This window comes from Anaerococcus ihuae (assembly GCF_928368155.1).
GTDB lineage: Bacteria > Bacillota > Clostridia > Tissierellales > Peptoniphilaceae > Anaerococcus > Anaerococcus ihuae.
Genome location: NZ_CAKMRU010000001.1, coordinates 670687 through 728357 on the forward strand (window position 1 = coordinate 670687; position 57671 = coordinate 728357).

Here is a 57671-nt window from a genome sequence, read left to right on the forward strand (position 1 = left end):
CTTCTTTTAATTTTTTTTCTCCATCTGATAACTTTTTTTCTTCTTCATCAAGTTTTGAATTTGCCTCATCTTTTGTTTTTTTCAAAACTTGGCTTGGACGATTTTTAAAATCTTTTCTTAAATTTTCTCTTTTTTTCTTTACAAAAGACTTATATTCATCAGAAAATCTATCCATATTTTTTGTTTTTTTATAAGAAATATCAACTTGATTATAATTATCGTTTCTAAAATTTTCCTTATCTATGTAAGCAAAAGCAAAAACCATCTCCTTGCCCTTTATTGATACATCCCTTAAATCATCCATCAAATATTCAGAAGAATTAGCAAATCCTACTACTTTATACTTTTTGTTTTTTAATAAATCTCCTATTTTTTCATCATCAATCGTCTCAAAACTAATGAAATCCCCAATTTTATAATCTTTTTTTAAAAGCTCATCAAGGATTATTTCATTGGAGTTTTTGATTTTTCTTCCTTTTTTTATATATAATTTACTTAGATTTTCATCGTAGGATTTTACAGAAATTAATTTATCTTTGGCAAAAAGATCTAGGTTTTTTTTATAGGATATTTTATCAGTATCACTATCTTTTTCAATTATTAGCCTATCTTCATTTTTTATCCCATAACTTGCCCTAACAATTATATCAGGATGCTTATTTTTATTTAAAGTTTTATTTAGAGTTTTTCTCATAGATGGGCCTGATAAAAAAAGAGCAACAACAACCATCGAAGCAAGACCAATCATAACAAAAATTGAAAATATCTTGCCCTTAGTATTTTTTATATCCCTAAAAATCGACTTATAATAATTATTTTTTTTCATTTTACCACTCTATATTTTCAACATTTTTTGGATTTTCATTTTTATATGAATTTACAATCATTCCATCTTTTAATTCGAAAACCTTATCTGCAATATCTTTTATTGCACCATTGTGAGTTATTATAATTACAGTTGTGTTTAGGTTTTTAGCAGTATCTTGAAGTAATTTTAAAATTGATTTTCCAGTTTTATAATCTAGAGCACCAGTCGGCTCATCGCATAATAAAAGTTTGGGATTTTTGGCTATAGCTCTTGCTATAGCAACTCTTTGTTGCTCTCCACCAGAAAGTTGAGATGGGAAAGAGTCTTTTCTATTTGAAAGACCAACTTCATCAAGAGCTAGATTTGCATCCATATTATTTTTTGCAATTTCACTAGCAAGCTCTACATTTTCAATACTAGTTAAATTTGGAATTAAATTATAAAATTGAAAAACAAAACCTACATCATCTCTCCTATACCTAGTAAGATCTTTTTCCTTCATTTTTGATAAGTTTTTATTATCAACAATAATTTCCCCATCACTTAAGGTGTCCATTCCACCAATCAAATTTAAAAGGGTAGTTTTACCTGCACCACTTGCCCCAACAATTATAACAAGCTCACCTTGGTCAATTGATAAATTTATGTCCTTGTTAGCTATAATTTTATTTTTACCAACTGTAAAATATTTATAAACATTTTTTAATTCTATATATGCCATAATATCAATAATTTTTGAGTGCTCTTTCTATCTTTCTTTTAGCATCATTTTTCTTTATTGTTTCTCTTTTATCATAGATTTTTTTACCCTTTGCAAGAGCAATTTCCGCCTTTATCAAGCCTTCTTTTAGATAAATTTTATTTACTATCATTGTATAGCCTGCTTGAGAAACTTTTCCAATTAATTTATCAATTTCTTTTTTATGGAGTAAAAGTTTTCTAGTTCTAATTGGGTCAATATTTTTTTCATAAGATTGTTTATATGGAGTTACATTCATGTTATAAATAAATAATTCTCCCTTGTAATCTCCAACGTGAGATTCTTTTATTGAAACTTTACCTTCCCTTATACTTTTTACTTCATTTCCCTTTAGTTCAATTCCAGCCTCATATTTTTCTTCTAAAAAATAATCATGCCTTGCTTTTTTATTATTTGCTAGTATTTTCAAATAATCCCTCCATCAAATCAAAATCTATATTTCTTTTTTCAAGATCAACATTTTTAACTTCTATTAAAACTTTTTGACCTATCTTATATCTTTTATTATTTTCAGTATTTACACAAGTTAGCTTATCTTCAATATATTCAAAATGATCTTCGGAAAATTTATACATAAAACATCCTTCAACAGTATTTTCAAGCTCTATAAATATTCCAAAATCTGTAATTGATGAAATTATCCCTTCAAATTTTTCACCAATATATTTTTTCATATATTTACACTTATATAAATCTTCAACATCTCTTTCGCATTCCTCACTGTTTCTTTCTGTTATTGATAAATGCTCAGCATTTTTTGATAATTTTTTCTCAAGAGATGCTTGGTTTATATTTCCAAGTTTATTATCAACAAAATCTTTTACAAGTCTGTGAACTATAAGATCAGGATATCTTCTTATAGGAGCTGTAAAATGGGTGTAATATTTAGTCGCAAGCCCAAAATGCATGTCCCTATAATTTACATATTTTGCCTTGGTCATAGTTCTTAGCATTAGCATATTTACAAGGCTTTCATCATCTTTACCTGAAACTTCTTTTAATATTTCTTGAAAATCTTTAGGGTGAAGTTCTCTTCCTCTTATATTATAACCTAGTGTGTTTAAAATATTTCTAAATGATTCAACTTTTTCATCTTTCGGTTTTTCATGAATCCTATAAATTGAAGGAAAGTCCATAAAGGCAAATAAACTTGCTATAGTTTCATTCGAAACTAGCATAAATTCCTCAATCATTTTATTAGCAGGTCCTCTTTCAAGAATTGAAATATTTAAAACTTCTCCTTCATCATTTACGTCAATTTGACTTTCTGTGAAATTAAAATCTATCGATCCTCTTTTTTCTCTTTTTTTTCTTAAAATTTTATATAAATCATCAAATAAGTTCAATTTTTCTAATAAAATTTCATCATCATATGATTTTTCTTTCCCCTCAAGATAGTCATTAACATCATCATAAACTAGCCTATAGTTTGACTTTATTATAGACTTATAAATTTTATAATCAATTACTCTTCCTGAATCATCAATTTTCATTTTTAAACTTATAGCAAGCCTATTCTCATTTGGATTTAAAGAGCATATTCCGTTTGAAAGTTCTTCTGGAAGCATAGGCAAAACAAGATTGTATAAATAAGTTGAATTTCCTCTTTCATAAGCTTCCTTATCAATTGCACTTTTTTCTTTTACATAATGGCTTACATCAGCTATATGGACATATAAAATATAATCTTTATCTTCTTTTTCTATAGAAATTGCATCATCAAAATCTTTGGAATCCCTACCATCAATTGTAACTGTAAATAATGAACTTAAATCAGACCTATCTTTTACATTTTTCAAATCTACTTCTTTTTCTATAAAAACCGCTTCCTTTTTTGTTTTTTTAGAAAAATTGTCTTTTAATCCGTGAGATCTTATTATAGAATATAAATCGACATTAGAATCATCTTTGTTTCCTAAAACTTCAATAATTTTTCCTTCGGGCGATCCATTTTTAGGATATTTTATTATTTCTACAACTACCTTGTCATTGCTTTTAGCTTTTTTAGAATATTTCTCATCTACATAAATATCTGTTGATAAGCTATCATTATCACTAATAACAAATCCAAATCCCTTGTTTTTTTGATACAAACCCACAATTTTATTTGAACTTCTTTGAATAATTTCTACAACTTTTCCTTCAGCATTTTTACCATATTCCTTATTTTTTATAATTCTAATCTTAACCCTATCTTTATTATTTGCAGAATTAAGATTTTTTTGCGAGATAAAAACATCCTTGTAGTCTTTATTATCAGATATAAAAAATCCATAACCACCTTGAGCAAGAGAAATTTCTCCAATTAAAGATTTATCTTCAATATTTAAGGGATGAATTTTCTTTTTAGAGCTAATTTTTATTTCATTATCTTTAGCCATTTTTTTTATTAATTTTTTTACATCTTTTTTTATATATTTATCACAATCCAAATACTTTAGCATTTCTTTTATTGTCATTGGCTTGTAATTTTCATCATTTACTATATTTAAAATTAAATCTTTAAAATTCATATTTTCTCCTATTAAAAAAGAGGCTAGTAAAAGCCTTCTTAATCTGATTTCCAAATTAAAAATCTTTACTTAACCCCTTAGCTTATTGCAAGTAGTATTATACTTAATAAAAATAAAACAACTCCTGCAAAAATTACAACTTTATCTAACATTTCATTTTTTGATCTATGAGCGCTTCTACCAAATACGTTTGTTTCTTGACCAGCAAGTGTTCCAAGTCCATCAGTTTTTGGTTCTTGTAAGGTTACAGCTATAACCAAAACTACAGAAGCTATCATCAATAATACTGATAATACTGTTGTCATCTGACACCTCCGTTTTCATACTATTTAATAATATCACAAAAAATTAAATATTACAATAAAAAAGAGGGGCTTTGTATTATTTTACCCCTCTATTCTTAATAATAATATTATTTTTTAATATTATAGAATGCTTTTAGACCTTTAAATTGTGCTGTATCAAATAATTCATCTTCAATTCTTAGAAGTTGGTTATATTTAGCTACTCTATCAGTTCTTGATGGAGCACCAGTTTTAATTTGTCCAGCATTTACAGCAACAACTAAGTCTGAAATTGTTGTATCTTCTGTTTCACCAGATCTATGAGAAACTACTGCAGTATATCCAGCTTCTTTTGCCATTTCAATTGCATTTAATGTTTCTGTTAATGAACCAATTTGATTTACTTTTATAAGAATTGAGTTAGCAACTCCTTCTTTTATTCCTTTTTCAAGTTTTTTAGTATTTGTTACGAATAAGTCATCACCTACTAATTGAACTTTTTTACCAAGTCTTTGTGTAAGTTTTGCCCATCCTTCCCAGTCATTTTCATCAAGACCGTCTTCAATAGAAATAATTGGATATTTTCCTACTAATTCTTCTAACCAGTCGATCATTTCATCTTCTGTTTTAACTGTTCCTTCTCCATCTAAGTGATATTTTCCATCTTCTTTATTATAAAATTCACTAGATGCACAGTCCATAGCTATATAAACATCTTTTCCTGGTTCATATCCAGCTTCTTTTATAGCTTCACAGATGATTTCTAAAGCTTCTTCGTTTGATTTTAAGTTTGGAGCAAATCCACCTTCATCACCTACAGCTGTATTGTAGCCTTTTGATGAAAGAACTTTTTTAAGACTGTGGAATACTTCTGCTCCCATTTGTAAAGCTTGTGAAAAGCTTTCAGCTCCAAGTGGGAAAATCATAAATTCTTGGATATCAACTGAGTTATCAGCATGTTCTCCACCATTTAAGATATTCATCATTGGTGTTGGAAGAAGTTTTGCATTTGTTCCTCCAATATAATTATATAAGGAAACGCCTTGTTCATCTGCTGCAGCTTTTGCTACTGCTAATGAAACACCAAGAATAGCATTTGCACCTAATTTTGCTTTATTTTCAGTTCCATCAAGTTCAATCATTGCTCTATCGATACCAACTTGATCAGAAACATCATAGGTAAATTCTAATTCTTCAGCTATGATTTCATTTACATTATCAACTGCTTTAAGAACTGATTTTCCTAAATAATAATTCTTATCTCCATCTCTTAATTCAACAGCTTCCCATTCACCAGTTGATGCACCAGATGGTACACTTGCTCTACCAAAACCACCGTCTTCTGTTACAACTTCAACTTCTACTGTTGGATTTCCTCTTGAATCTAAAATTTGTCTAGCATATACACTTGTTATTAAGCTCATAATATCTCCTTATAAATTTATTTTTTGTGATTAATTAATTGTTCAAAGTCACTTGCTTTAAGGCTTGCTCCACCTATTAGTCCACCGTCAATATTTTCTTTTGCTAATAATTCTTTAACATTAGCAGGCTTCATTGATCCGCCGTATTGAATTCTTATTTTTTCTGAACAATCTTCACAGAAAGCTTCTTTTATATAATTTCTTATAAAAGCACACATATCATCAGCATCTTCTGCTGAAGCTGTTTTTCCTGTTCCTATAGCCCAGATTGGTTCGTAGGCTATTATAACTTTTGTTATATCTGATCCTTCAATTCCTTTAAGATCTTTTTCAAGTTGATCTTTTACTTTTTCTTCTTGTCTGTTAGCTTCTCTTTCTTCTAAAGTTTCACCAACACAAAGAATTGGAACTATATCGTGATCAAGAGCTGATAAAACTTTTTTGTTGATTAATTCATCATCTTCATTAAAATATTCACGTCTTTCAGAGTGACCCAAGATTACATAATCAGCTTTTATGTCATTTAACATTTTTGGAGAAATTTCCCCAGTAAAAGCTCCACTTTCTTCAAAATACATGTTTTGTGCACCAAATTTAATGTCTGAGTCTTTTAAAATTTCACTTGCAAGTAAAAGATCTATTGCTGGTACACAAACACCTTTTTCTACACTTTCATCAAGGTCAAGTTCTACTAACTCTTCTAGCAAAGATTTTGCTTCACTAGGGGTCATGTTCATTTTCCAATTTCCTACTATTACAGGTGTACGCATTTCTACTCCTTATTTTTCATCTATACAATCAATTCCTGGTAGAGTTTTTCCTTCTAAAAATTCAAGACTTGCTCCACCACCTGTTGATACGTGAGTTATTTTATCCTTATATCCTGCTTCTTCAATAGCAAGAGCACTATCTCCTCCACCTACGATTGTTGTAGCTGAAGATTCTGCTAAAGCTTTTGCAACTTCGTTTGTTCCATTAGCAAATACTTTTATTTCAAATACTCCCATAGGTCCATTCCATACAACAGTTTTTGCTTTCTTTATAATATCTGCATATTCTTTTGCTGTTTTTGGTCCTATATCTAAAGCTTCTTTATCTTGTGGAATATCGTCAATATCAACTATTTCAGTTTCAGCATCTTCTTTTATATCATCTGCTATTACAACATCTTTTGGTAAAAGAATTTTTACATTGTTAGCTTCTGCTTTTTTGATTAATTCTAAAGATAAATCCATCTTATCTTCTTCAAGTAGAGATTTACCTATTTCTTTTCCTTGAGCTTTAAGGAAAGTATATGCCATTCCTCCACCGATTAAAATATAATCAACTTTTGAAATTAAGTTTTCAATTACACCAATTTTATCTGAAACTTTTGCACCACCTAGGATTGAAACAAATGGTTTTTCTGGGTTTTCTAGAGCCTTGCCCATAATTTCAATTTCTTTTTCAATCAAAAATCCTACGGCACTTTCAAGATTACTTGCTACACCAACGTTTGATGCGTGAGCTCTGTGACTTGTTCCAAAAGCATCATTTACAAATAAATCAGCTAGTGATGATAATTCTTTTGCAAAAACTGGATCATTTTTTGTTTCGCCTTTTACATATCTTGTATTTTCAAGTAAGGCAAGATTTCCATTTTCAAGTTTTTCTACTTCTTCTTTTACTTTTTCATCAACTACAGTATCTGATGGTAAAAAGTGGAATTTTTCTCCATAATGATTTTCTAACCATTTAGCTACTGGTTTTAATGAAAATTCTGGATTTGCTTCTCCTTTTGGTCTTCCCAAATGGCTCATCAATATAACTTTTGCATTATTTTCTAACAAGTAGTCAATTGTTGGAAGGGCAGCCTTTATTCTTGTATCATCAGAAATTGTATGATTTCCATCTTTTGATAATGGAACGTTAAAGTCTACTCTTACTAAAACTTTTTTTCCGTCTACATTTAAGTCTTTTACAGTTTTTTTATTCATAATTCTCCTCTAAAAAAAAGGCGAGAATATATCTCGCCTGTTCAATTCTTAAAGATTTGCTAAATAATCTAGTGTTCTAACTAGGTTAGATACATATCCCATTTCATTGTCATACCATGCAACAGTTTTAACAAGTTGTGTTCCATTTTCACCTTCAACTATTTTTGTAAGTTGTGAGTCAAATACTGAACCTGCTGGGTATCCAATTATATCGCTTGATACAACATCATCTTCTGTATAAGCAAATGCATCTGATGAGTATTTTTTCATTGCTGCGTTAACTTCTTCTACAGTAACTTTCTTTTCAAGTACTGAATATAATTCTGTAATTGATCCTGTTATTGTTGGAACTCTTAATGCAGATCCATCTATTTTTCCTTCAACTTCTGGAAGTACTTTTCCTACTGCTTTTGCAGCTCCTGTTGATGCTGGGATTGTGTTTTGTGCTGCAGCTCTTCCACCTCTTAAATCTTTTTTAGTAGCTGGTGTATCTTGAATAGCTTGTGTTGCTGTGTAAGCGTGGATTGTTGACATTTGTCCAGAAACAAATCCAAATTCATTTTTCAATACATTAACCATTGGTGCCAAGCAGTTTGTTGTACAGCTTGCTCCAGAAACTACTGTTTCTGATCCATCAAGGATTTCATGGTTTACACCAAATACGATTGTTTTTAAGTCACCTTTTCCTGGTGCAGAAATTAAAACTTTTTTAGCTCCGGCTTTGATGTGAGCCTCAGCTTTTTCTTTTTCTGTAAAGAATCCTGTACATTCAAGCACAATATCAACACCTAATTCTTCCCAAGGAAGATCTTCTGGATTTCTTTCAGCAAATACTTTAATGTCTTTGCCGTTAATTTTAAATCCATCATCTGTTAATTCAGCATCTCCGTTAAATCTTCCTTGAGCTGTATCATATTTAAATGCATACAATAAACCTTTTTTGTCAATAAGGTCATTGATTGCTACAACTTCAATATTTTCTTCAACTTCAGAAATTCTTCTTAGTGTTAGACGTCCTATTCTTCCAAATCCGTTAATAGCTACTTTTGTTGTCATTATTTCCTCCTAAGTGCTTTTCATGTGTTTTACAATTATTATTTTACTGATTGTCGTTTTTTTGTCAAGTTAGTTCTACCACTTACCATCTTCAATGTATTTATTAGCTATTTCACTTGCAATACATCCATCGCTTGCAGCTGTAACCATTTGCCTAATTTTTTTAACTCTAGTATCTCCTACAGCAAAAACTCCCTTAACATTTGTTTTCATATCCTCATCTGTAGGAATATAACCATTTTCAAGTTCTATTTGATCTTTAAATAAATCTGTTTGAGGAATATTTCCTATATATACAAATACCCCAATAGGGCTATCATCATCATTTTTAATTGATTTTAATTCATTATTTTGGGTATTTTTCAAAATTAATTCTTTTACTTCGCTATCACCCTTAATCTCTTCAACAGTATAGTTTAGTAAAAATGAAATTTTTTCGTTTTCTTTACACCTATCAATTACAGTTTGACTTGCCCTAAGTCCTTCTCTTCTGTGAATGATAGTTACGCTTTTTCCAAATTTTGTTAAAAATAAAGCCTCTTCAAGGGCAGCTTCTCCTCCACCAACTACATATATATCTAATCCTTGGTAAAATGGTCCGTCACAAGTTGAACAATATGAAACTCCAAGATTTGCGAATTCTTTTTCGCCTTTTACATTTAATTTTCTGTGACTTGCACCTGTTGATAAAATTACAACTTTTGCTTCATAAACTTCATCTTTTGTATAAACTTTTTTTATATCACCCAAAAGTTCAACCTTTGTAACTTCTTGGTATTTTATATCGCAAAATTGTTTGGCTTGCTCTTCCATCCTATCTGATAAGGCAAGTCCTCCAGCATCCTTCATTGATCCTGGATAATTTTCTACATGTTCAGTTGTAGCAATTTGTCCACCTGCTATATCTTTTTCTAAAATTAATGTTTTTAATTTTGCTCTTCCAGCATAAAGACCTGCTGTAAGTCCAGCTGGACCTGCTCCTATTATTATTACATCTAACATTTAATCACCCCTATTTATTAAAAAATCATTTTGTCTTAGTCCTTCATACAAAACTATGGCAACAGAATTCGCCAAATTTAATGACCTATTTAATTTGTTAGTCATTGGAATTGTATAAATCCTATCTTTAAATTTTTCCAAAATTTCTTTATCAATTCCTTCTTTTTCCCTACCAAAAATTATAAAATCTCCATCTTTATAGGAAATATCAGAGTAATTTTTATCACTTCCAGTTTCAATTAAATAGATATTTTTACCCTCTACATATTCTAAGAATTCTTCTAAAGAATCATGAACTACTAAATCAAGCTTATCCCAATAATCTATTCCTGCTTTTTTTAGACTTTTATCAGAAAAATCAAATTTAAAGGGTCTTATTAAATGAAGTCTTGATTCTGTAAGAACACAAGTTCTAGAAATATTTCCTACATTACCTGGATGTTCTGGCGAAATTAACACTACATTAAACATTAGAATTTTTCTCCAAAACTATATTTATAGCATCTACAAGGCCAAAATCATCATTAGTAGATACTGTATAATCAGATATTTCTTTTACTTCATCAATTGCATTTTCCACAGCAAAAGATAGGCCTACATTTTCAAGCATAGGTATATCATTGTCTTGATCACCAATTGCTGCCATTTCTTTTTTACTTATACCCAAAAATTCACCAATTTCACTAAGAGCATTAAATTTATTTACATTTTTTTGCATAATTTCTATCATTCCATATGATGATGTGGTTGGATAAAGATCCATAAAATTAACTTTTTCCAAGATTTTTCTTTCTTCTTCTGGATCTTCTATATTTGGAAATATTTGAAATTTAAAGGCAGATTTCTTTCTTAATTTTAATTCTTTTAATGGATCAGTTGAAAAGGAAAAATTTACTTGATAGTTCATTCCGTATGAAGAATTATTTTCTAAATGATCAAATCTTTCTGGCCATATCCTATTTGAATAGTATGTGTCTAGGTCATAAAACTGATAAAAAAATTTATTTTCTTCACTAAATTTAATTAATTCTTCAACTTCTTCATCTTTTAGAGGATTTTCATATATAATTTTTTCTTTATCTATATAAGCCAAAGCTCCATTATTAGTAACTAAAGGATTATCTATTCCTGTTAAGTTCATTAAATACCTAACAGATGGTCTGGCTCTTCCTGATGTAAATACAAATTTTATTCCATTTTCATCAAGTTTTTTTAAAGCTTTTATTGTTTCATCTCTTAAAATTGAATTACTATCAAGACTTGTTCCATCCAAGTCCATAGCAAATAATTTAATCATCTTCTCTCCTTATAATCTTCACACAAATCTTTTATATCACATTCCTCACAAAGAGGATTTCTAGCCTTACAAATTTTTCTTCCATGAGCAATTATTTGATGGTGAAGTTTTGACCATTTTTCTTTTGGCAAATTATTTCTCAAATCTTTCTCTGTATTTAAAACATCTTTGCTTTTTGCAAGTCCAAGCCTATTTGAAACCCTTTGAACATGGGTGTCAACTGCAATCGCATCGATTCCAAAAGCATTACTCATTACAACATTGGCAGTTTTTCTTCCAACTCCAGGAAGTTTTAAAAGATCTTTCATATTAGCTGGAACTTTTCCGTCAAATTCTCTAATTAGCATTATTGATGCATTTTTAATATTTTTTGCCTTATTTTTGTATAAACCACAAGTTTTAATATAATTTTCAATTTCTTTTATATCCATATTAGAAAAATCTTCTGGCGTATTTGCAAATTTAAACATATGACCCGTAACTTTATTTACCCTAACATCAGTACATTGGGCAGATAAAATTGTAGCTACCAAAAGTTCAAAAGGAGTTGTAAAATCCAAAAAACTTTTATCTAAATTCGGATACATTTCATCAAGTTTATTAATAACTTCTTTTATTTGAATTTTATTTAAAATAATATCACCTCTTATCGTTTATCATTATACCCTTAATGAAAAATATTAATTGAAGAAATTTTCCGTCTATTATATAATTAATTTTGAATTGGAGTGATTTAATGTTTAATATTAAGAAAAAAGATTTTAGAAAATTTGACTGGCTTTTGTTTATTAGCGTAGCTTTTTTGAGCATATTTGGACTTTTTGTCCTCTACTCTGCTTTTTCAGGCGATTTTTCAGCAATTAGAAGTCAAATTTTTGCAAGCATTCTAGGTTTTTTATTTATAATTTTAATTTGTACCATGGACATGGATGTTTTGAAAAAAGCAGCCTATCCAATTTATGGAGTTTCTTTACTGCTTTTAATTCTAACTATTTTTTTAGGACAAGGAGCTGAAAGATGGGGTTCAAATTCTTGGTTAATTCTTGGACCTGTTCAAGTTCAACCTTCTGAAATTACAAAAGTTGGAATTATTTTTGCCTTAGCAGCATATTTGGAAAAATACAAAAATGACATAAATGATCCGTCAAGATTATTAAAAACTTTAGCTTTTGCCTTTACACCAATAATTTTTATTTTGTTGCAGCCAGATTTTGGTACAGCTATGGTTTATATTTTCTTTATAGCTGTAATGCTTTTTTTGGCAGGTCTTTCTTGGAAATGGATTATTGGACTTTTGTCAATAGCTATAGTTGGAGCATTGATTTTATTTTTAAATTTAGAAGGATATAAGGCAGACAGGATTCACGACTTTTTAGACCCATCAAGAGATACATCAGGAAGTGGATGGCAACAACAACAAGGTCTTATTGCGATTGGTTCTGGAATGTTTACAGGTAGAGGCTTTATGAAAGGAACACAAGCTCAATACGGATACATTCCTGAAAAAGAAAGTGATTTTATTTTTTCAGTTCTTGCAGAAGAATTAGGTTTCATTGGTGCTCTTCTTATGTTAATTGCCTTTGTAATTATGGTATATAGGCTTTTAATTATAAGCAAAAAATCAAAAAATACTTTTATTTCTTTGATGGTTTCAGGAATCTGTGCTATGTTTTTTGTCCATATATTTGAAAATGTAGCAATGACTATAGGCCTTATGCCTGTAACAGGAATTCCCCTCCCATTTTTCTCATCAGGAGGAACTTTTTTATTGATTTGTTTTATAAATATAGGCCTTGCCCTATCAGCATCAATGCAAAAATCATCATACGATATTGAAGATACAAGCGATTATGAAACAATAAAATTTAAAAATACAAAAAATAGAAAAGTAAAATTAAATGAAAATATGTAAAAAACAACCTTGCAAATATTAATTTGCAAGGTTGTTTATTTTTACTATTCATATCTTGCCCTAATACCACCAATTAACTTTGGTCTTGATTTTAAAGCAGTTAAATGAGCAGATCCGATATTTTTAATTTCTAACCTTAGTGGAACTTGAACAAATTTTATATGCATACCAATATTTGCATCTCCAATATCCATACCAAAATCTCCACTTATATGCTCAATTACAACAGGATCGTTGAAATTTTTATAAGCAGCAGTCGCAAAAGATCCACCAGCATGAATTTGTGGGACAACTGAAACAATTTCATACCTATCCCTTAAAGCTAGTTCTCTTTCTACAACAATGGCCCTATTTATATGCTCACAACCTCCAACAGCAAGGTATATTTTTTTCTCATTTAAAATTTCAAGCAAAGTTTTTACAACTATTTCACCTACTTCTTCACTTGAATGTGATCCAATTTTGTATCCGCAGATTTCAGAAGAAGATCCACCAAGAACAAAAACATCTCCTTCTTTTGCATTAGATTTTTCTAAAATTTCCAATAAAGCTTTCTTAACTTCTTTTTTTATATCTTCCATAAAACCTCCTAATCCTCTTTTTATAAATATACCCATAAAAAAAGATAGATGAAACAATCATCTACCCTTTACTTTCCAATTTTTTTATCTTTAATTATTTTTGTCTTAGAAAATTCTTCTCTTTCTCTTTCTTCTATTTGGCCTGAAATTGATTTTATAATAGCTTCGTAATTTGGAATTTGAACTTTTTCTAAAGAATTTACTTTTTTAGAAGTCTTTTTAATCTCTGTATCCAAATTTTTTATAGTAGTATCAAGCTCAGCTAATTTATAAACTTTCTCTTTCAAATCATTCAAGGAAAGTAGAGCCTCATCAAACAAAGAACTTGTTAGATTTAATGAATATGATAAATCAAGTTTTTTTTCATCAAAATTTATCTCAAAAATTTTAGTTTGCATAAACTTTTTTCTTTAAGAGAAATTGATTCATCCAAGGGGACAGATAAGGCAATAGATTTTAACCTATCTTCTCCTGTTGTAACAATAGCTTTTTTATATTTTTTAACAACTTTTATATATGAATTTACTACTTTATTTAATTCATTTCTTTGATTTATTTTAGCATTATATTGACCAATCAAGGCTTTTCTTTTCTTATCAAGAATTTCATATCCTTCTTTGATAAGTCTAAGTTGATTTTTGCCTTCATCAAATTTGCCTTAGTTGGAGCAAATTTAGTTTCAGTCATTTTTAACTCCCAAGAATTTTTCTTTATTTTCTGGGCTTACCCTATGAATTTCTTCAATAGGTAAAATTTTCAAAATATCCCATCCTAAATCCAAAGATTCCTCAAGACTTCTATTATCATAAGAATCTTGAGTTAAAAATTTATTTTCAAAATCTTTACCAAATTCTAGATATTTTTTATCAACATCTGACAAGTCATCTTCCCCTACAATTTGAGAAATACTTCTAATTTCCTGAACCTTTGAGTAGGACTCATATAATTGATTCATCAAATCTTCATGGTCTTTCCTTGTATATCCTTCACCAATACCATCTTTCATTAGTCTTGAAAGAGAAGGGAGAATATTAATTGGAGGATAAATTCCTTTTTGATCTAGACTTCTATCAATTACAATTTGTCCCTCTGTAATATAACCAGTCAAATCGGGAATTGGATGAGTAATATCATCATTTGGCATAGTTAAAATTGGAATTAAAGTAACTGATCCATTAACTCCCTCAATCATACCAGCTCTTTCATATAAACTTGCAAGATCTGAATATAAATATCCAGGATATCCCTTACGAGAAGGAACTTCTTGCCTAATTGAAGAAACTTCACGAAGAGCTTCTGCATAAGAAGTTATATCTGTAATTATTACCAAAACATGTTTGTTTTTTTCAAAAGCCAAATATTCAGCAGCTGTAAGTGCGCATTTTGGAGTAATTAATCTTTCCATAATTGGATCATCTGCCAAATTTTCATACATTACTACCTTATCTTTTACACCAGCTTTGGTAAAAGCATCTTCAAAAAACATGGCTTCATCTTTTTTGATTCCCATAGCAGCAAAAACAAAACAAAAATCCTCATTAGTTTTTAATTTTGCTTGCCTTACAATTTGTGCAGCAATTTCATTGTGTGGCATTCCTGATCCAGAAAAAATAGGAAGTTTTTGCCCACGAATTAAAGTTGTCAAAATATCAATTGATGAAATTCCTGTTTGAATAAAGTTTCTTGGATACTCTCTTGCTACAGGATTTAGTGGATTTCCTTCAACTGGATAAAATTTCTCAGAATAAATTTCTCCACCGTCATCAATAGGTCTTCCTATTCCATTAAAAGTTCTACCCAAAATAGATTCATTTAATGGAATTTCTAGTGGAGTTTCTTCAAATTCTACAACAATATCATTTAGAGAAAAATCTTGGGTATTTCCATAGACTTCAACAGTCACAGTATCATCGTCAATTTTTACAACTTGACCAATAAAATCTTCTCCCAAAGTATGAACTTTTACAACTGCATTGTAGGCAATATCTTCCACCTTTTCAAGTTCAATTATTGATGCCTCTATTTTTTTAATTCTTGTATATTGCTTTCTCATTTTTCACCTTCTTCTAATGTTTGAAAATATGAGCGAATATAATTGTTTAATTCTACAAATTTTTCACTTTCATCATTTTTAATATCATATTTCATTGAGTTAATCTTTGAAATTAAAGATTTATTGTATAGATTTTTATAAGATATGCCCTTATTAATCGCTTCGTTTGATAGCTTATAATAATTTTCTATAACTTTTAACATTTGTATTTGCTTATCCAATGGGACATATTTATCTATTTCATTAAAAGCATTTTGTTGAAGATATGCTATCTTTAAAATACTTGCCACATCCAAAAGATTTTTTTGCTTGTTTGATAAAGAATCTTTTCCTACAAGCATTACAATAGATTGAAGCTTATCTTCTTCTGTTAAAATTTCCATCATTTTATTTCTGAGCGAAACTATATCTTCTCCAGTAATATTTTCATAATAATCTGACATTTGATTTAGGTAGTTCGAATATGATGTTAACCAATTTATAGCAGGATAATGTCTAGAATAGGCAAGATTTTTATCAAGACCTAAAAATACATTTACACTTCTTCTAGTATTTTCTGTTACAGGCTCAGAAAAATCTCCACCAGTTGGAGAAACTGCTCCAATCAAAGTAACAGATCCACGACTTCCATTTAAATTTTCAAAATCTCCTGCTCTTTCATAAAATTGTGAAAGTCTTGAACCAAGATAAGCAGGATATCCTTCTTCAGCAGGAATTTCTTCAAGTCTTGCAGAAATTTCTCTTAAAGCTTCTGCCCATCTTGATGTAGAATCTGCCATCAATGCAACATCATAACCCATATCTCTAAAATATTCTGCCATAGTAATTCCTGTATAAATACTTGCCTCTCTAGCTGCTACTGGCATATTTGAAGTATTTGCAATAAGAATTGTTCTCTCCATCAGACCTCTTCCGGTATTTGGATCAATAAGGTCAGGAAAATCTTCAAGAACTTGGGTCATTTCGTTTCCACGTTCACCACACCCAATATAAATAATTATATCGGCGTTAGAATATTGAGCCAATTGATGTTGAAGCATAGTTTTTCCAGTTCCAAAACCTCCTGGAATTGCAACTGTTCCTCCCTTTGCAATAGGGAAAAATATATCCAAAACTCTTTGACCTGTAAGAAGAAGCTCGCTTAAAGATTTTGATCTTTTAATTGGTCTTTGGATTCTTACTGGCCAATATTGATATAGTTTTAAATTTTCCACCTTTTTATCAGTTTTTACTTTTACAACTACATCTTCAATTGTATACTTGCCATCATCCAAAACTTCTATAACTTCGCCATCAAAATTCGACATAAGTCTATGCTCAATTATAGGACTTTCATCAATTGTTGCATAAATTTGACCTTTTTTTATTTTATCTCCAACTTGAACCTTTATTTTTACATCCCATTTTTTTTCTTCATCAAGATTTGAAAGTCCAAGTCCTGATGGAATAAAATATCCATGTTTGGCTTTAATTTTGTCAAGAGGTCTTTGGATTCCATCAAACATATTTCCAATCATTCCTGGTCCAAGTCTTACTGATAAGGGTCTACCAGTTTTAATTATTTCATCATTAACCTTTAGACCAGATGTATCTTCGTAAACTTGGATTGTTGCATAAGATCCATTAATGGATACAACTTCTCCGATTAGTTTTAAATCTCCAACCGTAACCATTTCTCTAATTTTTAAATCAGATGCATCTCTAGCCTCAATTACTGGACCATTTATTGTTTTAATTGTTGGAGTCATCATTATCCTCCATTTCTTTTTCAAATTCGTCAGAAATTATTTTATAAAATTTACTTCCAATTTCGTATTTATAATTATCTAATTTTTTTTCTAAGGAATAGTCATATTGGTAGGTTAAATCTTTATTTTTTATAATAAATCCACCAATTTTTGAATCATCCATTATATCTGTATGAAAATCAAACAAATCTTGGTCGGATTTTTTAACGCATAAAATTAAATCTTTATTATTTTCTGATAAATTTTTATATACTTCATTTGCTTCTTTTACAAGTTTCTTTTTGTATTCATCACTATTACTGTAGGTTTTCAACTCTTTTTTAATCTCTTCAATTAATTGGGATAATAGTGATTGGTTAAATTTGTAATAAGAAGTCTTTTTGATTTGAGAAATATTTGCTATCTTTTCATTTTTTCTCGCTTTAGCAAATTCTTCTCTTTTTTCCATATATTTATTATAATTATTTTCTAAATTATTTTTTATTTCGTTTAAAGTTTTTGAAGAATATTCAGTTGAGTCATACAATTGCTTTTCGCTTTTTCTTTTTTCGTTTGACCAAACCATCTTTCTAAAACTTGAAATTTTTGCACTTAAATCAAGCATTTAAGTCTCCTTTACTAATCCAAAACTACCACTAAAGGAGTAGCATTTTCTACCCTATAATTTTCAACTTCTTCTTTAATTTTCTCATAACAATCTTTTGAGAAAATAATTAAAGCTAAATCTTTTTCTTTAGTAAATTTTTTGAAATTATAAGATATATCTTCTTTATTTTCTACAATTTGACCATCTATTCCCCCAAGCCTAAAACCAAGAAGAAAAGACATGTCATTTGTTATAATTTTTGCTTTCATTTTAAGCGAATAAAATCATTATAGAAATAATTACACCAAAGATTGCAATACCTTCAGCAAGTCCTACAAAAATTATTGTTCTACCAAGAATTGAAGCATCTTCTGATATAGCTCCAAGAGCAGCTGATCCTACTTGGCCTACTGCATATCCTGTACCAATTGTTGCAAGACCTGTTGATAAAGCTGCACCAATATATTTTAAACCATTTGAAGCTTGGCTAGCATTTCCCGCTGCAGCTGCCTTTACACCGTTTGGTAAAACTAAAACCAAAATCATTACCATTATTGGTAAAAATGTAGATAAATTAATTTTTAATGCTTTTCTAATTTTTTCTTTTGATGAATCTTTGTTGTTTTTTAATAGGTATAAACCTGAATAAATTGTAATTACTACGCAAGCTAATGCTAATATTGAAATTAAAATCATTACTATCTCCTTATAATTTACTTATTGGACTAAACTTTTGTCCATCTCCCTTATAATATTTACTAAACATTTCGTAAAATTCTAACCTTAATCCTTGAATAAAAACTATCATCCCTTCAAGACCAATAATTAAAATATTTCCTAGTATTAAAATTATTATTCCTATAAATCCACCACCAACAAGTTTACTCATAACTTCAAATGCCATATATAAACCAACGTGATTTATTGCAAAAGCACCAACCCTTGTAAAGGAAACTAAATTTGAGAAAACTGAAAGCAAGGCTTCAATTATAGAAAATGAACTTTCTATATAATAATCAGAACTTGACTTGTCATAAATTGGATGTATATCTAAAAGCTTTCTTGAAATTGGTTGCTTAAATATCATTAAAACTATTGATAAGATAAGCGAAATTATTGAAACAGGCATAGGTATCGGATTTACTTTTACTATATTTAATATGATTAAAATAAATGAAATCATCATAATTAATCCTGCTATACCTTCTTTTCCAAAAAATCCTTCTTCCAAATCTTTTTGCTTGTGAAGTTTATTATATATTCCTAAAATATAGGATATAAAAAGCAAAATAACTCCAAAAGCAACCGAAGCAACTAAAACTTTTAGAATATTATCGAATGGTTTTATTAATAATGTTGGTATCAAATCTTCAATTCCAAAAAATGACCCATACATCAAGCCAAAAAATGATGCTGAAAATCCTATTCTTCTCACTAATTGACCAAAGATTTTATTTTTCTTTTCTATTAAAAAGCTAGCTAGAACAAATATAAGACCTTGTCCCAAATCTCCAAACATCAATCCATACAAAAGCATATAAGTTATTGCAAAAAATCCTGTTGGATCAAGTTCATTGTAATTTGGAGCACCATACATATTTACTAAAAATTCAAAGGGTCTAGCTATCTTATTGTTTTTTAACTTAGTGGGTGGATTGGCTATTGTCTGGCTATTTTTTTTTTGATCGACTAAGCTGTCTTCATACTTGTCGACTGTATCCTTAACCACTTGTAATTTTGATTGTGGTACCCATCCTGATAAATAAAAATATTTTCTTCCCTTAAGCATTTTATCCTTAAGTTTAGAAGATTTTTTATAAAAATCAATTGTTTTTGGAAGATTTTTCAAATCATCTATATTTTCTTCCTTGATTTTTTCAAGTTTTTTATTTACTTCTTCGAGCTTTTCTTGATTTTCTTTATATTCTTTTTTTATTTGCTCAAGACTTGATTTTTCTGGAATTTCCTTATCAATAAAACCAAGCGATGATATTGTTCTATTTACTTCATCTTCTACACTTTTAGGATAAACTAAGAGGTAGTCTTCATTACCACTTTCAATTGATTGGTTTAAATTATTATTCTTATCTTTAAAGCCCAATCTCTCCAATAATTTCATAAAACCTCCTTTCTCCTAACTAATTATTTTTTCAAAAAATTCTTTGACTATACTATCTTTCGTAGACTCAAAAATCTTTCCACTTTCTGATTTTCTCTTGTCATAGAATTTTTCTATTTCTTTATTTTTCAAGTCAGCTTGTTTTAAAATATCATCATAAATTTTACTAGAATCATCTTTAGTTTTCTTTTCATATTGTTTTGTCAAATCAATACTTACATTGTTGACGTTATCTTTTTCATTTTTGATAATATTATCAGTATCATATCTTAATTTGCTTGTTTCATCATCAATGCTATAAATACTCTTTAATGCTTCTTTATTTATATTAATATCAGGATCATTTTTTTGTAAGTGAATGATTAATGACGGTATAGATTCATAGTTATTTTTCAAAATAAACCTACCATCCTTACTTACTTCCCCAAGCCTATAGTTAAAATAATTAAGATTTCTTATCTTATTAATATCTATTTCTTCATTTTCCAAGGCTTGTAGGTTATTAATGTATTGTTCGAGCTTTTTGTTTCTTTCTTCTAATTCTTTTTTCTTTTCTATATTTTCTTCAAAAACTTTTAATAAATCTCTAAGTTTTTCTTCATTAATTCTTTTACCCTCAGATGAATCTTCAAGGTTTAAAAATTCTTTTATATCCTCAAGATCTTTTATAAAGGAAGAATCAGTTTTTTCAAAACTTTCCAAATCATTAAAATCTTCAGTTTTATCAATATTTTCTTCACTTGCCCTAATAGAAAATTCCCTGTTTTGTATTTGTCTAAAAGCATCAACTTGGTCAAATTCATCTATATCTATCAAATCTTCAAGAAAATCATCTAGGTTTTCAAGTCTTGCCATAATATTAACCAAGTGCATTTTTTCGACAGCCATATTATCACCTCTTTATTATATAATGCTTCTTTTCGTCCTTATCAAAAGTTTGATCAAATTCTAGAATACTAGTTATATTTTTATTTGAAATTGTCATCATATCAACTATATAAATCAATTTTAATAAATCATACTTTGAATTTTCCAATTTTTTGGAATTTTCACTTAATAAATCTTCTTTTGCCTTATAAAAATTATAGGTCGATAAGAATAAATCTTTATATTGACTATTTAAAATTTCTTCTTTAAACTCATTCAATGTTAAATTTGACAATTTCTTTAAATCATCTGTTTTCAAATATTTACCACCCTCAATCAAATAATTAAATATCTCATAATTATTTAATACAAAGTAGTTTTTCAACCTAAATAACATCTCTATATTGAAAATATCAATCTTTCTTCCAATAAAATCTCTAAGATTACTGTCTATTTTTTTTGGAAGTTTTTTACATTCATCCAAAAGATCCCTATAATAAAATTTATTTAGAGCATTGGAAATTAGAAATATTATTGAATCCCTTTCCATGTTTTCATTTAAAAACGGTAAGAGGGTTCTATAATATCTTGTTGGCTTTGATTTTTCGATGAAACTTTTAAAATCATCATCTTTTGACACATTTATATCATGAGAAAATTTTTCTCTTTTAATAATATCCAAACTGTCAGTTAAATGGTCATTGATTATAGCTTGAATTATTAATTGCATAAGCTGAACTTCAAAACTTGAAATATATTTTAAAAAGAAATTTTTCTCTTCACCTTTTAAAAATTTCAAAAATGAATGTATATCATCATATAATTTGTTTGAAAGATAAATTTCTAAATCTTTTTTCGAATTTACATTAGGTATTTCACTGTTATTATTTCGAATTACATCTATTTTTCTTTCAAAACTATCTTCATATAATAAATCTCTGCAAATTTCTTTGCTAGGTAATTTGCCATATTTAGCTTTTGCCCTAACTACATAAGCTTTCATAAAGCCTTCTTTCTTAAATTCTTAATCTAAGTGACCTGAAATAGTAAATGAAGTGTTATCAGTGATTTTCACCTTAACTATTTGTCCTATTAATTTCTTATCTGCTTTTACATGAACTAGTTTATAAGTGTCTGTTCTACCAGTCAAAACATCTTTATTATTTTTACTTTCTGATTCCAATAAAACATCAACAACTTTACCAACATATTCTTTGTTTTTTTCATTAAAAATTGGATAAAGGGTATCCAGTAATCTATCAAACCTATCTTGAACAATTTTATCATCTATTGGATCAAGTTTTGCTGCTTTTGTTTTTGGCCTTGGAGAATATTTAAAGGTAAAGGCTGTATCAAAGCCAACTTTTCTACAAACATCTAATGTATCTTGGAAATCTTCTTCAGTTTCAGTAGGATAGCCCACAATAATATCAGTAGAAATTGCAATACCCGGAATTTCTTCTTTTAATTTTCTAGCTTTTTCTAAATATTGTTCTTTGTTGTATTTTCTATTCATATCTTTAAGAACTTTATCAGAACCTGATTGCATAGGTAGGTGAAAATAATTACATATATTGTCATTTTCTTTCATTACCCTTATTAAATCATCGGATAAATCCTTTGGATGGCTTGTTGTAAATCTTAATCTTTGAAGACCTTCAATTTTTGCACATCTTTCCAAAAGCTCAGGAAAAGTTACATTAAAATCAGACTTATTTCCATAGGAATTTACATTTTGTCCCAAAAGAGTTACTTCTTTATATCCATTTTTAACCAAATTTTCAATCTCTTCAATAATATGAGATGGCCTTCTACTTTCTTCCCTTCCCCTTGATTGTGGAACTATACAATATGAACAGAAATTATCGCATCCTGTCATAATATTTACATATGCTTGAAAATTATTTTTGCTGTTATAGTTTACATAATCATCTTTGACATTATCTTCAGATACATCTATTACTCTCTCTCCAGTTTCTAAATATTTAAATAAAAGATCTGGTAGAGAATTTATATTTTTTGTCCCAAAAATTATATCAACTTCTCTATGTTTTTTTTCTATAACTTCTCTTGCAACACTTGTTTGCATCATACAACCTGAAACAGCTATAATTTTTTCTGGATTTTCTTCTTTTAATTTTTTCAAACTAGAAACTTGACCATAAAGTTTTAATTCTGCATTTTCTCTTACAAGACAAGTATTAAATAAAATAAAATCTGCTTCATTTCTGTCTTCAGTAAGCGTGTATCCTAAGTCTTCAAGGATATAGGATATTCTTTCAGAATCATGCTCATTCATCTGGCAACCAAAGGTTGTTATATTATATTTTTTCCCTTTAAAATAATTCTTATATTTTTCATTATATTTTAATTGCATATATCTCCTTAAAGCTAAAAAAGAGATGATTTAAACCATCTCTTTTTGTGTAATTGTAATTTATCAGCTATTATTCTTCAGTAGAATCTTCGTCTTCTATTTCTATACCTGATAATACTTCTTCTATAGCAAATCCAATGTTATTGTTTAAGTCGTTATCACCAAATTCATTATTTGATTCTTTCTTTTCAGCTTTTCTTTTAGCTTTAGCATTAGATCTGTTTTTGTTTTCTTCAAAATTTCTTCTTGGTTTTCTTTCACTTCTTTCTGGAGCTTCTTTTAAAGCTTTCATTGAAAGACCAATTTTTTCTTCTTCTGGGTCGATGCTTAAGATTTTTACTTCTACTTCATCTCCAACATTTAATTCATCAGATGGTTTTTCAACGTGATCCCATGAAATTTCAGAAACGTGAATTAAACCTTCAACACCTTCGCTTACTTCTACAAAGGCACCAAAGTCAAGTAAATTTACAACTTTACCTGTTATAACATCTCCTACTTCATGTTCATTTGCAAATTCAGCAAATGGTTTTTCAAGAAGTTGTTTTCTACCTAGAGAAATTCTATTTTTTTCTTTATTAAGTTTTAAAATTTTAACTTCAATGTCATCGCCAATGTTTAGTACATCTCTTGGGTGTTCAACTCTTGTCCAAGCTATATCAGAAACATGAAGTAATCCATCAAGGCTTCCTATTTCAACGAAAGCACCAAAGTCAGTTAATCTTGCTACTTTTCCTGTTATAACTTGTCCTTCTTCTAATTCATCCCATTGTTCATCAAGTTTTTCTTCAACAATATCTTTTCTTGATAAAACTAGACGATTTTTTCTCTCATCTATTGAAATGATTTTTAAATCCCAATGTTCACCAACAAATTTTTTGAAGTTTTTAACAAAATATGGTGCAATTTGACTTGCTGGAACAAATCCGTTTATTCCCATAACTTTTGCAGTTAAACCACCTTTGTTAGATCCTGTAATATCACCTTCAACAGTTTGATCATTTTCAAAAGCTTCTCTTAGAGTTTTCCAGTTTTTCATTCCTTCTACTCTTCTTGTAGATAAAGCTACGTTTCCTTCACCATCATCAAGTTTTATAACATAAACTTCAATTTCTTGACCAATTTCAAAATGATCTTTTGGATTTTCACTTTGTTCTTCAGTCATTTCGTCAAGTTTTACAATACCATCAGCACGATATTGAATATCTACAAAAACTTCATCATCCTTCACATCAATAATTGTTCCGTTAATAACATCTCTTGGGTATATTTTTTTCATACTGTCTTCAATGCTATTCATTAATTCTTCATTTGTTAAATCATCCATCCTATTAACTACCTCCTCGATAACCTGATCTGGTGTGGACGCACCAGCGATTACCCCTATTATATTAAAATTTGAGAGCTTTTGCAAAGGTAGATCTTTAACAGTTTCTATTCTTTTAACATTTTTACAATACTTTTGTGCTATTTGATAAAGCTTGTTTGTATTTGAACTATTAAAACCACCAACAACAATCATACAATCAACTTCTTTAGAAAGGCTCTTACATGCTTCTTGCCTTAATCTTGTAGCATTGCAGATTGTATTTTCTATTACTACATCATCATTCGTCTTCTCTAACTCATGAGCAATATTCTCAAAAAAATCAATTCTGTTTGTTGTTTGACTAACAACATAAAGTTTTGACATATTTGTAATATTTTTTGCTTCAGTCTCATTCTTAATTATTATACCATTATTTACGTAAGATGCCATAGCTTTTATTTCAGGATGTTCTTTATCCCCAATAATTATTATGGTATAACCTTCATTTTCTTTTTCTTTTATTTTTTTATAAATGTTTAATAAAACTGGGCAAGTTGCATCAAATACTTCATTAGAATTTTCTCTAAGATCTTTTTTTAATTTTTCACTTACCCCATGGCTTCTTATAACAATTTGTGAATTTTCTAAATTTAAAGCTTCTTTTTCATCAATTACACCTACGCCCTTTTCCTCAAGCATTTTTACTTGAGTAGGATTGTGTACCAAGGGTCCAAGTGTGTATGTTGTTATATTTTTTTCGCTTGCTTTATTTGCAAGATCTACACTTCTTCTAACTCCATTACAAAAGCCAGAATTTTTTGCTACTATTACTTTCATCTCAAACCTTTCTTAAAAATTTGTGATTTTCATACATTTTCTCATAAGTTTCATCCATTATTTTTTCCATCGCATCTTTTGATTTTAAATTTTTAAAATCTTCAATTTTTACTATATTTTTTATATACAAGTCTGTTTTAAAAAATGGCTTATAAGAAGATATGATTTCTATTGTTAATATATCAGTTTTTGATTTAAGTGCAATATATCCTGCTCCATCTTTTATATTTTCTCTCTTTATTTCTTTTACTCGTGTACCTTCTGGAAATATTCCCAAAATTTTTCCTGATTTTATTAATTTTATTGAATCTCTTAAAACTGACAAATCTTTTCCATTTCTTTGAGCAGGTATGGCTTTTAAAAATTTTAAGATATTTTTTAAAATAGGCACTTCAAACAATTCTTTTTTTGCAATAAAGTGAACTTGCCTATCTAAGGCTAGAGCTATAAAAACTGGATCAAGCAAAGACTTATGATTTGCACATACTATATATTTTTCATTTTCAGGAATTTTTTCAACACCATGAACCTTAATTCTAAACAAAGGAGTTGCAATTATTCTAAGTATTGAATAGATAAACCTATAAAACATCTTCTCTATCCATTTTTCTTAAAATTTCATCTATAGTTTCATCTATTGTAAGATTTGATGAATCAATTTCTATTGCATCCTTTGCTTTTTTTAATGGGGAAATTTCTCTGTGTGAGTCAATATAGTCTCTTTTTTCTATATCTTTTTGAATTTCTTCTAAAGATTTATCTATTTCATTTTGCTCATATCGTCTTTTCGCCCTAACTTCACTTGATGCTACTAGGAAAAATTTATATTTTGCATTTGGAAAAACTACGGTTCCTATATCACGTCCATCGAGAATTATAGATTTATTTTCTGAGATTTTTCTTTGCAAATCTACCAAATATTTACGCACAAGTGGGATTGATGAAACCCAAGATACATTTTCAGTTACAATTTTATTTCTAATTTCTTCGCTTACATCTTTTTCATTTAAAAATACCCTATCTTCATTTATATCTATTTTTATATTTTTAAGAAAATTAAGGTCAATTTGGTCTTCATTTTTTATCCCATTTTCCAAAAAATATAGGGTCAAGGCCCTGTACATTGAGCCAGTATTTAGGTATGAAATGTTTAATTTTTTTGACAAAATATTTGCTATTGTACTTTTTCCTGATCCACTTGGACCATCCAAAGCTATAATAAATTTACTCATAAACCCTCCTTAAATCTTTTGCACAAGCAAAAGCTTGTGAAAATGCTATTTGTAAATTATATCCACCAGTAAGGCAATCTACATCAGTTACTTCTCCTACAAAATAAAGGCCTGAGACTTTTTTTGATTCCATACTTTTTGGATTAAGCTCTTTGCAGTCAACTCCTCCTGAAGTTATAACAGCATTTTTAATTGGAGAAAGTCCTGCAAAATTCAAATTAAAGTGTTTAATTTCATCAATAAGCCTATACCTTTCTTCTTTTGTAATTTGATTTGCTTTTGTGTGATAGTCTATTTCTGCTCTTTTTAAAACTACATCAACAAAGGCATTTAATAGTAATTTTTTTAAAATATTTCCAATATCCTTGTTAGAATTATTTTCAAAATCTCTAATTAATCTATTATCAAGCTTTTCAAAATCAAGTCCTGCTTTTAGGTCAATATAAATGTTTTTCACCTTTTCTCTGTTGATTAATGATGACATAGTTAATACAATTGGTCCTGTGATAAATTTTTTCCCAATGAGCATCTCACCAAATTCCCTATAATTTTTCTTTTCACATTCTACATTTAAACTTACATTTTTTAAAGAAATTCCATTTAAGGAGTCCAAATCATTACCGGATATTTTTATAGGACAAAGTCCTGGTTTTTGACTTATAATATTGTGAGAAAGATCTTTTGCAAATTTGTAACCATCACCGTTTGAACCTGTCAAAGGATAAGAAAGTCCTCCTGTTGCAATTACCACTTTATCAAATTCATAAACATTCTTATTTGTTTTTACAATAAATTTATTTGACTCTTTTTTAACCTTTTGAACATTTTCATTTAATTTCAAATCTATTTTTTTGTCAACTAATAATTTTTCAAATAATTTTATTACATCACTGGACTTTTCACTTTTTGGAAATACCCTGTCTCCTCTTTGAACTGTAAGCTTTAAACCTTGATTTTCAAAAAAATCCATAAGAGCGTAATTATCAAAATTTGTAAATGATGAGTACATAAATTTCTTATTTACTATTATATTATCCAAAAATTCATCAAAAAATTTGGCATTTGTAATATTACACCTGCCTTTTCCAGTTATGAATAACTTTTTCCCTATTTTTTCATTTTTTTCTATAAGGATTATTTTATTTTTTTCATCTTTAGCATTTATAGCAGTGAAAATCCCGCTAGCTCCTGCTCCTATTATTCCTATATCCATAATTTTATAAACTTTCTAAATATTTTAATTCACTTTTACTAAGCTTTTTATATGATCCGTCTTTTAAATTGCCAAGTTCAATTTCTCCAATTTTAATTCTTTTTAAATCCAAAACTTTTACACCAAAATAAGAAAACATTCTTCTAACTTGTCTATTATATCCTTGATGAATTATTACCTTATATAGAATTTGATTTTTATCAATCAAAGAAATTTTTGCCTTACTTGTTATCTCTTTTTCGGATAATTTAATTGATTTTTTAAATTTTTGTTCTTCATTATCTGATAATTTTTTATCAACTTTTACAATATATGTTTTATTAATTTCCTTACTTGGATGAATTATTTTGTTGGTAATATTTCCATCGTTTGTAATAAGCATAAGGCCATGACTATCTTTATCAAGTCTTCCAGCACAAAAAAATCTCCCATCAATTTTTATTAACTCATTTAAGTCTTTTTTATTGTGGGGATCGTAATTTGATGAAATATAGCCAAGAGGTTTATTTAATTTATAATAAAAATTTTCTTGTATTTTTAAAATTTCGCCATTTATTTTAACTTCATCGCCATCTTTTACCTGGTAAGATAAGTCTTCGAGTTTTTTCCCATTTACAAAAACAAGACCATTTTTTATATATTCTTCACTTTTTCTTCTTGAAGCAAGGCCTGTTTTTGCTATAAATTTATTAATCCTCATCTAATTCACCCACTATTTCTTCATCAATTTTTGGCAATTGATCAAGACTTGTTATATTAAAATATTTCAAAAATAAATCAGTTGTTACATAAATTATTGGCTTTCCTATCTTATCAAGCCTACCATTTTCTCTTATTAATTTTTTATCCAAAAGAGAATCAATGGTTGATTGGGATTTAACTCCTCTTATTTTATCTATTTCAGCCCTAGTTATTGGCTGTTTGTAGGCGATAATTGATAGGGTTTCGAGTGAAGAATTAGATAAGTTTTTTTCAGATTTTTTTACTATATTTGAAATATATTTTTCATGTTCTGACCTAGTTGAAAATTGATATTTATTTTCATATTTTTTAATAATAAGACCAGATAAATTTTCATTTCTTTCTTCCATCATTTCATAAATTGCCCTTCTTATTTCAGATTTTTCAGCGTCATAAATGATTTTTGAAAGGTCATTAATATCAATTGGCTCACCCCAAATATATAAAATTTCTTCAATAATTCCTTTTAAATAAGTACTATCCATCTTTTTCCCTTTTTATTATTAAAAACTCGTTTGTATTTTCTTCTTCTAGGTAAATTTCTTTTAATCTTACAAGCTCTAGTAGTGCCAAAAAGGTTCCAATACAAGCTACTTTTGATTTTATCTCATCAGTTATTTTATTTAACCTTATTGATTTTGTAAATTTTAAAGTGTTTCTTATTTTTTTAATATAATCATTTACATCAAGTCTTTTTATAGACTTAATTAGGTCTGGTTTTTCTATTTTTTCGTTTTTATAGGCTTTGATTAGTTTTGTAAACTCATTTTTTAAAATATTTACATCTTTGGCTATTATTTCATCTTCACTTTTATATTGTGATAAGTCTTCTTGATATTTTGTAAAATATGATTTTGCTTCATTTTCTAAAATTTTCAAATCATCTTCTACACTTTTTATTTTTTTGTATTCTATAAGATAGGAAATAAAATCTTCCTCTATCGTATCATCCTTTTCCTTTGGCATTAATTTGCTGGATTTTATGTATAACAAAATAGAAGATATATAAATAAACTCACTTAATTGATCAAGAGGAATATCCATTTCATTGATAGCCTCCATATAAGGGCTTGTTATATCTTCTATTTTTATGTCATAAATATCTACTTTTTGTTTTTCAATAAGTTTTAACAAAACATCAAAAGGTCCTGTGTAAACTTCTAAATCAATATTTAAACTATTATTTTTCATCAATTAATCTTTTTGCATACATTACAGCAATAATTGTTTTTGCATCTGTAATTTCACCATTTATAACCATGTTATAAATATCGTCTATTTTAAATGATTTTCTTTCCAAAAATTCATCTTCATCTTCTTCTAGTTTAGATTCTTCTAAATTTTTTGCTAAAAAGAAAGATAATTTGTCATTTGTAAAACCTGGAGATGCATGCATATCAAATAAATATTCTATATCCAAAGGTTTATAGCCAATTTCTTCTTGCAATTCTCTTTTTGCAGTGTCAATTGGTTTTTCATTTGCTTCAACAAGACCTGCTGGAATTTCTAGAGTAAATTCATCTATAGCTTTTCTATATTGGCGAACCAAATAAATAGAATCCTCACCATCAAAAGCAATAATTCCTACTCCCTTCATATGGTCAACTATTTCTCTTTTTGAATATTTTTTATCAGGCATTTCTACAGTTTCAACTCTTAGTGAAAGAATTTTGCCTTCATAGATATTATCTACTTTTATCGTTTTTTCATAATTATCCATATTATTTTCCTTTTCTTAAATTATTAGCCATATCAATCATTTCTTTGGCAGATTCTAGGGTTTTATTGGTTATATCAACTCCTGCCAATAATCTTGCTATCTCTTTTGTCCTATCATCTCCCTTAATATTTGTAGATTTAGATATGGTCAAATCTTTTTCATCATATTTTTCTATTAGGATATGATTTGTTGAAAGGGATGCAATTTGTGGAAGATGGCTTATGGCAAGAATTTGCCTTTCTTTTGATAGGTCAAGAATTTTTTCTCCAACAATTTGTGCAGTTCTTCCACTTATTCCTTGATCAATTTCATCAAATATCATAGTATCAATTTTATCATAATCTGCAAATATTTTTTTAAAGGATAAAACTATACGAGAAACTTCTCCTCCAGATGCAGTTTTTGATAAGGATTTTAAGTCTTCACCCTTGTTAGTTTTGATTAGAAAATCTATATCATCAATTCCATTTGAATCTATATTTTTCTTTTTAAATAAGACCTTAAAATCTCCATTTACAATATTTAGTGATTGAATTTCGCTTTTAATTTCTTTTTCTAGATTTTTCGACTTATCTTTTCTTATTTTTGAAAGTTCTTTAGACTTCTCTTCTAATTTTTTATCAATTTCCTTAATATCTTTGTCGATATTTTTTTTAAAATCAGAGATTTTTTCTAATTCTTTAAGCCTTAAAGAAATTTTATCGTAATATTTTAAAATATCTTCTATATTATTACCATATTTTCTTTTTAAATCAAAAAGTTTTTGATTTATCATCTCAAGTTCATAAAGTCTTTCAGGATTTTGATCAAGATTTTCCTTATAAGAATCAAGCTCAGAATAAATTTCATTTGCCAAATCAATTAGGGTATAAATTTTATCATTTACTTCTTCTATACTTTTATCAATTCCAGAAAATTCTGAAAGATTTGAAGAAAGACTCGCTAGAAGGGAACTTATACTTACTTGGTCATAGTCAAATGAAGAAATTAATTCTTCACTTTTTTCTATACTTTCCCTAAGCTCAGTTATTGAATTTAATTTCTTATATTCTTGGTCTATTTCTTCTTCATTTAAATTTAACAAATCAATTTGTTCTATATCATCAATTTGATAATTTATTAGCTCTTTTTCCCTTAAAACTTCTTCGTCAGTCAAATTAAAATTTTCAAATTTTTTTAGTAAATCATTTTTTTCTTTATATAATCTACTAATTTCATTTTTTAAATTAATATCATTGTCAGTTTTTTTATAGGCATCAATTATATCTATGTAGTTATCTTTATCCATAAATATATTTGAATCGCCTTGTTTATAAATATCTATAAGTAAAACTGAAATTTCCTTAACCAAGGAAAGATTTGTAACTCTTCCATTAATTCTAATGGATGATGATTGTTGGTTTATAGTTCTTGTAATTATTAGCTTATTATCATCAAAAGTTATATCTTTGTTTTCTAATTTTTTTATGGTTTCATTATCTAGATCAAAAACTGCTTCAATAATTGTCTTATCATCAAATTTTCCAATTATATCCTTGTTCGCCCTTTTACCCAAAACTATATTTATAGCCTCAAGTATCAAACTTTTTCCAGATCCAGTTTCCCCAGACAAAACATTAAATCCACTATCAAAAAACAAATGATCTCTTTTAATAATTACTAGGTTATTTATAAATAACTCAGCTAACACTTACTTCACCATACTTCTTAAAGTTTCAATTAAATCGTCAATTTCGTCAATATTTTTTGGTGTTATAAATATTGTATCAAGGCCTGTTACAATTCCACCAATATTTTCAAGTTTTGCATTTGTAATAAATAGACCACAAACAGTTGCCGTATAAGAAATAGTTTTGATTACAACTAATTGATAGGATCTCTCTACAGAAAGAACAGATTCTTTGAATATCTTTTCCATTCTTTCGTTTAAGGAATCATAAACTGTATCAATTACAGTATATTTGTAATCATAATCATCAGTTTGAACTTTTGAAATTCTAAGTTCTTTTATATCTCTAGATATGGTAGCTTGGGTTGCATCTACTCCTTGATTCTTTAATAAGTTTGAAAGTTGACTTTGTGTTTTTACTTCATTATTTTGAATTATATCTAAAATAAGTCTTTGTCTAGTATACTTTTTCATTTAATCCTCTCTGTTAAATAATCAATTAAATAAATATGAAAATCATTGTCCTTAAAGTCTTTAATATTTTCTTTTGCTTTTTTATTAAAGTCTAACAGTAATTTTTTTGCTTCATCCATCGAAATACAGGATAAAATATTTAATTCAATTTCATCATATTTGTCCAAAATATCATCTTGCAATTGGAAGGAAAGTCCCAAATAATATGCATAGTCTTCAAGTTTTTTGATTTTTTCATCACTAACTCCTGCATAAAGACCTGCCATTACCAAAGCTGCCATAAAAAGTCTTGCAGTCTTGTTTTTATAAACATCTAAAACATAGGATAAATCTACATTTTTATCAGCTTTTATATCAAAAACTTGGCCCTTTATCATCCCTTCTTTGCCAGAAGCCTTTGCCAAATATTTTCCAGGCAAAAGAAAACGTTGGTCATATACACTCAAGTCTAGAATATTTTCAAAAGCAAAGGTTAAGAGACTATCCCCAACCAAAACTGCTAAATTTTCTCCAAATTTTTTGTGAACTGTAAGCTTTCCTCTCCTGTAATCATCATTATCCATGCAAGGCATATCATCATGAACCAAGGAATATGCATGAATCATTTCAAGACAAAGTGCTAAATCGATTATTTTTTCATCAATTGCCTCTTTTCCCAAAAGCATTTTTACAGTTTCTAAAAATACAAGGGGTCTAATTCTTTTTCCTGAATCACTTGCATAAACTAAGGCTTCACTTAGAGGATTATCATCCTTAAATTTTTTTGCCATTGCCTTGTCGATAAGATTTTTATCATTTATTAAAATTTTATCAAATATTTCTTTATTCATTTTCGTCATTATTAATTATTTCAACCTTCGCCTTATAATCATTGATTTGATTATTTAGTTTATCGTAAATTTCTTTTGCCTCTTTATAAATTTCAAGGCTTTTATCAATATTATCCTTATTATTTTCTAAATCTTTAAGCAAAGACTCCATTTTTTTGTAATTTTCTTCAAAAGTATTATCCATCATAAATCTCAGCTTTCACTTCTCCATCTGCAAATATTATTTTTACCTTATCCTTATTTTTTAAAGAATACTTTGAATAAATAAATTTTCCATCTCTATCTTTAACAAAAATACTTTTTTTTCTAATATCCAAAATAGATTTTAAAGAATCAAGTTTTAAACCCAACATTGAAAGATTATTTTCTTTTTCTTCTATATTTTTTTCTAAATTATTTTTGATTTTTTCAAAAATATCATCTAAGTTTTTAGTCTTAGAGTCTAATAAATTATCAAGACTATAAGAGTTGAGTTTTACTTTCATATTTTTAAGCTTTAATTCTTTAATTTCAATATTTCTATCGACAGTCTTTTTTATATCTATAAAAATTTTATTTATTTGATCTTTAATTTTTTTGTAATTTCTAACCAAAAAAGAGCCCGCTTCTGTAGGTGTTTGTAAGGATAAATCACTTACTAAGTCTGTCAAAGACAAGTCGATTTTATGGCCTATGGCAGAAATTATTGGACTTTTTGCTTGGTAAATTTTTTCTACAAGATCTTTTTCATTAAAAACTTTCAAATCTTCCTTGCTCCCACCACCACGGGTTAGGACAATTGCATCCAGATTTTTTTTATCAAGAATATCTATTGCATTAATTATTTCATTTTTTGCACTTAATCCTTGAACCTTAACTGGATACAAAAATATATTTATGTCAGATATTTCTTTGTTTATAACTGAAAGAAAATCAACTATGGCGGCTGATTTGTCTGATGTTATAAGGCCAATATTTTTAGGATAATCGCATATGGTTTTCTTTATACTTTCGTCAAAATAACCTTTTTTATAAAAGTCTTCCTTGATTTTTAAAAATTTTATATATTCTTCTGACAGACCCTTTTTCTCTATATTTTTTACTGATATAGAAATTTTAGAAAAAAAGTTGTTGTATATAAGATTTCCATCAACAACAACTTCATCTCCATTATTGTATTGATCCAAATTTTTATCTTCATAATAATAAATTACACAATCAATAATTTCATTATCTTCTTTTAATGAAAAATATACGTGATTGTGAGAAATTTTATAATTGGCTATTTCACCTTTTATACTTATATTTTGAAATAAAGGATCGTGTTTAAAGGAAGTTTTTATATATTGATTAAGCTGTTTTACACTTAAAGATTTCAATTATTTTCTCTTTTCTGCAATTTTTCCTAATACACTATTTATAAACTTATAACCATCGCTTGTAGAATATTCTTTTGCTATATTTACAGCTTCATTGATAGATACACTTACTGGAATTTCTAAATTCTCAAATTCATTTACACTCAAAAATAAAATTGCCCTATCAACTTTTGAAAGTCTTTTTAGTCCACTTGCTCCTATTTGACCCGTAATTATTTTTTCTAGTTTTTCAAAATTTTCTACATAGGATTTTAAAGATTCATATAAAAATGAATCTTTATTTAAATCTATTTCATGATTAATAAGGGCTTGGTCGATATCTTCAATATTTTTAATTTGGTCTTCAAAAATTAATTTAAAGGTCCAATCTCTTTGTTTTTTTCTATTCATTGTAATTTTAAACTATCAACTTCGACATTGACTCTTTTTACTTTTAAGCCAGTCATAGTTTCAACTTGTCTTTTTACATTTTCTTGAACGTTTTTAATAGTTTTTCTTACATTCACATCTGCATTAAGCACAAGATTTAAGTCAATAATTACAAAACCATCCATTACAGATATTTTTGTATTTTTAGCTTCTTTATTGGATTTTGTATTTGTTTCAATTACACCATTTATTTCAAGAGATGCCTTATTTGCTATAGCTTCAATGGTCTCATTTGCAATTTTAACACTTCCAAATTTAAAACTTCTAGTCATTCTTTCTCCTTTATACTCTGGATAAATATTCCCCTTTTCTTGTATCAATTTTTATAACATCTCCCTCATTTACAAAAACTGGTACATTTATAACAGCTCCTGTTTCAACTTCTGCAGGTTTTGTTACATTTGTTGCTGTATCACCTTTGATTGCAGGTTCTGTTTTAATAACTTCAAGTTCTACAAAATTTGGTGCTTCAATAGAAAAAGGTTTATTCTTATAAAATCTCATTGTTGCTGTATCATTTTCTTTAATGTAAGGAATTGCTTCAGAAATAGCATCCTTATCTACTGGAATTTGCTCAAAAGTTTCTGGATCCATAAAATAATACAATTGACCATCATTGTATAAGTATTGCATTTCCTTTGTAGAAATTATTGCTTGTTCAAACTTTTCATTTGGGTTAAAAGTTACATCCTTATTTCCACCTTGCATTACAGATTTTATTTTTGCCCTAACAAAAGCTGCACCCTTACCTGGTTTTACGTGTTGGAAATCAATTACTTGATAAACGTCCCCATCATATTCAAAAGTTATCCCTTTTCTTAAATCATTTGCTGATATCATAAATCCTCCTAATCGGTCTTTTTCTAATATTATACCACTATTATTAGCTTTTTTAAATTTAAATGTAAAATTATGTAATAAATAGAAATATTTTTTCACTTTATTTTTTTCTATTTGATATAATAAATAAAGGAGTTATTATGAAAAAATTAGCAATAATATCAGAATACAATCCGTTTCATAACGGCCACAATTACATACAAAAAAAAGCAAGAGAAATTACAAGTGCAGATATATTGATTTCTATAATGAGTGGAGATTTTGTTCAAAGAGGCGAAATTAGCCTAATAGATAAATATAAAAGGGCAAATGCTGCCATGATTTCAGCAGATCTCGTTATAGAAATGCCTTCATTTATTTCTTTACAATCTGCAAATTTATTTGCCAAAAAAAATATAGAAATTTTAAGCAAATTACAAGTTGATTATCTTGCATTTGGAATTGAAAATATAAATGAGGAAGAATTTTTTAAAACTTGTGAAAAATTATTTGATAATAAAGATAAGATAAATAAAAATATAAAAAATTATCTAGACCAAGGAATGTCCTATGCCAAAGCCTCCTATCTTTCATCAATTAAATATGTTAAAAATGAAAAATTTTTTTCAGCTAACAATATTCTTGCCCTAGAATATATTAGGGGGATTAAAAATTTAAATTCAAATATAAAGCCTATTCCTATAAAAAGGCTAAAATCTATGAACAAGGATGAAAATTTAAAGTCTGATTTTTTTGCATCATCAAGCTCAATTAGAAATAATATAAGTGATAAGAAAATAAAAGACTACCTTCCTGAAATTTCCTACAACTTTATAAATGAATTTAAAAATACTTATTCATTTTTTCCAAAAAATAATTATTTGTATAATTATTTTAGATATAAAATTCTTATTGAAGAAAAAAATATGATAGATATTTTGTGCTTCGAAGAAGGTATGGATAATTATCTTATAAAAAAAGCTAAAGAAAATAAATCTTATGAAGATTTTATTAAAAACTCCACAAGTCAAAGATTTACAAGTTCAAGAATAAAAAGACTTATGATTAATTATTTACTAGATAACAAAACTTTTTTAAACAAAATTGATATTAATTTCATAAAAATTCTTGCCTTTAACGAAAAAGCCTTAAATTTATTTAGAGAAACTGACCTTGAAATTGTTATTCAAAAAAAAGATACGGAAAAATTAGATAAGCACAATAAAATAATTTACAATCAAATAATCAAAGCCTCAAACCTATATTCACTAGTTCTAGGAAGAGATTTTAATTACGATTACAAGCAAAAAATATCAATAAAAAAATCCTCATGCTAGAGGATTTTTTTTTATTTTTGATTTAATATATGTTGTTTATTTTTTTCCAATGATTGAGCCAATTGGTTGAAGTTTTCACTTGATTTTGTAAATAATTGGTCAATGTATTGGTAAGATTGTTGTTTAATTTTATTTGCTTCTTGGTTAGCTTCTTCAAGAATTCTTTGAGCTTCTTGTCTAGCTTGAGCAGTTATCTGATGTTCAGAAATCATTCTTTGATATTGACTTTTAGCTTGTTCTTTGAAATTTTTAATTTCATTATTTGCATTTTCAACTTTAGATCTTGCTTCATTATCAGCTTCTTGAAGAATTCTTTCTTTTTCATCATTAATCCATTGAGCATTTTTAATTTCTGTTGGTAGAGAATCTCTCATATCCCTAACTATTTCAAAAATTTCGTCTGGATCTACAGAAACTTTTCTTGAAAATGGTACTGAACTAGCATTGTCCATTATATCTTCAATTTCATCAATAAGTTCATTAATATTTGCCATTATTTTTTCCTCCTAGATTATTTTTTTCATATATAGCTTTTTTTACATTTTTTGATACAAATTTAGATACATCTCCACCAAAACTAGCTAGCTCTCTTACTCCGCTTGAACTTATAAACGAGAATTTTGGGTCAGAAAGTAAAAATATAGTTTCAAGACCTGGGTAAAGATTAGTATTGAATTGAGCAATATTCATCTCATACTCATAATCTGCAATAGCCCTAATTCCCCTAACTATTATTTTTGAATTTTCTTTTTTCGCAAAATCGACCAATAAACCTTCAAATGTTTTTACTTTTACATTTTCTAATTTACATTCTTCAATATCTTTTTCTATTAATTGTTTTCTCTCTTTAATTGAGAAAAGAGAGTGCTTGGCTTCATTTATCAATATAGCAATGACTACCTCATCAAACATATCATTTAATCTTTTAATTATATCTAAATGTCCGATTGTAATAGGATCAAAGCTACCTGGATATATCACTTTCATAGCAATAAATTTTTATGATTTTCCTTCCATATTTTTTCTCTTTAATTAATTTCAAATTAGTCATATAAGAAAAATCAATATCCCTATCTGATTCGCTTATTATTATACCATTTTTATTCAACAAATGGTAGGCTAATATAGTTTCTAGACTAATTTTCAAATAATCTTCTTTGTAAGGAGGATCCAAATATATGTAGTCAAAAGTTTTATTGTCATCTTTTAAAATTTCTAAAACTTTTCTAAAATCCCCTCTTATGCATTTAGCATTTTCACTTTTTGTCTTTTCAATATTTTCTTTTAGTATCCTATAATTAGAATTATTTAATTCACCAAAAACAACTTCCTTTGCCCCATGAGATAAAAATTCAATTCCCATTTGTCCAGTACATGAAAACAAATCAAGTACTGTATAGTCTTCTTTAAAAGGATAAAGCATAGCCATTACAGCTTCCTTGACCTTATTATCCGTTGGTCTAGAATTATTTGATTTTGGTGATTTTAAATTGAATCCCTTATATTTTCCAGCTACTACTCTCATTAATTTAACACTATCCTCTTATCTATATTAAAATATTTTTCCAAGTAAGTAAAATTTACCCCATCAAAATTATTATTTTTTAAATAAGTAAAAATTTTAAAACAAAGATCAATTTCATCTTCTTTTAAATTTAGATAATTTAAATCATCAAGATTTTTCCCATGTTGGATTGTAGATAAAATTTTACCTGCTCCCCTTAATTTTAAATCTTTTTTTGCGATTTCAAAGCCATCATTTGAATTCTTAATAATATTTAACTTAGATCTTTCATCAATTTTTTTACTTATCAAATAACAATAAGATTTGTGTTCTCCCCTACCAATTCTTCCCCTAAGTTGGTGAAGAGAAGACAAACCAAAATTATTAGCATTGTAAATTATCATACTGTTTGCATTGGATACATCTATTCCAACTTCTATTACAGTTGTAGAAATTAATATATCAATTTTACCATCTGAAAAATCTTTTAAAATCCTCTCTTTTTGATCTGCTTTTAGTTTTCCGTGAAGTTTTTCAATACGAGCATTTTTGAAATTTTTCTTATAACGTTTGTATAGGTTTTCTAGACTATTTTCGTCATCACTATCAATAGAATCACTAACTACATAAACTTGTCTTCTCCTATCGATAAAATCACTGATTTTAAAAAATAAGCTAGATTCCATAGATAAAAGCACAAGCTCTGTTATAATTTCTCCTCTTCCCTTAGGTAGCTCTGTAATTTGAGATAAGTCTAAGAGCTTTTTCATCTTTAAAAAAAGAGTCCTTGGAATTGGAGTAGCTGTCATTGTTAGATAATTTGCATCATTCCCCTTTTCATACAAGGCCTGTCGTTGTCTAACTCCAAATCTGTGCTGCTCATCAGCAACTATAAGTTTTAAATTTTTAAATTCAACATCTTCAACAATAAGAGCATGAGTTCCAATAACTATATCAATTTGACCATTTTTTATTTTTTCTTTAATTTCATCCTTATTTTTAACAGATGAAGTTAATAGACAAACCTTCAAACCAAAACTTTCAATAAGTTTTTTATTTTTTTCATATTGTTGAATAGCCAAAACTTCTGTAGGCACCATCATACAAGTTTGGTAGGAATTTATAGAAAAAATAATCATAGCTATCAAGGCAACTATGGTTTTTCCACTTCCAACATCTCCACACAAAAGCCTGTTCATAATTGACTTACTTGTTGAATCATTTAAAATTTCACACAATGCCTTATACTGGCTCGCAGTTAATTTAAAATCAAGTCTATTTAAAATGCATTCTAAATCGAAATCCAATTTTAAATCTTGGTAGGAGTTTTCTTTTTGCATTAAATAGATAAAAATCAATTCCTTCAAAAAATCAATAATTTTTATCTGACTCTTAGCTTTTTTTAATTTTTCTATACTAGTTGGAAAATGAATTTCTCTAAGATTTGTAAGTTTATCAGAAAATTCAAATTGATCAAGAACCTTTTTATCTAATAAAACTTCTTCTTGATTAAAATTATCCAATGCCTGCCCAATAAAATCTGATAAATTTTTATTATTTATTGACTTTGTCAATGGATAAATTGGAACTATATTTCCAATTCTATTATCTTCAAGGTTAGAAAATTCTGGATTATGACACTCAAATTCATAACCATTTTTTATGATTTTTGTATAAAATTTATATGTTTTTCCAATTTTTAAGGATCTTGGTGAAAATTTGTCGTTAAAAAATACTATTTTTATCCTTTTATCATTTTCACTAGCATAAAGATAAGAAATAGAAAACTTTTTACTATAATTTATATAAGGTTTTGATTCGATTTTCCATTCATAATAGTGTTTATTTCCATCAAGACCATGGGATAAGTCAAATTTTTTTGACCTATCCTCATACTCCCTAGGATAATAATTATATAAATCTTCAACCTTATAAATAGATAATTTAGACAAATATTCTTTTTTCTTTTTTCCTATACCTTTAAGATCCAAAAGATCCATCTATCTTACTCCAAGGTAATTGTATAATAATATAGAGGTTGTCCGCCATAAATTAATTCAACATCGCAGTCTTTGAATTTCTTTTGAACAAATTTTTGAAGTTTTTTAGCATCTTTATCTTCTATATCCTCACCATAGTAAATAGTAATTAAAGATGTATCAGAATCTACAGCCTTCTCCAAAGTTTCCCTTGCGGTTTTTTCTATAGTTTTTTTGCTAGTTACTATATTATTATCAACAATTCCTATAAATTCATCTTTTCTAATTTCAACATTATTAACAATAGTATCCCTAACAGCTATAGTAACTTCACATATTCTAACATCTTCAATAGCATCATTGAAATTTTCCATATTTTGATCTAGTGACTCATCTTCATCAAAAGATAAAAGTGCAGAAAAGGATTCAGGAATCGACCTTGTTTCAACAACCCTACAAGTCTTATCAGATAAATCACAAGCTTGTTTGGCGCTCATTATAATGTTCTTATTATTTGGGAATATTATTATATTTTCACTATCAACTTTTTCAATTGCCTTATATATATCTTCAGTTGATGGGTTCATTGTTTGTCCACCAGCTATAATTTTATCAACATTTAAACTTTCAAAGACTTTATCATAGCCTTTTCCCCTAGAAACAGCTATAAATCCATATTTTTTAGCAGGTTTTTTGTTGATTTTAATATCATTTAAAACGTCAGGATTTGTATTTTCAATATTCATATTTAAAACTTGACCATATGAAGAAACTTTTTCTAACAAATCTCTAATACTATCACAATCAAAAGAAAGATTTAAAATTCCATTGTCAAAATTTTCAGACAAAGAAGTAGATATTTCATTTAATTTTTCAAGCAATTCATCTTTTTCATCTTCTCCGATGCTAATAGATAAATCAACATTATAATCCTTTGAAGGCAAATCCTCAATTTCTATTTCTGATAGGTCAGTTTCAATATCAATATCACCATTTAAAGCTTTCAAAGCTCCTTCAAGCAAAAACATCAATCCTTGTCCACCAGAGTCAACGACTTTAGCTTCCTTTAATACTGGAAGTAAATTCGGAGTATCAAGAAGAGCTTTTTGACCTGCACCTATAATTTTATATAGGTATTTGTCTATATCAATATTATTCTCAAAAGAATTATTAGCCTCTTCAGCCATCAACCTTGATACTGTCAATATTGTTCCTTCTGTAGGCTTCATTACAGCTTTATATGCAGTTTTATTTGCAGTATCAAAAATTTCTTTTATAATTTCTCCATCTATAGTGTCATGACCTTTCAAGGCTTTTGACATACCACGACAAAGCTGGGATAAAATTACACCAGAGTTTCCCCTAGCCCCCATCAAAGTTCCTTGACTTAAAGCTTTAGCTATATCATAGCAAGATGATGATTCAATTTCCTTTACTCTTTCTACACCAGATTTCATTGTCATAGTCATGTTAGTACCTGTATCACCATCAGGAACAGGGAATACATTTAAACTATCGACAACATCTCTTTTTTCATTAAGAAGTTCAAAAGCTTTAATAATCAAAGTTTTGAACTTTTTACTATCGATTTTCTTCATATTTCTCCTAACTTCTTATTCCTTGAACTAAAATATTTACACTTGATACACCAACATTAAGAGAATGTTCTACATTGTATTTAACATTTTCAATGATATTTTGGCACACAACTGCTATTCTTACACCATAATTTAAAAATAATGATATATCTATTGTTACAGATCCATCTATATTTCTAACAACTTTTACGCCTCTGTTCATATTTTCAATGCCTAAAAGTTTATATAATCCATCTTTAGTACTTCTGCTCGCAAGACCCACAACCCCGTAGGATTCCATTACAGAAGCTGCAGCAATATTTGCAATTACTGTTTCTGAAATACTAACTTTACCGTAATTGTTTTTATACTTAATTGCCATAAACTCCTCCATTTTAGTTTTAATATATAAAATATTATACCACAAATAAAAAATTATTATAATTTAGTAAAAATTTTCATTGAAATTTCAAAATATTTTTTTCAAATAATAAATTAAAATTTTTAAATTTTCGCACAAAAAAAGGATGAGCTAAGTCATCCTTTTGATTTTTTTTTAAGTTATCTTATTTTCCAGCTAATCTCTTATATGTTTCATATCTATCTTTAGCAGCTTTTTCTGCCTCTTGATATAATTGGTCAGCTGTTTCAGGGAATGATCTCTTAAGTGAAGAGTATCTAACTTCTCCTTGGATAAATTCTTGGAATGATTCCTTAGGTTCTTTTGAATCTAATTGGAATGGATTCTTTCCTTCATCAGCAAGTCTTGGATCAAATCTCCATAAGTGCCAGTAACCAGCATCAACAGCTTGTTTTTCTCTAAATTGAGATTTACCCATACCAATTCTGATACCGTGGTTGATACATGGTGCATAGCAGATGATTAGAGATGGTCCATCATAGCTTTCTGCTTCTTTCATAGCTTTGATTGTTTGATTTTGGTTTGCTCCCATAGCAACTTGTGCTACGTAAACATATCCGTATGAAGTCATCATTAGACCAAGGTCTTTCTTTCTAACCTTTTTACCAGATGCAGCAAATTGTGCTACTGCTGATAATGGTGTAGCTTTAGATGATTGTCCACCTGTATTTGAATAAACTTCTGTATCAAATACTAAGATATTGATGTTTTCTCCACTTGCAAGTACGTGGTCAACTCCACCAAATCCTATATCATAGCTCCATCCGTCTCCACCAAAAATCCAAACTGATTTTTTAATCATATAATCTTTTAGTGCATAAATTTTGTGAAGTAAGTCTTTTGCTTTTTCATCACTTACAGATTTAGCTTTATCTTCAAGGTTAAGGATTTTAGCTGTAGCCTCTTTAGATGCTTTAACATCTTCTTTTCCTTCTAACCAAGCTTTGAATGCTTCAGTAAGTTCAGAATCTGATCCAAGTTCATTGAATTCATTCATGTAAGTTTCAAGAAGTAATTTATTTGAATCAGCTGCAAGTTTCATACCATATCCGTATTCTGCTGCATCTTCAAATAATGAGTTACCCCAAGCTGGACCTTGTCCACAAGCATTTGTTGTATATGGTGTTGCTGGTGCTGAAGCTCCCCAAATTGATGAACATCCTGTAGCGTTAGCTATATACATTCTATCACCAAATAATTGAGTAACTAATTTAGCATATGGTGTTTCTCCACATCCTGCACAAGCTCCTGAAAACTCAAGTAATGGTTGTTTAAATTGAGATCCTTTCAATGTCATTGGATCCATAACATCTTCTTTGTATCCAACTTTTTCATGAGCATATTCCCAATTATCTTTTTCTTTTTCAACTTCTTCTTCGAAAGGTTTCATAAGAAGAGCTTTCTTTGGAGCAGGACATACATCAGCACAGTTTCCACAACCTGTACAATCAAGTGGTGAGATTTGGATTCTGAAATCATATCCGTCCATTCCCTTACCAATTGCTTTCTTTGTTTCAAATCCTTCAGGTGCATTAGCTTTTTCTTCTTCTGTTACTAAGAAAGGTCTAATTACAGCGTGTGGACAAACATATGAACATTGGTTACATTGGATACAATTATCAATTTGCCATTCTGGTACGTTAAGAGCGATTCCTCTTTTTTCGTATTGAGTTGTACCTGGTTCAAAGTCTCCGTTTGTTCTATCTTTGAATACTGAAACTGGAAGATCATCTTCTTTTTGTTCAATCATTGGTTTAACGATGTTTTTGATGAATTCTGGAAGTTCTTTTTCTTCTTTAACTTCATCTTTTGCATCTTTCCAAGATTCTGGAACATCTACTTTAACTACTGCGTCAATTCCTTTATCAACTGCTTTGTAGTTCATGTTTACTATATCATCACCTTTGTGACCATAAGCTTTAACTATAGAATCTTTTAAGAATTTAACTGCTTCATCTATTGGAATTACATTTGCAAGGTTGAAGAATGCTGATTGCATAATCATATTTGTTCTTGAACCTAATCCAATGTTTTCAGCGATGTGTGATGCATCAATTATATTAAAGTCAATATTGTGCTCAGCAATATATTTTTTCATTTTTGCTGGTAAATGTTCTTCTAAATCTTCTTCTGACCATGGGCAGTTTAATAAGAAAGTACCACCATCTTTTAGTCCATCTAATAAATCATATTGATTAACGTAAGCTGGTTTTGAACATGAAATAAAGTCAGCTTCGTCTAATAGGTATGTTGATCTAATTGGATTTTTACCGAATCTTAAGTGAGATACTGTAAGTCCACCAGATTTTTTAGAGTCGTAATCAAAATATCCTTGAGCATACATATCTGTATTATCTCCGATAATTTTGATAGCTTGTTTATTTGCTCCTACAGTTCCGTCAGATCCGAATCCCCAGAATTTACATCTGCTTGTTCCTTCTTGTCTGATTCTTAAATCAGTTCTGTCAAGAGATTTATATGTTACATCATCAACTATAGAGATTGTGAAATCATCTTTCATTTCTCCTTCAAGATTTTTAAATACTGCTTCAATATCTGCAGGTATTGTATCTTTTGATGAAAGACCATATCTACCACCAATTATTTGTGGTTTATCTTCAACATCATAATAAGCTGATTTAACATCTAATAGTAATGGTTCACCAATTGAACCTTTTTCTTTTGTTCTATCTAATACAGCAATTTTCTTAACTGTTTTTGGTATAGCTTTTAGTAGGTGATCTTTTGAGAATGGTCTGAATAAATGAACTTCAACCATACCAACTTTTTTACCATCTTCTACTAATTTATCGATTGCTTCTTCAGCTGCTTGGCAAACTGAACCCATAGCTATTATGATTTCTTCTGCATCATCTGCACCATAATAGTTGAATAATCCGTAATTTGTACCGATTAATTCGTTGATTTTGTTCATGTAGTTTTCTGTTATACCAATTATATTTGTATAAGCTGGGTTTGAAGCTTCCATTCTTTGGAAGAAAATATTCTTTTCAGCAGTACCAATAGTTTTTGGTCTTTCTGGGTTTAATGATTCATTTTTGAAAGCATCTACTGCTTCATAATCTACCAATGGAGCTAATGTATCATAGTCCCAAACTTGAATTTTTTGAATTTCGTGACTTGTTCTAAATCCATCAAAGAAATGGCAGAATGGAATTCTTCCTTCAATAGCTGCTAAGTGAGCTACTGGTGCTAAGTCCATAACTTGTTGAACTGATCCTGTACATAGCATAGCAAATCCTGTTTGTCTTGCTGCCATAACGTCAGAATGGTCACCATAAATTGAAAGTGCGTGAGTTGCTAAAGTTCTAGCTGCAACATGGAAAACACCTGGTAATCTTTCTCCAGCAATTTTATACATATTAGGGATCATTAATAATAATCCTTGACTTGCTGTATATGTAGTAGTAAGTGCTCCTGCTGCAAGTGCACCGTGAACTGCTCCTGCTGCACCAGCTTCTGATTGCATTTCTTTTACTTGAACTGGTCTACCAAATACGTTTTTTCTACCGTTTGCTGCCCAAACATCTACTGCTTCTGGCATTGGTGATGAAGGTGTGATTGGATAGATTGTTGCTACATCTGTAAACGCATAAGATACGTGAGCAGCTGCAGTGTTACCATCCATAGTCTTCATAGCTCTATTAATTGTCATCTAAGACCTCCTAAAAATTATATGAATCAATTATCGTTAACACTATTTTAAGTATAATCATTATCTTGTCATTAGTCAAGTAAATATCAAATATTTTCACAAGCTAATTATCATTGCTAGAATCTTTAAATAAATTATCAGTCATTACTTTTGCTGCATTATATCCCATTGATTTCTCTCTTTGGTTCATCGCAGCCACTTCTATAATCATAGCTAAATTTCTACCTGCCCTAACCGGGATTAGTATTTTTGGAATTTCTAAATTTAGAATTTCTGTAAAATGATCATCGAGTCCAAGCCTGTCATATTCGTAATCTTCTCTCCAATGTTCAAGTTCAATTACTAAATCTATTTCTGTTGAAACTTTTACAGATCCAGTTCCATATAGTCTTCTTACATCAACAATTCCAAGTCCCCTTATTTCTGTGTAATGTCTTATATTTTCTGGGGCTTGTCCTACAATTTTATTATCGTATGCTGCGATTTCTACAACATCATCTGCAACTAGCCTGTGACCTCTATTTACAAGATCTAGGGCTGTTTCACTTTTTCCAACAGAGCTTTCTCCAAGTATTAAAACTCCCACACCAAAAACTTCTAATAATTCTCCATGAACTTGAGTCCTATCTGCAAAAATATATTCTAGTTCTTGAGATATAATTGAAGTTAATTTTGTTGTTGGCAATTTTGATCTTAATATTGTTATATCGTAATAATCTGCCAAATCTAAAATATCTTTTGGAAGCCCTGCATTATATGAAAATAATATTGCTGGCATTTTGTAGGATAAAATCCCCCTAAATCTTTCATATTGCATTTTATTGTCAAGACTTGTTAGGTAAGTGTATTCTACACTACCAATTATTTGGAGTCTTTTGTATGGAAATTCCTCCAAATATCCCGTCAATTGAAGACCTGGTCTATTAATATCCGGACTTTGTAAAATGACTTGATCATAATCTGACGATTTATGAACTATTTCAAGTCCCAAAATATCAACCACATCTTTTAATTTTACACTTGTTTGTTTTCCCATTTTTTCCTCTTTAATTATTTAATTTGAAATATTTTATTATTTCAAGAGCCTGATTTTCTCCAATCAAATCTACTTCCATCAATTCTTCAAGGCTCGCTTTTTTTATATTTTTTATACTTTTAAAGTGCCTTAAAAGATTTTCTTTTTTTCTTTTTCCTATACCGTTAATATTATCAAGCTCAGATTTTTTCATTGTTTGATTCATTAATTTCCTATGATAGTTTATGGCAAATCTGTGTGCTTCTTCTTGAATTTCATAGATTAATTTGTAGACTGGATCTCGTTTTTTTATTGGTGTTTCTTCATTTTCATAGATGATAGCTCTTGTTGTATGCTTATCGTCTTTAACAAGTCCTGCAACTTCGATTGAAAAATTTAATTTTTCCAAGACTTTTTTTGCTGATTTTACTTGACCCTTGCCTCCGTCCATCAAAATTAAATCTGGCAGTTTTCCAAATCCTGTATAGGTGTTGTTATTTTTAATCTCTTTTTTTGCCCTTTGAAATCTTCTTGTAAGAACCTCTTCAAGTGAATGATAATCATCCGGACCTTCTATGGTTTTTATTTTAAATTTTCTGTATTCTTTTCTTTCTGCTATACCGTTTTGAAATACAACCATCGATCCAACTGATTGAACTCCAGATGTATTTGAAATATCGTAGGCTTCAATCCTATTTATAGCTTTCAAATTTAAAATTTCTTTTAAACCATTTAGACCCGAATGTTTTTTTCTTTCTTTTTCTTCTAGTCTTTTTTCATATTTTTTCATCATGTCACTTGCATTTCTGTAAGCCATATCTACTAATTCTTTTTTATTCCCAAGTTTTGGACAAATTATGCTTACCTTTTTGCCTTTTTTATTTTCAATAAATGATTTTAAAAGCTCATAATCTGATGGCATTGTTCGAACTAGGATTTCCTTAGGTATATACATAAGATTTAGATAAAATTGTTTCATAAATGAAGACATAATATCTGCATCATCTTCCCTATAATCATCTTTTATTATAAAATGTTCCCTATCGACAATTTTTCCATCTCTCATAAAAAACACTTGCATGGTAACATAAAAAAGCCCTTTGGACATGGCTATAATATCCATATCATCTCCACTTGTTGTTGTTACTTTTTGTTTTTGTGATATGGTTGACAAGGCCCTATGATAATCTCTATATTTTGCTGCATTTTCAAAATCTAAACTCTCACTTGCTTTATTCATTTTTTCTATGACTAAATTTGGTATATGGTCCGACTTGTTTTCTAAAAATTCTTTTATTTTTTTTATATTTTCCATATACTCATCTTCATTTTCATTTCCTATACAAGGAGCCTTACACCTGTGAATATAATAATTTAGGCAAGGTCTATCTAGTTTTTGACCCTTATCAAAATTTAAATTACAGGTTCTAAAGGGATAAAGACTATGAAATAATTCTATAACGTCATTTACTGCATAGGCATCTGGATAAGGGCCAAAGTAAAAGCCCTTATCCTTTTTTACATTTCTCACCTTTTGGATTCTTGGAAATTTTTCATTGGTAATTTTTATATATGGATATTGTTTATCATCTCTTAAAACAATATTATATCTCGGCCTGTTCTTCTTTATTAGATTTGATTCTAAAACGAGAGCTTCGACCTCATTTTCTACAATTATATATTCAAAGTGATCTATATGACTTACCATGGCGAGGACTTTTCTGCCTTTATTTTTGTTGTTGTCAAAGTATTGGCTTACACGTTTTTTTAAATTTATAGCCTTTCCAACATAGATTATTTCATCTTGGCTATTTCTCATTATATAAACGCCTGGTAGTTCTGGTAACTCTTTTAGTTTTTCTTTTATTTGATTGTTCATCAAATCTCTTTACAACTTTCTATTAAATATTCTAAATCTGATCCTTCAAGATATGGTGATAAAATATCTTGACATTTTTTGTTGTAAGAATTAATCCATTCTATCTCCCACTTATCAAGCATTTCTATATTTATTGGTCTAGTATCTATTGGGACATAGGTTAGGCATTCAAATTTCATAAATTTACCAAATTCATTTTCCAAATCTTTTTTAACATAAACTTCACTTTCAATTCTTACTCCGTGTTTATTTGCTATATATAAACCGGGTTCTATTGAAGTTGTCATATTTTCTAATAATTCAATATCATTAAATTGAGAAATATTATTTGGACCTTCGTGAACAGTTAGACTAAATCCAACTCCATGGCCTGTTCCGTGGAAATAATCTTTACAAGCTTTCCACAATGGATATTTTGCTATTGCATCTAGTCTTTGTCCCTTTGTTTTTTCTTTAAATCTTGCACTCATTAAGGCGATGTGAGATTTTAAAACTAGGGTATAATTCTCTTTTTCTTCTTCCGTAAGTTCTCCAAGAGCAATTGTTCTTGTTATATCTGTAGTTCCTTCTTTGTAATGAGCTCCAGAATCTACCAATAAAAGTGATTTTTCTTCTAAAGTTTTTGATGAAAGTGATGTTGGTTCATAATGAACAATGGCTCCATTTTCTTTGTAACCTGCTATTGTTTCAAATGAATCTTCAATGTAAGTTTCGTTTTCTTTTCTTAAATCTTGCAATTTTTTGCTAGCTATAAGCTCTGTCAAAGACCCTGTACATGTTCCAACTTCAACCCAATTGAAAAATTTAACAAGACTTACTCCATCAATAATATAGGCTTTTTTCTCATTTTCTATTTCTGTTTTGTTTTTTACAGCCTTCATCCTCGTTGAAATATTTATTCCGCTTGTTATTCTAACATTTGAATTGATAGCATCAAAAATCGCTACATTTGTTCTTTCTGGATCTATATAAATCCTATTTTTGCCCTTTATATTTTTTAATAATGTGTAAATATAATCATAAGAATGAACTTTTACCTTGTTTTCTTTTAAATAAGATAAAACTTCATCGTCAAGTTTATCTTGGTCTATACAAAGATGAATTTCATCCATTGAAACCAACAAATATGATAAAACTACTGGAGTATATCCAATATCATTTCCTCTTATATTTAAAAGATAACAAATATCTTCTGGAGATCCAATAAAATTATAATCACACTCTTTTTTCTTAAGCTCTTCTCTTAGCCTATTTATTTTTGATTCTAAGCTTTCTCCAACATATTTTAAATCATAAATCCAAACTTTTTCTTTTGGAAGGCTTGGTCTATCTTCCCAAATTTGAGAAATATAGTCTATATCATAAACCAAGGCACGTGATCCCATATTTTCACTTAAAGATTTGTAATCTTTAACTGAATAACAATTTCCATCAAAACCAATTTTTCCAAATTCTCCTACTTCTTCTAGTAAAAATTCTTCCATTGTAGGATCTTCTTCAAAACCTTGTTTATAAAATTCAAATTCAGAAAATTTCAATTCATTTTCAGCTTGTAAAAAATATCTAGAATCAGTCCAAAGTCTTGCCTTATCTTTTGTAACAACACAAACTCCTGCAGATCCTGTAAAACCTGAAATATATTCGCGAGTTTTGTAATAATCACTGATATATTCTGATTGGTGAGGATCAGAAGTATTTATAATATATGCATCTATTTTTCTAGCAGCCATTAGCTCTCTGAGCTTTTCTAGTCTTTGATTAATATTCATAATTTCTCCTTTAATTTTCATCTTTTAAATATTATACCATTGTTAGAAAATTAAAGAAAAATATAGAATTGATTTTTTCAATCTCTTTCTATATAATTAATAATGCTAAATAAAGAATAAAAAAGAAAGAGTGATTAAATGAAATTAGGAATAGTTGGCCTACCAAATGTGGGCAAATCAACTTTATTTAATGCTATTACAAAAGCCGGAGCAGAAATCGCAAATTATCCTTTCTGCACAATAGATCCAAACGTAGGACTTGTAAATGTTCCAGATTATAGAGTTGATTATCTTGCAAAAATGCACAATTCAAAAAAAATTGTACCAGCAGCTATAGAATTTTATGATATAGCAGGACTTGTAAAAGGAGCAAGCAAGGGCGAAGGATTGGGAAATAAATTTCTATCAAATATCAGAGAAACTGATGCAATAGTAGAAGTTTTGCGTTGTTTTAATGATCCAAATGTAACCCATGTTGATGGAAATATTGACCCATTAAGAGATATTGAAACAATAAATTTTGAGCTTATTCTTTCAGACCTTGAACTTGTTGAAAAAGTTTTGACAAAAAGAGAAAAAGTTGCAAAATCTGATAAATCAGCAAGAAGTGAAGTTGAATTATTAAAAAGAATAAAAGAAGTTTTGGAAAAAGGAAAATCTGCCAGAGTTTTAAATTTACACGATGAAGAAAAAGCCCTTCTTAAAACCTACCAACTTCTTTCAACAAAACCAATAATTTATGTTTGCAATGTCGATGAGAGCGATGTTGCAAATAACGGTGATGATAATGAATTTGTTCAAAAAGTTAGAGAATTTGCCAAAGAAGAAAATGCCCAAGTTTCTGTAGTAAGCGCAAAAATCGAACAAGAAATATCCGAGCTTGAAAGTGATGAGGAAAAGAAAGAATTTTTGGAAATGATTGGGCTTAGTGAATCTGGTTGCGATCAAGTTATAAAAGATTCTTACAAAACTTTGAATTTAATTTCGTTTTTGACAACTGGAGAAGATGAAACGAGAGCTTGGACAATCACTAATGGAACAAAGGCGGTTGATGCTGCTGGAAAAATCCACACAGATATACAAAGAGGTTTTATCAAAGCAGAAATCGTAAGTTTTGATACCCTAAAAGAATATGGTAATATGGCAAAAGTAAAAGAACATGGTCAACTTCGTATGGAAGGAAAAGACTATGTGATGAAAGATGGAGATATTACCAACTTCAAATTCAATGTTTAGGTGAAATATGAAAAAACAAGCAAAACTTATAGTTCACACAGGATCAATGTTTTCTGGAAAAACCACTTCCCTATGGCGTGAATTGTATAGGATGAAAATTGCAGGCTATAAAACCATCGCCTTTAAACCATCAGTAGATTCAAGGCACAAAGACGAAAAAATAATAAGTCATGATAATCTAGAACTTGATGCAATAAAAATAGAATCCATAAAAGAAATTTTAGAATATGCCCAAAACAATGAAATTGATGCAATAGGAATTGATGAAGTTCAATTTTTCCCAGATGAACCATCAAAAATAGTAGATTATTTTATAAAACTTATGCAAAATCACATTACAATTGTTGTATCAGGACTTGATATGGATTATAAGGCAAGACCTTTTGAAATTGTAAAAGAGTTAATGCCAATAGCTGACGAGTTAATAAAACACCATGCAATTTGTGCTTCATGCGGTGAAGATGCTTGGGTTTCATTTAGAAAATCTTACAATGAAGATAGGATTGAAATAGGAGCCCAAGATTCCTACGAACCCTTGTGTAGATCATGCTACAATAGAAAAATGAAAGATAGAGAAAAAAATAAAAATCAAATTTCACTAGATCAAATTTAACTACTCATTTTGACTAGTTCAGACTGTTGAAAAACTAAAAAATGTCCATTTCTACCGAACGTAGTGAGCGGAGAAATCTCATGAAATCTCTCCGTGCGTTCGCTTCACTCACACTAAAACATGTTTGCTTTGCAAACTTTTTCGTGCTTTAGCACTTAGTTTTAGGGATAAATATTCCAAATCAAGGCATATTTATCTAGTCGAGATGGGTTTTAGCGTAATTTTGTTTTAAATTAATAATGAATTAATAAACTGACTTTGTCTACGCTCTAAACTACTAATTTTGAGTAGTTTTATTTTTGAAAAATTTTATATTTACAAACAAAAAAGGCTGCTGTTTATAGCAACCTTATTTTTGTTTATAAAATTATTATCTTTCAACTACTAGAGCTGTTCCCATTCCTCCACCTATACAAAGTGTAGCGAGTCCTTTTTTAGAATCTCTTTTTTCCATTTCATATAATAGTGTTGTAAGAATTCTTGCTCCTGATCCTCCGATTGGGTGACCTATTGCAATTGCTCCACCGTTTACATTTGTTTTTTCTGGATCAAAGCCCATTTCATTTCTTACAGCATATGATTGAGCTGCGAAAGCTTCGTTTGATTCAACTAAGTCAAGGTCTTCAACTTTCCATCCTGCTTTTTCAAGAGCTTTTTTACTTGATGGAATTGGACCTGTTCCCATAACTTTTGGATCAACTCCTGCAGATGCATAGCTTACGATTGTAGCTAGTGGCTTAACGCCTAGTTCTTTAGCTTTTTCTTCACTCATAACTACAAGACAAGCTGCTCCATCGTTAATTCCTGATGCGTTAGCTGCTGTAACTGTACCATCTTTGATAAATGCTGGTCTTAATTTAGAAATTCCTTCTTGTGTAACACCGTCTCTAATATATTCGTCATCTTCAACAACTGTTACATTTCCTTTTCTATCTTTAATTTCTACTGGAGCGATTTCATCTTTAAATCTTCCTTCAGCACGAGCCTTGCTTGCTCTTTGTTGACTTACTGCTGCAAGATCATCTTGCATTTCTCTAGTAATTCCATATTTTTCAGCTACATTTTCAGCTGTTACTCCCATATGGTAGTCATTATAAACATCCCAAAGACCATCAGTAATCATTTCGTCAACAAATTTTTTGTTGCCCATTCTTGCTCCCCATCTAGCTTCGTTTAATAAGAATGGAGCGTTTGACATGCTTTCTGCACCACCTGCAAGAACTACATCAACATCTCCTGCTAAAATCATTTGAGCTGCTAATGAAACTGTTCTAAGACCAGATCCACAAACTTTATTGATTGTCATAGCTGGAGTTGTTTGAGGGATTCCAGCACCAAGTGAAATTTGTCTAGCAACGTTTTGTCCAAGTCCTGCTTGTAAAACGCAACCTAAAACTGTTTCATCAATATCTTCTGGTTTGATTCCTGCTCTTTCGATAGCTGCTTTTGCTGCAACTACACCTAAATCTACAGCACTTTTTGTTTTTAATGCACCACCAAAACTTCCAACTGGAGTTCTAGCTGCACTTGCAATTACTACTTTTCTTGTCATAATTTCCCCTTTCAATTTTATATCTGATAATTTGTTATCTTAACTTACAATATAATTATAACATGTAGTTAAAAATTTATCAAACATTTTTTCCAAACTTTCTTCTGGATTTTGAAATCCTTTTTCTTATATTTCTACTTACAATAAAAATATACAGGATAAAATAAATTTTGCAAAAAATTAAATAAAAAAACATCCAAAAATTTGGATGCAAAAATTATTTATTTTTATTTAATTTTAGATACAAGCTTGTAATTATTATAGTTACAAGTACTGGCACTACCCATGGAAAATCTACTATGTTTAAAGAAATTATTTTTACAAATCCTTTTAAGATTGATTCTAAAGCTTTTAGTATTGAAATATTTACATTAAACATATCTGATAAAATTTCCATCAAACTTACAAAAGCATCTATAAAAGAGACTACCGTTACTACTACAAATGAATTTCTAATAACAAGTTTATTAATTTTATCTTTTCCAAACAAGTTAAATACAACCAAAATAACTGCCAAAGGATAAACAAATTGTAAAAATGGGCCAGTTAATCTTATTATTGATTCTACTCCAAGAGCTGAAAGCAATAAGGAAACCAAAGCTATTATAATTGCAAAAAATTTATATGAAACCTTGTTCTTTGTAAACTCAGAAAATATATTTGATATTGAAGAAATCAATCCAACAGATGTTGTAAAACATGCCATTATAATTGCAATAATTAAAACAAATTTTCCCTTATCTCCTAGTACTTTTTCAGCAATATAATTTAACAAATAAACTCTTGAGTCGGTATCAATACTTGTTGAAACACTTGCTCCCAAAAATGTTAAAGAAATATAAACAAAGGCAAGTCCCAAAACAGCAATTAAAGAAGCTTGGATAGTTTTTTTCAAAAGTTGATCTTTGTAGCCTTTTTTTATTACACTTTCAACAATGATTGGTGTAAAGGCAAGAGCTGCCAAAGCATCCATAGTATTGTATCCTTCAAGCATTGAATCAGAAAATATTTTTCCTACATTTAAATCTATTTCTTTTATTTGACCAATTGGACTTGCTACCCCTACTATTATCATTATTAGTAATGAAATTAATAAAAGTGGTGTCAAAAATTTACCTATCAAATCTACAACAGAATTTTTTGCCAATGCCAAAAATAAGGATAGGCCAAAAAATATCATTGTAAAGACAAAAATATTTATGTTAAATCCTGCAGATTGAACCATTTCAAAACTTGTTGCAGCCGTCCTTGGAATTGCTCCAAGAGGTCCAATACAAAGAGCAATAATTAAAATAATTGCTTTTGAAAGCTTATTTCCAGCAAGAGAAGTAAAAGTAAAAATATTTCCTTGTCTTTTTGCCATACTAACAACAGCAAGTAGAGTAAGTCCAACCCCAACAATTGTAAAGCCAATTGACGCTATTAACCAATTATCTCCATATGTATATCCCAACATTGGTGGAAATATTAAATTCCCCGCTCCAAAAAACATTGCAAATAATGCAAATCCTATAACTAATATATCCATAAGTCCTCCTCATTTATTTTATATTTTACCATTTTTTTGATTACTTATTAAGTCTTTTTTAAAGTTTTTTTCATATTTTTTTATATTTATTTGCAAATCATGAGATTTCCTTATTGGTATTTTTGTTAATTATAAATTTGAAAACATTTTATTTTGTATTTTTATTATTTATTTTCACTTATTTACTTTATTTTGGTATATTTTATCTTTTTGAAAAAAATTATTTTTTATAAAAAAATAGGAGATTTCTCTCCTATTTATATGCTTCTATAAATTTTTTATCTTCTTCTGTCAAAGAAAACTTATTTTGGTCAGTTATTATTTCTGCCCCATCTTTTCTTATAACGAGTTGATGTTCAAATTGTGAACAAACTGAACCATCTCTTGTCCTTGCTGTCCATCCATTTGCATCCATTTTTGATTTCCAATCTCCTACTGCAATCATAGGTTCGATTGTAAATACCATATTTTCTTCTATCCTAGGACCAAACCCTTTTTTTCCATAGTGTGGAACTTGAGGATCTTCGTGCATTTCTTTGCCTATACCATGGCCTATAAAATCTCTTATAACTGAAAAACCATTTTCGCCTTCAACATATTCTTGGATTGCATATCCTATATCTCCTATCCTATTTCCTGGTTTTGCAGCTTCTATTCCTTTGTAAAGAGCTTTTAAATTTACATCAACTAATTTTTCATTTTCTTCACTTAATTTTCCGATTTTATAGGTCCAACATGAATCTGCAAGTCCACCCTTGTAATCTATAACATTATCTATTGAAACCACATCGCCTTCTTTTAATTTATAATCTGAAGGAAATCCGTGGCAAATTTCATCGTTTACAGATATGCAAAGTGTATATGGAAAACCTTGATAACCTAGTTGAGCTGGTCTTGCCTTTTTGTGCTTTATAAATTTATTTGCAAAATCATCAAGAAATTTTGTTGTAATTCCTGGTCTTATTATTTCTTTTATTGCAAGGTGTGTTTGACAAAGAATTTCTGAAGCCCCATACATTTTTTCTATATCATTTTGTGTATAAAGTCTTATCATTAAAATTCCTTCTTTATTTTATAATTCTTTTTGGGCAATGAATTGGAATTTATCTAGGTCTAATTTTACATCAACATCCCAATTTGAATTTATAGAAATATCTTTTGTTAATTGGTCAAAATAATACATTACAATTCCTGCATCTACTAAATTTGCTTCGTCTTTGTAGTCTTCTAGATATAATTTTACAAGATTATCAATCAAAACAAATCTCCATGGTTGTGAATTGTATGATGATGGTGCAAATCTTAGGTATGAGAATAAATCATCAAGTCCTCTTTGAGATAATTCTTCGACGCTTGCTTTGTGATCAAGGCTATCAATAAATACAAATTCATTTATTCCTTTTCTATCATCGTATCTGTGTTCTCTAACTTCTTCTTTTGAAGCTTCACCGATTGCAAGAATTGACATGATTTTTCCTTCAGCATTTACAAAAGCTGATTTTAAGATATCATCACTTACTCCATTTACTGTAATATAGCATGAGCCAAGTCCTTCTTCTTCTAATTTTGTAATCAATTCTTCAAGGCCATA

Annotated in this window: 59 protein-coding genes (2 of these 59 only partly in view); 4 read left to right on the forward strand and 55 right to left on the reverse strand. The window is 28.8% G+C overall.

Features of this window, described 5'->3' with window-relative positions; genetic code table 11:
• The 13 genes from L6653_RS03200 to nth all read right to left on the reverse strand — a co-directional run.
• Positions 1–826 carry the beginning of an FtsX-like permease family protein gene (locus L6653_RS03200; protein ID WP_236785488.1) on the reverse strand. Its footprint begins 2669 nt before the window's first position, so the window shows 826 of its 3495 coding nt (coding positions 1–826); it begins with the start codon at positions 824–826; its stop codon lies off the left edge, out of view.
• Between the two features lies 1 nt (position 827).
• Complete coding sequence (locus L6653_RS03205; protein ID WP_236785489.1) at positions 828–1529, reverse strand: ABC transporter ATP-binding protein; 702 nt, start codon at positions 1527–1529, stop codon at positions 828–830.
• A 4-nt stretch (positions 1530–1533) separates the two neighbouring features.
• Positions 1534–1977 (reverse strand): SsrA-binding protein SmpB, encoded by a 444-nt coding sequence (smpB, locus tag L6653_RS03210; RefSeq protein ID WP_058990340.1) that lies wholly within the window; start codon positions 1975–1977, stop codon positions 1534–1536.
• The gene (gene rnr, locus L6653_RS03215; protein WP_236785490.1) at positions 1958–4081 is read right to left on the reverse strand and encodes a ribonuclease R; all 2124 of its coding nucleotides are present in this window, start codon (positions 4079–4081) and stop codon (positions 1958–1960) included. The genes smpB and rnr overlap by 20 nt, the downstream gene beginning before the upstream one ends.
• A 77-nt stretch (positions 4082–4158) precedes the next feature.
• Positions 4159–4386: a preprotein translocase subunit SecG gene (secG, locus tag L6653_RS03220; protein ID WP_058990338.1), complete on the reverse strand. Its 228-nt coding sequence runs from the start codon at positions 4384–4386 to the stop codon at positions 4159–4161.
• A 107-nt stretch (positions 4387–4493) separates the two neighbouring features.
• Complete coding sequence (gene eno / locus L6653_RS03225) at positions 4494–5789, reverse strand: phosphopyruvate hydratase (protein ID WP_236785491.1); 1296 nt, start codon at positions 5787–5789, stop codon at positions 4494–4496.
• Between the two features lie 17 nt (positions 5790–5806).
• Positions 5807–6559, reverse strand: a complete 753-nt coding sequence (gene tpiA, locus L6653_RS03230; protein WP_236785492.1) for a triose-phosphate isomerase — start codon at positions 6557–6559, stop codon at positions 5807–5809.
• Between the two features lie 9 nt (positions 6560–6568).
• Positions 6569–7765 (reverse strand): phosphoglycerate kinase, encoded by a 1197-nt coding sequence (locus L6653_RS03235; RefSeq protein WP_236785493.1) that lies wholly within the window; start codon positions 7763–7765, stop codon positions 6569–6571.
• 48 nt (positions 7766–7813) lie between these two features.
• Positions 7814–8821, reverse strand: coding sequence for a type I glyceraldehyde-3-phosphate dehydrogenase (gene gap / locus L6653_RS03240; protein ID WP_236785494.1), 1008 nt, complete (start codon positions 8819–8821; stop codon positions 7814–7816).
• A 75-nt stretch (positions 8822–8896) separates the two neighbouring features.
• Positions 8897–9823, reverse strand: coding sequence for a thioredoxin-disulfide reductase (trxB, locus tag L6653_RS03245; protein WP_236785495.1), 927 nt, complete (start codon positions 9821–9823; stop codon positions 8897–8899).
• Positions 9824–10294, reverse strand: a complete 471-nt coding sequence (locus tag L6653_RS03250) for a tRNA (cytidine(34)-2'-O)-methyltransferase (protein ID WP_236785496.1) — start codon at positions 10292–10294, stop codon at positions 9824–9826.
• Positions 10287–11120, reverse strand: coding sequence for an HAD family hydrolase (locus L6653_RS03255; protein WP_236785497.1), 834 nt, complete (start codon positions 11118–11120; stop codon positions 10287–10289). Before L6653_RS03255 ends, L6653_RS03250 begins: the two co-directional genes overlap by 8 nt.
• Positions 11117–11758, reverse strand: coding sequence for an endonuclease III (nth, locus tag L6653_RS03260; RefSeq protein WP_256444845.1), 642 nt, complete (start codon positions 11756–11758; stop codon positions 11117–11119). Before nth ends, L6653_RS03255 begins: the two co-directional genes overlap by 4 nt.
• Before the next feature lie 98 nt (positions 11759–11856).
• Between nth and rodA the strand changes: the two genes are divergently transcribed.
• Positions 11857–13032 carry a rod shape-determining protein RodA gene (gene rodA / locus L6653_RS03265; protein WP_236785499.1) on the forward strand — a complete coding sequence of 392 codons (1176 nt, stop codon included), beginning with the start codon at positions 11857–11859 and terminating at the stop codon, positions 13030–13032.
• A gap of 44 nt (positions 13033–13076) precedes the next feature.
• On the opposite strand, the gene L6653_RS03270 is transcribed toward rodA, so the two are convergent.
• The 28 genes from L6653_RS03270 to efp form a co-directional block, all read right to left on the reverse strand.
• Positions 13077–13613: a TIGR01440 family protein gene (locus tag L6653_RS03270; RefSeq protein WP_236785500.1), complete on the reverse strand. Its 537-nt coding sequence runs from the start codon at positions 13611–13613 to the stop codon at positions 13077–13079.
• A 68-nt stretch (positions 13614–13681) separates the two neighbouring features.
• A complete protein-coding gene (locus L6653_RS08835) occupies positions 13682–14011 on the reverse strand; it encodes a V-type ATP synthase subunit D (protein ID WP_256444839.1) in 330 nt (109 codons plus the stop codon).
• On the reverse strand, positions 13987–14193 hold the full coding sequence (locus L6653_RS08840) for a hypothetical protein (RefSeq protein WP_256444840.1): 207 nt from the start codon (positions 14191–14193) through the stop codon (positions 13987–13989). The genes L6653_RS08835 and L6653_RS08840 overlap by 25 nt, the downstream gene beginning before the upstream one ends.
• A 99-nt stretch (positions 14194–14292) precedes the next feature.
• Positions 14293–15666, reverse strand: a complete 1374-nt coding sequence (locus L6653_RS03280) for a V-type ATP synthase subunit B (RefSeq protein ID WP_236785501.1) — start codon at positions 15664–15666, stop codon at positions 14293–14295.
• Positions 15663–17414, reverse strand: a complete 1752-nt coding sequence (locus L6653_RS03285; protein ID WP_236785502.1) for a V-type ATP synthase subunit A — start codon at positions 17412–17414, stop codon at positions 15663–15665. Before L6653_RS03285 ends, L6653_RS03280 begins: the two co-directional genes overlap by 4 nt.
• A complete protein-coding gene (locus L6653_RS03290) occupies positions 17398–18018 on the reverse strand; it encodes a hypothetical protein (protein WP_236785503.1) in 621 nt (206 codons plus the stop codon). The genes L6653_RS03285 and L6653_RS03290 overlap by 17 nt, the downstream gene beginning before the upstream one ends.
• A gap of 14 nt (positions 18019–18032) precedes the next feature.
• Positions 18033–18269 (reverse strand): V-type ATP synthase subunit F, encoded by a 237-nt coding sequence (locus L6653_RS03295; protein WP_236785504.1) that lies wholly within the window; start codon positions 18267–18269, stop codon positions 18033–18035.
• A gap of 1 nt (position 18270) precedes the next feature.
• On the reverse strand, positions 18271–18696 hold the full coding sequence (locus L6653_RS03300; protein WP_236785505.1) for an ATP synthase subunit C: 426 nt from the start codon (positions 18694–18696) through the stop codon (positions 18271–18273).
• Between the two features lie 10 nt (positions 18697–18706).
• Positions 18707–20119, reverse strand: coding sequence for a V-type ATP synthase subunit I (locus L6653_RS03305; protein ID WP_236785506.1), 1413 nt, complete (start codon positions 20117–20119; stop codon positions 18707–18709).
• Positions 20120–20134: 15 nt separating this feature from the next.
• Positions 20135–21007 carry a V-type ATP synthase subunit I domain-containing protein gene (locus L6653_RS03310; protein ID WP_236785507.1) on the reverse strand — a complete coding sequence of 291 codons (873 nt, stop codon included), beginning with the start codon at positions 21005–21007 and terminating at the stop codon, positions 20135–20137.
• A 4-nt stretch (positions 21008–21011) separates the two neighbouring features.
• A complete protein-coding gene (locus L6653_RS03315; RefSeq protein WP_236785508.1) occupies positions 21012–21989 on the reverse strand; it encodes a V0D/AC39 family V-type ATPase subunit in 978 nt (325 codons plus the stop codon).
• A gap of 21 nt (positions 21990–22010) precedes the next feature.
• Positions 22011–23363 (reverse strand): tRNA (N6-isopentenyl adenosine(37)-C2)-methylthiotransferase MiaB, encoded by a 1353-nt coding sequence (miaB, locus tag L6653_RS03320; protein ID WP_236785509.1) that lies wholly within the window; start codon positions 23361–23363, stop codon positions 22011–22013.
• 70 nt (positions 23364–23433) lie between these two features.
• Complete coding sequence (locus tag L6653_RS03325) at positions 23434–25509, reverse strand: bifunctional 4-hydroxy-3-methylbut-2-enyl diphosphate reductase/30S ribosomal protein S1 (protein ID WP_236785510.1); 2076 nt, start codon at positions 25507–25509, stop codon at positions 23434–23436.
• Between the two features lies 1 nt (position 25510).
• Positions 25511–26101 (reverse strand): lysophospholipid acyltransferase family protein, encoded by a 591-nt coding sequence (locus L6653_RS03330; RefSeq protein WP_236785511.1) that lies wholly within the window; start codon positions 26099–26101, stop codon positions 25511–25513.
• Positions 26091–26741, reverse strand: coding sequence for a (d)CMP kinase (gene cmk, locus L6653_RS03335; protein ID WP_236785512.1), 651 nt, complete (start codon positions 26739–26741; stop codon positions 26091–26093). Before cmk ends, L6653_RS03330 begins: the two co-directional genes overlap by 11 nt.
• Entirely contained in the window at positions 26734–27954 is a 1221-nt protein-coding gene (locus L6653_RS03340; RefSeq protein ID WP_236785513.1) for a BaiN/RdsA family NAD(P)/FAD-dependent oxidoreductase, read from the reverse strand. The genes cmk and L6653_RS03340 overlap by 8 nt, the downstream gene beginning before the upstream one ends.
• 4 nt (positions 27955–27958) lie before the next feature.
• A complete protein-coding gene (locus L6653_RS03345) occupies positions 27959–28654 on the reverse strand; it encodes a pseudouridine synthase (RefSeq protein WP_236785514.1) in 696 nt (231 codons plus the stop codon).
• On the reverse strand, positions 28644–29180 hold the full coding sequence (gene scpB / locus L6653_RS03350) for an SMC-Scp complex subunit ScpB (protein ID WP_236785515.1): 537 nt from the start codon (positions 29178–29180) through the stop codon (positions 28644–28646). The genes L6653_RS03345 and scpB overlap by 11 nt, the downstream gene beginning before the upstream one ends.
• Positions 29173–29886, reverse strand: a complete 714-nt coding sequence (locus L6653_RS03355) for a segregation and condensation protein A (protein ID WP_236785516.1) — start codon at positions 29884–29886, stop codon at positions 29173–29175. The genes scpB and L6653_RS03355 overlap by 8 nt, the downstream gene beginning before the upstream one ends.
• Positions 29876–30415 carry an NUDIX hydrolase gene (locus tag L6653_RS03360; RefSeq protein ID WP_058990310.1) on the reverse strand — a complete coding sequence of 180 codons (540 nt, stop codon included), beginning with the start codon at positions 30413–30415 and terminating at the stop codon, positions 29876–29878. The genes L6653_RS03355 and L6653_RS03360 overlap by 11 nt, the downstream gene beginning before the upstream one ends.
• A 1-nt stretch (position 30416) precedes the next feature.
• A complete protein-coding gene (gene recN / locus L6653_RS03365; protein WP_236785517.1) occupies positions 30417–32105 on the reverse strand; it encodes a DNA repair protein RecN in 1689 nt (562 codons plus the stop codon).
• Positions 32106–32558, reverse strand: coding sequence for an arginine repressor (locus L6653_RS03370; protein WP_236785518.1), 453 nt, complete (start codon positions 32556–32558; stop codon positions 32106–32108).
• The gene (locus tag L6653_RS03375; protein ID WP_236785519.1) at positions 32555–33388 is read right to left on the reverse strand and encodes a polyprenyl synthetase family protein; all 834 of its coding nucleotides are present in this window, start codon (positions 33386–33388) and stop codon (positions 32555–32557) included. The genes L6653_RS03370 and L6653_RS03375 overlap by 4 nt, the downstream gene beginning before the upstream one ends.
• On the reverse strand, positions 33381–33575 hold the full coding sequence (xseB, locus tag L6653_RS03380; RefSeq protein ID WP_236785520.1) for an exodeoxyribonuclease VII small subunit: 195 nt from the start codon (positions 33573–33575) through the stop codon (positions 33381–33383). The genes L6653_RS03375 and xseB overlap by 8 nt, the downstream gene beginning before the upstream one ends.
• Positions 33565–34746 (reverse strand): exodeoxyribonuclease VII large subunit, encoded by a 1182-nt coding sequence (xseA, locus tag L6653_RS03385; protein ID WP_236785521.1) that lies wholly within the window; start codon positions 34744–34746, stop codon positions 33565–33567. The genes xseB and xseA overlap by 11 nt, the downstream gene beginning before the upstream one ends.
• Positions 34747–35136 carry a transcription antitermination factor NusB gene (gene nusB / locus L6653_RS03390; protein ID WP_236785522.1) on the reverse strand — a complete coding sequence of 130 codons (390 nt, stop codon included), beginning with the start codon at positions 35134–35136 and terminating at the stop codon, positions 34747–34749.
• Complete coding sequence (locus L6653_RS03395; protein ID WP_236785523.1) at positions 35133–35447, reverse strand: Asp23/Gls24 family envelope stress response protein; 315 nt, start codon at positions 35445–35447, stop codon at positions 35133–35135. Before L6653_RS03395 ends, nusB begins: the two co-directional genes overlap by 4 nt.
• 10 nt (positions 35448–35457) lie before the next feature.
• Entirely contained in the window at positions 35458–36015 is a 558-nt protein-coding gene (efp, locus tag L6653_RS03400) for an elongation factor P (protein ID WP_236785524.1), read from the reverse strand.
• 140 nt (positions 36016–36155) lie between these two features.
• Here efp and L6653_RS03405 point away from each other — a divergent pair, with 140 nt between their 5' ends.
• Positions 36156–37331: a nucleotidyltransferase family protein gene (locus L6653_RS03405; RefSeq protein ID WP_236785525.1), complete on the forward strand. Its 1176-nt coding sequence runs from the start codon at positions 36156–36158 to the stop codon at positions 37329–37331.
• Positions 37332–37342: 11 nt separating this feature from the next.
• Here L6653_RS03405 and L6653_RS03410 read toward each other — a convergent pair whose 3' ends face one another.
• The 10 genes from L6653_RS03410 to L6653_RS03455 form a co-directional block, all read right to left on the reverse strand.
• Positions 37343–37825: an ATPase gene (locus L6653_RS03410; protein ID WP_049690913.1), complete on the reverse strand. Its 483-nt coding sequence runs from the start codon at positions 37823–37825 to the stop codon at positions 37343–37345.
• Positions 37812–38318, reverse strand: coding sequence for a pantetheine-phosphate adenylyltransferase (gene coaD, locus L6653_RS03415; RefSeq protein WP_236785526.1), 507 nt, complete (start codon positions 38316–38318; stop codon positions 37812–37814). Before coaD ends, L6653_RS03410 begins: the two co-directional genes overlap by 14 nt.
• Positions 38296–38856, reverse strand: a complete 561-nt coding sequence (gene rsmD, locus L6653_RS03420) for a 16S rRNA (guanine(966)-N(2))-methyltransferase RsmD (RefSeq protein WP_236785527.1) — start codon at positions 38854–38856, stop codon at positions 38296–38298. The genes coaD and rsmD overlap by 23 nt, the downstream gene beginning before the upstream one ends.
• Positions 38856–40835, reverse strand: coding sequence for an ATP-dependent DNA helicase RecG (locus L6653_RS03425; RefSeq protein WP_236785528.1), 1980 nt, complete (start codon positions 40833–40835; stop codon positions 38856–38858). The genes rsmD and L6653_RS03425 overlap by 1 nt, the downstream gene beginning before the upstream one ends.
• Before the next feature lie 5 nt (positions 40836–40840).
• The gene (locus L6653_RS03430) at positions 40841–42412 is read right to left on the reverse strand and encodes a DAK2 domain-containing protein (protein WP_236785529.1); all 1572 of its coding nucleotides are present in this window, start codon (positions 42410–42412) and stop codon (positions 40841–40843) included.
• 7 nt (positions 42413–42419) lie between these two features.
• Positions 42420–42773, reverse strand: a complete 354-nt coding sequence (locus L6653_RS03435) for an Asp23/Gls24 family envelope stress response protein (protein ID WP_236785530.1) — start codon at positions 42771–42773, stop codon at positions 42420–42422.
• 184 nt (positions 42774–42957) lie between these two features.
• Entirely contained in the window at positions 42958–46488 is a 3531-nt protein-coding gene (gene nifJ, locus L6653_RS03440; RefSeq protein ID WP_236785531.1) for a pyruvate:ferredoxin (flavodoxin) oxidoreductase, read from the reverse strand.
• A 103-nt stretch (positions 46489–46591) separates the two neighbouring features.
• The gene (gene hprK / locus L6653_RS03445; protein WP_236785532.1) at positions 46592–47524 is read right to left on the reverse strand and encodes an HPr(Ser) kinase/phosphatase; all 933 of its coding nucleotides are present in this window, start codon (positions 47522–47524) and stop codon (positions 46592–46594) included.
• 10 nt (positions 47525–47534) lie between these two features.
• Positions 47535–49382, reverse strand: coding sequence for an excinuclease ABC subunit UvrC (uvrC, locus tag L6653_RS03450; protein WP_236785533.1), 1848 nt, complete (start codon positions 49380–49382; stop codon positions 47535–47537).
• On the reverse strand, positions 49382–51151 hold the full coding sequence (locus tag L6653_RS03455; protein ID WP_236785534.1) for an aminopeptidase P family protein: 1770 nt from the start codon (positions 51149–51151) through the stop codon (positions 49382–49384). Before L6653_RS03455 ends, uvrC begins: the two co-directional genes overlap by 1 nt.
• A gap of 138 nt (positions 51152–51289) precedes the next feature.
• Here L6653_RS03455 and ychF point away from each other — a divergent pair, with 138 nt between their 5' ends.
• Positions 51290–52387: a redox-regulated ATPase YchF gene (gene ychF, locus L6653_RS03460; protein ID WP_236785535.1), complete on the forward strand. Its 1098-nt coding sequence runs from the start codon at positions 51290–51292 to the stop codon at positions 52385–52387.
• Positions 52388–52394: 7 nt separating this feature from the next.
• The gene (locus L6653_RS03465) at positions 52395–53000 is read left to right on the forward strand and encodes a thymidine kinase (protein ID WP_236785536.1); all 606 of its coding nucleotides are present in this window, start codon (positions 52395–52397) and stop codon (positions 52998–53000) included.
• Positions 53001–53370: 370 nt separating this feature from the next.
• On the opposite strand, the gene L6653_RS03470 is transcribed toward L6653_RS03465, so the two are convergent.
• From L6653_RS03470 to L6653_RS03485, 4 genes are all read right to left on the reverse strand, one after another.
• Positions 53371–54552: an acetyl-CoA C-acetyltransferase gene (locus L6653_RS03470; protein ID WP_236785537.1), complete on the reverse strand. Its 1182-nt coding sequence runs from the start codon at positions 54550–54552 to the stop codon at positions 53371–53373.
• Positions 54553–54769: 217 nt separating this feature from the next.
• A complete protein-coding gene (gene brnQ / locus L6653_RS03475; protein ID WP_236785538.1) occupies positions 54770–56080 on the reverse strand; it encodes a branched-chain amino acid transport system II carrier protein in 1311 nt (436 codons plus the stop codon).
• Positions 56081–56333: 253 nt separating this feature from the next.
• On the reverse strand, positions 56334–57134 hold the full coding sequence (gene map / locus L6653_RS03480; RefSeq protein ID WP_236785539.1) for a type I methionyl aminopeptidase: 801 nt from the start codon (positions 57132–57134) through the stop codon (positions 56334–56336).
• 18 nt (positions 57135–57152) lie between these two features.
• On the reverse strand, positions 57153–57671 hold the 3' portion of the coding sequence (locus L6653_RS03485; protein WP_236785540.1) for a nitroreductase family protein. The gene runs 279 nt beyond the window's last position; only the last 519 of its 798 coding nucleotides appear in the window; its start codon lies off the right edge, out of view; it ends in the stop codon at positions 57153–57155.

Excerpts from the sequence above, each read along its gene's own strand:
- L6653_RS03205 (WP_236785489.1), bottom strand. The coding sequence starts at position 1,529 with ATGGCATATATAGAATTAAAAAATGTTTATAAATATTTTACAGTTGGT.
- rnr (WP_236785490.1), bottom strand. The coding sequence starts at position 4,081 with ATGAATTTTAAAGATTTAATTTTAAATATAGTAAATGATGAAAATTAC.
- secG (WP_058990338.1), bottom strand. The coding sequence starts at position 4,386 with ATGACAACAGTATTATCAGTATTATTGATGATAGCTTCTGTAGTTTTG.
- eno (WP_236785491.1), bottom strand. The coding sequence starts at position 5,789 with ATGAGCTTAATAACAAGTGTATATGCTAGACAAATTTTAGATTCAAGA.
- tpiA (WP_236785492.1), bottom strand. The coding sequence starts at position 6,559 with ATGCGTACACCTGTAATAGTAGGAAATTGGAAAATGAACATGACCCCT.
- L6653_RS03235 (WP_236785493.1), bottom strand. The coding sequence starts at position 7,765 with ATGAATAAAAAAACTGTAAAAGACTTAAATGTAGACGGAAAAAAAGTT.
- gap (WP_236785494.1), bottom strand. The coding sequence starts at position 8,821 with ATGACAACAAAAGTAGCTATTAACGGATTTGGAAGAATAGGACGTCTA.
- trxB (WP_236785495.1), bottom strand. The coding sequence starts at position 9,823 with ATGTTAGATGTAATAATAATAGGAGCAGGTCCAGCTGGACTTACAGCA.
- L6653_RS03250 (WP_236785496.1), bottom strand. The coding sequence starts at position 10,294 with ATGTTTAATGTAGTGTTAATTTCGCCAGAACATCCAGGTAATGTAGGA.
- L6653_RS03255 (WP_236785497.1), bottom strand. The coding sequence starts at position 11,120 with ATGATTAAATTATTTGCTATGGACTTGGATGGAACAAGTCTTGATAGT.
- rodA (WP_236785499.1), top strand. The coding sequence starts at position 11,857 with ATGTTTAATATTAAGAAAAAAGATTTTAGAAAATTTGACTGGCTTTTG.
- L6653_RS03270 (WP_236785500.1), bottom strand. The coding sequence starts at position 13,613 with ATGGAAGATATAAAAAAAGAAGTTAAGAAAGCTTTATTGGAAATTTTA.
- L6653_RS08835 (WP_256444839.1), bottom strand. The coding sequence starts at position 14,011 with ATGCAAACTAAAATTTTTGAGATAAATTTTGATGAAAAAAAACTTGAT.
- L6653_RS03280 (WP_236785501.1), bottom strand. The coding sequence starts at position 15,666 with ATGAGAAAGCAATATACAAGAATTAAAAAAATAGAGGCATCAATAATT.
- L6653_RS03285 (WP_236785502.1), bottom strand. The coding sequence starts at position 17,414 with ATGACTCCAACAATTAAAACAATAAATGGTCCAGTAATTGAGGCTAGA.
- L6653_RS03290 (WP_236785503.1), bottom strand. The coding sequence starts at position 18,018 with ATGCTTGATTTAAGTGCAAAAATTTCAAGTTTTAGAAAGATGGTTTGG.
- L6653_RS03295 (WP_236785504.1), bottom strand. The coding sequence starts at position 18,269 with ATGAAAGCAAAAATTATAACAAATGACATGTCTTTTCTTCTTGGTTTT.
- L6653_RS03300 (WP_236785505.1), bottom strand. The coding sequence starts at position 18,696 with ATGATTTTAATTTCAATATTAGCATTAGCTTGCGTAGTAATTACAATT.
- L6653_RS03305 (WP_236785506.1), bottom strand. The coding sequence starts at position 20,119 with ATGAAATTATTGGAGAGATTGGGCTTTAAAGATAAGAATAATAATTTA.
- L6653_RS03310 (WP_236785507.1), bottom strand. The coding sequence starts at position 21,007 with ATGGCTGTCGAAAAAATGCACTTGGTTAATATTATGGCAAGACTTGAA.
- L6653_RS03315 (WP_236785508.1), bottom strand. The coding sequence starts at position 21,989 with ATGAAAGCTTATGTAGTTAGGGCAAAAGCTAAATATGGCAAATTACCT.
- miaB (WP_236785509.1), bottom strand. The coding sequence starts at position 23,363 with ATGCAATTAAAATATAATGAAAAATATAAGAATTATTTTAAAGGGAAA.
- L6653_RS03325 (WP_236785510.1), bottom strand. The coding sequence starts at position 25,509 with ATGAAAGTAATAGTAGCAAAAAATTCTGGCTTTTGTAATGGAGTTAGA.
- L6653_RS03330 (WP_236785511.1), bottom strand. The coding sequence starts at position 26,101 with ATGTTTTATAGGTTTATCTATTCAATACTTAGAATAATTGCAACTCCT.
- cmk (WP_236785512.1), bottom strand. The coding sequence starts at position 26,741 with ATGAGTAAATTTATTATAGCTTTGGATGGTCCAAGTGGATCAGGAAAA.
- L6653_RS03340 (WP_236785513.1), bottom strand. The coding sequence starts at position 27,954 with ATGGATATAGGAATAATAGGAGCAGGAGCTAGCGGGATTTTCACTGCT.
- L6653_RS03345 (WP_236785514.1), bottom strand. The coding sequence starts at position 28,654 with ATGAGGATTAATAAATTTATAGCAAAAACAGGCCTTGCTTCAAGAAGA.
- scpB (WP_236785515.1), bottom strand. The coding sequence starts at position 29,180 with ATGGATAGTACTTATTTAAAAGGAATTATTGAAGAAATTTTATATATT.
- L6653_RS03355 (WP_236785516.1), bottom strand. The coding sequence starts at position 29,886 with ATGAAAAATAATAGTTTAAATATTGATTTAGAAGTTTACACAGGACCT.
- L6653_RS03360 (WP_058990310.1), bottom strand. The coding sequence starts at position 30,415 with ATGGATAATTATGAAAAAACGATAAAAGTAGATAATATCTATGAAGGC.
- L6653_RS03370 (WP_236785518.1), bottom strand. The coding sequence starts at position 32,558 with ATGAAAAAGTATACTAGACAAAGACTTATTTTAGATATAATTCAAAAT.
- L6653_RS03375 (WP_236785519.1), bottom strand. The coding sequence starts at position 33,388 with ATGAATAAAGAAATATTTGATAAAATTTTAATAAATGATAAAAATCTT.
- xseB (WP_236785520.1), bottom strand. The coding sequence starts at position 33,575 with ATGATGGATAATACTTTTGAAGAAAATTACAAAAAAATGGAGTCTTTG.
- nusB (WP_236785522.1), bottom strand. The coding sequence starts at position 35,136 with ATGAATAGAAAAAAACAAAGAGATTGGACCTTTAAATTAATTTTTGAA.
- L6653_RS03395 (WP_236785523.1), bottom strand. The coding sequence starts at position 35,447 with ATGACTAGAAGTTTTAAATTTGGAAGTGTTAAAATTGCAAATGAGACC.
- efp (WP_236785524.1), bottom strand. The coding sequence starts at position 36,015 with ATGATATCAGCAAATGATTTAAGAAAAGGGATAACTTTTGAATATGAT.
- L6653_RS03405 (WP_236785525.1), top strand. The coding sequence starts at position 36,156 with ATGAAAAAATTAGCAATAATATCAGAATACAATCCGTTTCATAACGGC.
- L6653_RS03410 (WP_049690913.1), bottom strand. The coding sequence starts at position 37,825 with ATGGCAAATATTAATGAACTTATTGATGAAATTGAAGATATAATGGAC.
- coaD (WP_236785526.1), bottom strand. The coding sequence starts at position 38,318 with ATGAAAGTGATATATCCAGGTAGCTTTGATCCTATTACAATCGGACAT.
- rsmD (WP_236785527.1), bottom strand. The coding sequence starts at position 38,856 with ATGAGAGTAGTAGCTGGAAAATATAAGGGATTCAATTTAAAATCACCA.
- L6653_RS03425 (WP_236785528.1), bottom strand. The coding sequence starts at position 40,835 with ATGGATCTTTTGGATCTTAAAGGTATAGGAAAAAAGAAAAAAGAATAT.
- L6653_RS03430 (WP_236785529.1), bottom strand. The coding sequence starts at position 42,412 with ATGAAGAAAATCGATAGTAAAAAGTTCAAAACTTTGATTATTAAAGCT.
- L6653_RS03435 (WP_236785530.1), bottom strand. The coding sequence starts at position 42,773 with ATGGCAATTAAGTATAAAAACAATTACGGTAAAGTTAGTATTTCAGAA.
- nifJ (WP_236785531.1), bottom strand. The coding sequence starts at position 46,488 with ATGACAATTAATAGAGCTATGAAGACTATGGATGGTAACACTGCAGCT.
- hprK (WP_236785532.1), bottom strand. The coding sequence starts at position 47,524 with ATGGGAAAACAAACAAGTGTAAAATTAAAAGATGTGGTTGATATTTTG.
- uvrC (WP_236785533.1), bottom strand. The coding sequence starts at position 49,382 with ATGAACAATCAAATAAAAGAAAAACTAAAAGAGTTACCAGAACTACCA.
- L6653_RS03455 (WP_236785534.1), bottom strand. The coding sequence starts at position 51,151 with ATGAATATTAATCAAAGACTAGAAAAGCTCAGAGAGCTAATGGCTGCT.
- ychF (WP_236785535.1), top strand. The coding sequence starts at position 51,290 with ATGAAATTAGGAATAGTTGGCCTACCAAATGTGGGCAAATCAACTTTA.
- L6653_RS03465 (WP_236785536.1), top strand. The coding sequence starts at position 52,395 with ATGAAAAAACAAGCAAAACTTATAGTTCACACAGGATCAATGTTTTCT.
- L6653_RS03470 (WP_236785537.1), bottom strand. The coding sequence starts at position 54,552 with ATGACAAGAAAAGTAGTAATTGCAAGTGCAGCTAGAACTCCAGTTGGA.
- brnQ (WP_236785538.1), bottom strand. The coding sequence starts at position 56,080 with ATGGATATATTAGTTATAGGATTTGCATTATTTGCAATGTTTTTTGGA.
- map (WP_236785539.1), bottom strand. The coding sequence starts at position 57,134 with ATGATAAGACTTTATACACAAAATGATATAGAAAAAATGTATGGGGCT.